Here is a 44083-nt window from a genome sequence, read left to right on the forward strand (position 1 = left end):
GACGGCGGCGGCTGGCGTGGCAGTTGCGGGCTGCGCAGCGGTCCGGGCTGGTTCGGGTGCTGCGGCGGGCGCAACGGCGGGCGTGGAGGACGGCGCAGGCGCCAGCCGCGCCTGCTGCGGCGCCTCCTCCGAGGGCCACAGGGCATAGGCAAGGGCCAGAAGCAGGGCGAGCCCGCCAAGGCCAAGGAACGCAGTAGGCCGCATCGCGGATTCCGCCAGTGTGCCCTGATACTTACAGCCGAACGGCACCCGCTGTGCAGACGGAAAACAAGGCGGGCTGCGTCGTGGCGGCGGTCGCCGTCGTCAGCGGCGCAGCAACAGCGCCGCCCCGATGGCGGGCGCGGCGGCGATGGCCGGGGCGATCCAGGCCGCGACACGCGGCCCGGTCCAGCGGGCGATCCGTGCCGCCAGCGGCGGCCCCGCCAACAGCGCCAGCACCGGTGCGGCCGCCGCCGCGCCATCCGCCGCCGAGGCGCGCGCCATCACGGGCGCCGCCGCGACGCCGACCAGCCCCAGCGCGAGCGGCAGCCGGGAGGCCGGCCCGGGCGCCGCCAGTAGCCCCGCACCGGCGACCGCGCCGAGTCCCGCCAGTGCGAAGGCGACATACGGCCCGGATGCCGCCGCGCCTGCCAGCCCGGCGACAAGTACGGCCCAGCCCATCACCTGCGCCGGCAGCACCGCGTCGCGGCGCAGCACCAGCGCCATGGCCGCGGCGAGGGCCAGTCCCTGCGGCGCCGCGCGCAGCATGTCGGGCGGGTGCAGCGGCGTCCCGGCCATCCACCACGCGCCAAGCACCACCCCTGCCCCGTACCCTGCGATGCGCAGGGCCGGCCGCGGCAATCCCGCGAGAAGTCCAGCCAGCAGGCCGAGGATCACCAGGGCCGGCAGGCGCTCGGCCAGATGCCGGGGGGACCCGCTGATCACGCCCAGCACCGCGACGAAGCCCGCCACCAGGCCGAGCCCCGCCGCAGCGCCGCCCCATGGCGCGCGGCGCAGCAGCCGCGCCGCGCCCGCCGTCAGCACAGCTACGAGCAGCGCCGCGGCGAAGCCTCGCCACGCATCGGGCAGGTCGATCGTCATCGCGCCATGGTGCCACGGGGATGGCAGGGCGTCGCGCGCGGCCGGCACCCATGGCACGCTGCGCCAGCGCAAGGAGATTTCCCGGATGACGGAACGGATGGTGCCGGTGAAGGTGTGGGACGGCTGGGTGCGGCTGTTCCATTGGGGCGTCGTGGCCGGCGTCGTGGTGTCCTACGCCAGCGCGAAAGCCGATGTCTGGAGCGTGCATTACGCTTCCGGCTACACGGTCCTGACACTGGTGCTGTTCCGTATCGCCTGGGGGCTGGTGGGCTCGGAGAATGCGCGCTTTGCTGCCTTCATCCGTTCACCCATCGCGGCGCTGTGCGAACTCGCGAAGTTCCGCCGACCGGGGCCGGACCTGGCGACGACGCACAACCCGGCCGGCGCCTGGATGATCGTGCTGATGCTCGCGCTGCTGCTGACGCAGGCGGTCAGCGGGCTGTTCGCCAACCACGATGTCGGGTTCACCTATTCGCAGCATGGTCCGCTGGCGAACTGGGTCAGCGAGGCGACGTCGGAGCGGATGTCCAGCCTGCATGTGCAGGTCATCAATCTGCTGCTGGTCGCGGTGCTGGTGCATGTGCTGGCCGCGCTGGCCTATCGGCTGCTGAAGGGACACGACCTGGTGGGGCCGATGGTGACAGGGGTAAAGCGGCTGCCCGAATCGATGGCGCGCACGCCACGCCACGGGTCGGCGTTGCTGGCGGTGGCGCTGCTCGCCGCCGCCGCCGGGGCCGTATGGTACGTCACACGGCTGGGCGGCGGGGCCTGACGCCGCCCGTCCGCTTCGAAGGCGCGGCGCCGGGGCAGCGCGCGCGGCGCTGCCCGGGCCATCCTTCAGCGCGCCGGGCCGCGATAGGTGCGATGGCAGGCGCCGCAGGTCGCACCCGCCTGGCCAAACGCCGCGGTGGTCGCCGCCACGTCGCCCGAAGCCGCCGCCGTCCGCAGCACGCCGAGCGCGGTGACCATGTTCGCGGCGGCCTGCTCGAAGCCGGCACGGTCCGACCAGATGGCCGGCAGGGCGCGCGTCTCCCCGGTGCCGCTACCGGCCGGGAACAGGGCGGGCAGACCGCGATAGAACACCACCATCGTGTCGATGCGTTCGGCCAGCGGACGGGTGTCGCCACGCGCGTCCGTCACCGCCTTGATCGCTTCCATCTGGCGACCCATGCCGCGCAGTCCCTCGCGGCGCTGCGCGATCACGTCCTGCGCGAGCGCGGCCCCGGTCATTCCCAGCAAGGCAACGGCAATCCCGGCAATCATCCCAGACTTCATGAGGGTCCCCTTCGTTTGGCTTCGCCCTCCGCGAAACGGCGGCGTGGCTGACGGTACGGTGATGTCACCTGTCCATCCGCGCAATGGCCCGTGACAAAGTGTCACGCCGACCCCGTCTTGCGGGACCGAAGTCGGGCCGCTATACCGCCGCCTCCGCAGCAGACCCGGCACCGGAGTGTAGCTCAGCCTGGTAGAGCACTGTGTTCGGGACGCAGGGGCCGGAGGTTCGAATCCTCTCACTCCGACCATTCCCGGGTCTGCTGAGAAGCCCCGCAAACCAACGGTTTGCGGGGCTTTTTCGTTCTTCCGGACTGATCCGGCTCTTGTCGAATGGAGCCAGAACTGCATGTTAGGGTACGCGCTACCCCGTCATGGCTGGCGATGTCAGGCCGCCGAGGATCATCTCCATGGCGACAGCCTTGTTGCGGGTTGCGATCGCAGGGCGTCTCAAATCGCAACAAGGCCGTCGGAAGATGCGTCGTCTTCGCATGCCTCTCCCGGCTCATTCGAGTGATGAACGTTACGGTGCGCCATAACTTGAGATCGACGGTATGATTTCTGGTTCGGCAGGAGACCATGCGTGGCGGACAGTGATTGCTTCGGACTGGAAAGGGTGTTGATCAACGCCCCCGCCGTTCCTTACCGACGGGCGACGTTTCTCCCGATAGTGCAAGGTGGCGGCCTCGTTGCGGTCGGCGCATACAATCGCGATAAAGACCCCATCCCCAATTCTCTGCTCGCCCGCAAGTTCGTGCCTTATTCACCCCCCGACTATGAAGCGCCCTGCGATCATCTTTCGGGCAGCTGGATATATGGCGGCCCCCTCTTCAATCAGTTTGGACACTTCTTACTTGAGACTTTGGCTCGCCTCCCGGCGGTTAAGTCATCCAGCCTGCCAATCATCTGGATCCAGCGAAGGGACCATCCACCCCACGCTTGGACACCCTGGCAGTCGTATGTGCTGGATCGCCTCGGGCTGTCGGAGCGTCGGCATGCCATCGTGCATGTCCCGACTGAGGTCGAGCGGGTGATTGTCCCGCATCCCCGGTTCATCGCTCAACGCATGGCGTCACCAGCTCTGTTTGAGCTCCTGGGGATTCACGAATGCTCCGCGCCGATCGCAGGGCGCCGGGTGTGGCTTTCTCGCGCGGGAATCAATCCGGCATCGCCGGCTCGCATTGTGCGGGTCGAAAATGAGAGCGAAGTAGAGGTGGTCCTCCGGCAGCGCGGATGGGAGATCCTCCGGCCTGAAAATCACACAGTCGAGGAGCAATTGGCCGCCGTGTCAGAAGCGGAGGTGATCAGCGGCTTCGCCGGCTCGGCATTTCACCTCCTGGCGCTAACGCGCGGGCTACGGGCGAAGGTGAGGATCGTTTGGCGAGAAGGCGGCCTGAACGCGAACTTTCGCTTGGTCGCCAGCGCAAAAGCCCTGAATCAGAGCGATTTCGGCCCCAGGATCGAGCAGGCCGCGCGCGGCGTGGTCCGGCTTCTGAAGCCTTCCGAAGTGGTAGACTACGCCGATGCGTGAGGGTTGTTCAGTACGCCGCCCACAGCAGCGCCTCCACCTCCGCGACGAGAACCAAACCGGCGCGCAGGAGCCCCACGAGCGACCAGGAGGGCTCTTCGCTTCCGGGCCGGATCAAGCCCCGCGCCCACCCCGGACCGCCCAGGCGATGAGCCATTTGGCTGGCCACACCCAGAGGATGCCGGCAGCGGCGAAGAACAGGAATTCAATGGCCCAGTGCAGGCTGCGGACATGGTCCGCGACCAGCAACACGACCACGACATAGGCGATGAAGCCGCCAATGCCGGCGAGCGTGGCGATCAGGTTGCGCGACATGGCCTGCACTTGCCGCCTTCCGGCCGCGCCGCCAAGCCCCGGCACCGTCGATGGACAGCGCCAAGGCCCATCCGCCAATCTCCGCCCCAGAATCTCCCCCAAGCAGAATCGGCGACCACGACGTGACGAGCGAAACCCTCGACCTGAAATCCCATATCCGCGGCATCCCGGATTTCCCGAAGCCCGGCATCCTGTTCTACGACATCTCGACGCTGCTGCGGCACGGCCCGGCCTGGAAGGCGGCCATGGCGCGGCTCGCTGCGATGATCCGTCCGCACAAGCCGGACCTTCTCGCCGGGATCGAAAGCCGCGGCTTCCTGGTCGCCGCACCGCTCGCGCTTGAGCTCGGGCTCGGCTTCATCATGCTGCGCAAGCCGCGCAAGCTTCCCGGGCTGACCATCGGGCTGAATTATGCGCTGGAATACGGCACCGACCGGATCGAGATGCAGGCCGATGCGGTGCAGAAGGGGCAGCGGGTCGTGCTGCTCGACGACCTGCTGGCGACGGGCGGCACCATGGCGGCGGGCATCAACCTGCTGCGCCAGGCCGGCGCCGAGGTGCCCTGCGCCGCCGCGCTGATCGAGCTGACCTTCCTGCAGGGCCGCAAGCGGATCGACACGGCGTTCGAGGCGCTGGTCTCCTACGATTCGTAGATCTGGCGGGTCAGCGCAGCATCCCGGTTGCGGCCGCCGCCCGCCACAGCGGCCCGACCAGCAGGTTGCACAGCACCATCCGCACCAGGTGGAAGCCGAGCACCAGCGGCACCGCGAGATGGAGCGCCTGCGCCGTCACCACCATCTCCGGCATGCCGCCCGGCGCCATGCCCAGCACCACCGCCGCGACAGGCAGCCCGGCCAGCCAGCCAAGGCCAAGCCCGGCGGCAACCAGAAGCAGCGAGACCAGGGCGGCGACCGCGAGCGCGGCCAGCACCAGGCGCCGTGGTGCGCCGCCAAGCCGCTCCTGCCCCAGATGCATGCCGATGCTCGCCCCCATGGCGAGCTGTGCCGCGTCCACCAGCCAGCGCGGCACGGAGGATGGCAGCACGCCACCGGCCGATAGCCCCATGGCCAGCAGGCAGGGCGCGAACATCGCCCCATTGGGCAGGCCGATCCGCTCGCCCAGCCAGGCCACCACCGCCGCGGCGGCGAGCAGCAGCGCGAGCCCGCCCCAATGGGCCGGCGGCACCGCTGCATCGAAGGCCGAGGCCCCGCCCGGCGCCGCGAGCAGCGCCGTCAGCGCCGGATAGGCAACCACCACCACCGCCATGCGCAGCGACTGCGCCAGCGTCACCGCCGGCACCGCCGCACCGGCCCGCGCCGCGAGCATCGCCATCGCCACCACTCCGCCCGGGATGGAAGCGAAGTAGGCCGTACGCCCGTCGCACCGGGCGAGGCGGCGGTAGAGCGGCGCGACCGCAAGCCCGGCCAGCAGCGTGACCAGCGCGCCCGCCAGCATCGCCGGCATCGCGCCCAGCACCGCGTCCAGCACCGGGGTGGTGAAGCCCTGCCCCAGGGCGAGGCCAAGCACCGCCAGCCCGCCCGGGCGCAGCAGCACCGGAACCGCCGCCGCGCGGCGCACGGCAAGATAGGCGGTCGCGGCCAGGGCACCCACCATCCAACCGAGCGGCAGGCCGAGGGCGGTCAGCGACCCACCGGCCAGCAGGCACAGCAGCAGCGTGCGGAGATGGGCTTTGGTCAGCGGGAAGGATGCGGTCACGGTCGGTGGCAGGTTCGCCGCCACGCCGCCGCGCGTCAAAGCCGCCGGGCCGCGTTTACCAAGCTTTCAGGATAGATCTCGCAATATGGACGCGGAGCAAGGTGCCATGCCGACCGATCTCGTCCTGCGTGCCGTATCGACCGCCGAATCCAGCCGCGCCATGCCGCGCGGCGTGGCGCAGGACATGCCGGCGCCGGGGCTGCCCGCGGTCGCGGCGCCGGCCACGCCCAATCCGCGGCTGCGCCTGGATGGCAGCCTGGGGATGGTGGTGCTGGAATTCCGCGATACGGGCGGGGAGGTCGCGAACACAATCCCCTCCCCGCGCGCCATTGCGGCCTATCGCGCGGCGGCGATCTCGGACGCGCCCGTGCCGGTTGGCGTGCGGCCGATGACCGCGACCGCACCGGAACCGGAGAGCACGCCGGGCTGATGCGGACGGTTCAGCCGCCGCCGACCAGACCGCTGGCGACCTGCTCATTCACCTCGATCAGGAAGGCGATGTCGGGTTCGGTCCCGTCCATCTCCCGCTGCACGGCGCGGCCCAGCGAGACGAGGCCGGCGCGCATCGGCGGCGGCAGCTGATTGGACGGGTCCAGCAGCGCCGTCTCCATGGCCAGCCACAGGCGGCGGTTATCGGCCACCGCGCGCATCCGCGCCGGCCCGTCATCCTCCAGCGCGGCGCGCAGGCCGAAGATGACGCGGCGGATCACATCCGCCTCCTGCTCGCGCGGGTCGCGTGCGGCGCGCGCGGCGCCATAGGCGCGGACGATGTCGGCAAGCGTCATCTTGGCTCAGTCCTCCGTCACGCCGCCGGTGGCGGGGGCGATGCCGAGCACGACCTCCTCATGCCGCATCACCCGCCGCACCAGCTTCAGCGCCTGGTAGCATTCATCCGCCTCGGCCGCGGCCAAGGCGCGGTCAAGCAGGTCGCGCGCCAGCGTCGAGGTGGTCGCGGCCTGGAAATCGCCGATCAGCCGCCGCGCGATGGACAGCCCCGCCTCGCGTTCATCGTCGTCGCCGATATAGGCGGTCTGCAGGGCGAAATAGATGCGGCGCGCGGGGCTGGACGCCGTCTCGGGCGTCATCAACTGCTTGCCGAAGAGAAACCGCGCCTTGGCGGTGAGTTCGATGCGCGCGCGATTGCGGAAGCGGATCGGCGCGCCGTTGACGACCATCAGGTCGCCTTGCCGCAGTTCAAGCACAAGCGTGGACATCCTGTCCTCCCGGCCGGAATGGAAAGGGCGCGGCCCCCGTCGAAACAGGGGCCGCCGCCGGGGTCAGCGGAACAGGCTCAGCAGGGTCTGCGGTGCCTGGTTCGCGATGGACAACGCCTGGGTGCCCAGTTGCTGGCGGATCTGCAGCGACTGCAGCCGCGCGGACTCCTTCGCGAGATCGGCATCGATCAGCGCGCCGAGGCCGGATTCCAGCGCATCGGCCTTGTCCTTGTTGTAGGCCATCTGATTGTCGATGTAGCGCGCATCGGACCCGAAGGTGTTCAGCGCATCGCTAATCGCGGTTTGCACCGTCTCGAAATCGCCGCCCGAGGCGAGTGCCGCCTGCGCCGCCGCCGCATCGGCCGGCGCGGCTGCGACGATCAGCGTGCCGGCGCCATCCACCGCCGTCAGCGTGTAGGTGGTGCCGGATTCATTGCGCGTCGTCGCGATGTCGCCACCCGCCGGCGCCGTGGTCGAAAGCAGCGTGCGGCCATTATAGGTGGCGTCGTCGATGAAGTTGGTGATCTGCGTCTGCAGCGCGGTGTACTGCGCCTCATACTGCGCGCGCTGGTTGGTGTTCAGTGTGTCGTCGGCCAGGCGCACCAGCGTCTCGCGCACCTTCACCATGGTCTCGGAGACCTTGTTGAGGCCCGACAGCGCGGTGTCGAGAATGCCCTTCACGCCGCCGAGCTGTTCATTCGCCGCGGACAGGCCAGCGACGTCGGCACGCACGGACTGCGCCACCGCGAAGGCCGCACCATCATCCTTCGCGTCGTTGACGCGATAGCCGGTGGAGATGCGCTTCTGCGTGACGTTCAGAGCCTCATTCGTGCGGTTGAGTGATTGCAGCGCGACCATCGCGCCGGCATTGGTGTTGACGGAATTGAGCGACATCGGGGTCTTCCCCTGGATCCGGTGGCCCCCGCATGTCCGACGGGTCGGGGGCCGGGTTGCGCGCCGCGTCTTGCGGTGTCGAAGACAGACTACGCCGCGAGGCGTTAACCCCGACTGAATCCCGCCGCGATGGCTGACACCGGCGCCCCGAAACACACGAAACATGGATGTCGCCCACGAAACCCGATTCCGGACCGCGCGACACCGGCGTGAGACGGCACGAGGCCATGCTCCGTCCCGACGTTCGGACATGCATCCATCGCGGTGCCCGGCGCCACCGTCTCCACCCCATGCTTCGCGGAGGTCACACCATGTTCGCAAGAGCCGTCCCCGCATCCGGCAGCGCCATGCACGCGCGACGCCGCCACCACGCTGTCGGCCTGGGCCTCGCCGTCCTCCTCGCCCAGGTCCAGTTCGGCATCGCGGTCGCCAGCCCGAGCCTGGAATACGGGCCGGAGGCGGAAGCACGTTTCGTGGAGCGCTGCATGTCCACGCTGTCGGCCAAGCCGGGCCGGGCCGACTGCCAGCGCCTGATGGAGCGGATCCAGGGCGAGCACGGGTACGCCGCCTTTATGGAAGCCGCCGCCGGCAGCCCTGCGGCATTCGGGGTGCAGTCCGTCGATTTCAGCGCCCAGACGCGCACCGCGGGAGTGCAACTTGCGGATGAAGTCTCGCGATAAGGCGTCTGGCCATGCGCCGGCACTGTCGGACCAGGATCGCTCGGTCGCCGTCCTCCGGCGCTCCCGTTGGCCGATCCTCGGCGTTGCAGGGACGCGCTGCCGCCCTTTCGGACAGGTCGCTACGCGAGGAACCGCGTCAGTGACAGGCCGGAGACCATCGCGATCGCCCGATAAGAGGCCTCCAGCTGCGTCCTGGTGGCGTCGAGCCGGCTGATCGTCTCGGCCATGTCCACCTCCTCGATCGACGCGAGCTGCGCGGTCAGCGTCACCGTGATGTCGCCATGCCGGCGGGAGATCGCTTCCAGCCTCTCCTCCGTCGCGCCGAGCGCCCCGCGTTCCTCCCCCAGCGCATCGACTGCGCTGCGGAGCCCGTCGCGCACCGTCGCGACCAGGCCGGTGAAATCGGTGCCGAGCGGCACCTGCGCCGGGTCCAGCGCCGCGAGCGTCGCAAGGCCCCGCAGCAGGTCGCGCGCCCAGGAGCCGGTCGTCTCGCCCTCACTGGTCGCCGCGGCGTTGCGGTTGGCAAGGATGCCGCAATCCACCCGCTCACCCTCTGCCGCCGGCACGGATCGCCGCGGTTCCACCAACCCCGCGGCGGGATCCGACAGGAAGGCGGAGAACGGCGTCGTGCCCGCCGCATCGGAGGATGCCGCGGCCAGCGTCGCCGCCGCGACCGTCGCGACATTGCCGGACGCGAGCGATGCCACCGCCGCCGCGATGTCGGTCGCCATGCCGGAATTCGCCAGGCCTTGCGCATCGGGGATCGGCGGGTTCTCGCTGTCGGTGCCGCCGAAGACGTATTCGCCGGCATAGCGCTCGTTCAGCAGCGCCCCGACTTCGGCCAGCGCGGCGCGGGCCTGCGCGGCGACAGCGGAAATCATCTCCCCACTGGTGCCGTCTATCTTGATGGATTGTTGGTAGAACTTCGTCGCGATGTCCGTCAGGCGGCCGAGTGCGCCCTGCACGACCGAGGTCCGCGCCAGCGTTCGGTCGATCGTGCCCTGCCAGGTCTCCCGCCGCGCCATGTCGGCGCGCAGGTCGATGGCGCGGCGCGCATCCGGCGCGATGTCGCCATAACCCGGCCCCTTGCGCCCGTCCGAGACCTGGCGCGTCAGCGTGTCGAGCCTGAGGCGCAGCGCCTGCGCGCCAGCATCGAGGCGGGAGACGGATGCGATCCCGGCCATGGCTCAGCGCACCGCGCCGAGCAGCGTGTCCCACATCGCCTGCACGGTCGAAAGCACGCGCGCATTGGCGGCATAGGCGTTCTGCAGCGTCACCATCCCGGCCATCTCCTGATCCACGTCCACGCCCGAGCGCCGCGCGAAGCGTGTCTCGAGCCCATCGACCATCGTTCTTGCACTGGCCATCGCCGCCTTGGCCGAGGCGCTGTCGGCGGTCTGGGTGGCAGTGACGAGGCTGGCATAGCCCTCGATCGTGCCGGGCGCGCCGAAGGGGCTCGACAGCGTCCCGTCGGGGCCGAGCCCGCCGGTCGCGATCGCGGCCCAGGCCACGCCCGATTGCGCCTGCGTCCCGAAGGTGAAATCGAGCACGCGATCGATCATGCCAACGAAGGCCGCCGGGCCGCCGGCCGGGTTCGGTGTGAAGGCCGACGCGCCGGTCGCACTCGCACTCACCGCATGGGTGCCGTCGCGCAGCAATGCCGGGTCCAGCGAGACGGCGGCGCTCACGCGGACGGTGCCGGCGAAGCCCAGCATGGTGCTGCCGGCATAGGGTTGGGCGGTGTCCGGCACCGCGCCCGCTGCATCGGTGAACAGCGTCAGCCCCTGGGCATCGAAGCGCGCGGCGAGGTTGGCGGCGGCGAGGTCCGCTTCGGCCTGATAGCGCGGCAGCGTCTGGTCGCGCAGCGCGATCGCCTCGGCGAGCCGGCCGCCGAGCAGGCTCGCCGTCACGTCCGTCCCGCCCAGCATCACGCCGGGGATGGTGCCGCCCGCGCCGTGATAGGTCGCGGCGCCGATCGACGCATCGGCGGTCGAGAAGGCATCCCGGTCCTCGTCGAGCGGCAGCACGATGCCGTTGCGGGCGACAAGGACAATGCCGCCATCCTCGCGCTTCAGCGCCCGCACCTCGATCGATTCCGACAGCACCGAAATCGCCGCGTCGCGCTGGTCCTCGAGGGCGGCGGCATCGCCGGTCAGGGCGATCTGCTCGCGGATCTGCAGTGTCAGGATGGCGATGTCGCGCAGGCCGGCGTTGATCGTCGCCACCTCCGACACCACCGTCTCGTGCGCCTGCTGGCGCGCCTGGCCGATGGCGCCGGAGATCTCGTTGAAGCGGCTGGCGAGTTCCCCGGCGGCGAGCACCAGCGCGGTCTGGCGGCCGGCTTCCGCGGGGTCGGCGCGCAGATCCTCGAAGCCGGTGCGCAGGGCGGCGACCAGGTCGCCAAGGCCGTCGCCGGCCTCGGGTCTGCCATGGACCGCCTCGATCCCCGCCAGCAGGTCGGCGCGCAGCCCAGCGGCAGCCGCGGCAGCACGACGGCTGTCGAGCTCGCTCAGCAGCGCCTCGTCGACATCGCGGCTGGGTGCGAGGGAACGCACGCCCGCGCCCTGCTCGGCGCGTCCGTCGACGGTCTTCCTCGTGTAGCCAACGGTATCCGCATTCGCGACGTTGTTGGCCGTGGACGCGAGCGCGCGCTGCGTGTGCAGCAGGCCCGATCGCGCGGTCAGCAGGGCGGTGTCGAGGCTCATGGCGGGCGTCCCCTAGGGGCACCTCAGCGACGCATGTTGATGGTGTCCTGCAGCATCTCGTCCGCGGCGGTGACGATCTTGGTGTTCGCGGTGTAGGCGCGCTGCGCGACGATCAGCTTCGAGAATTCCGAGGCGATATCGACGTTGGAACCTTCGATCGAACTGGTGGCGAGGCGGCCCGCACCGTTCGACCCCGCATCCGTGGTGCGCGCCTCACCGCTCTCCACGGTGCGCATGAAGGCCTGGCCGTCGAGGCGCTGGAGCCTGTCGGGCGCGTTGAAGGTGGTGATCGGCACGCGCGCGATCACGCGCGACTGGCCGTTGTCGTAGTTGATCGCGACGTCGCCATTCTCGCGGATCGCGACGGAGGAATAGGCGCCGAGCGGCACGCCGTTCTGGCTGAGGTTGCGCAGTTCGTATTCGTCCCCGGCATATTGCGTGACGCCGCGCGCCGCGCCGAAGGCGCCGAGGTTGAGCGAGACGATTTGCGGCCCCTGCCCGAAATCCGCGGTGAAGGACACCAGCGAGGGATCGCCCAGCACCGCCGCGGCCCCTGCCAGCGTGCCGGTCGCATTGGCGAAGCCGCCAATCGTGCCGTCCGCCACCGCCGGGGTCGCGGCCTGGCCGAATTGCACGTCGATGGTGCCGAGCGAACCGCCCGCCCCGGCGGCTGCGATGTCGAGCGTCCAGGTATTCGCCCCGTTCGGCGTCCAGGTCAGCGTCATCTCCTGCAGCGTGCCGAGCGAATCATAGACGTTGATCGGCGTGGTGACGGCGGTCGCACCCCCGGCGGGCAGGTTCGCCGACAACTCGATGCTGCTGGTCGCGATCGGGTTGAAGACCAGTTCGCTGATGCGGATCGGCTGGATCTGCGTGCGGTCGGGCTCGCCGGCGGCATTGGCGCTCCAACCCTGCAGCACATAGCCCGCGCCGTTCACCATGTAGCCGTCGCGATCGAGCTGGAAGTCACCCGCGCGCGTGTAGAACTGCCGTTCATCGAAGGTGACCTGGCCGTTGGTCGTCCCGGTCGGCAGCGACACCGAGAAGAAGCCCTGACCGGAGATGGCCATCGAGAGCGGGTTCTCTGACTGCGCGATGGGGCCAGCCACGGTGTTGGTGTAGTCCGGCCGCGCGACGACGGAGCCGGGCCGGTGCACCGATTGCGTGCTCTCGGTCAGGTAGGAGACGAAGTTGGTGTCGGTGCGCTTGAAGCCGGCGGTCTGGCTGTTGGCGACGTTGTCCGACACATGGCCGAGGGCGCGCGCCTGCGCGTTCAGCCCCGTGATGGCGGTGGTCATGGAACCGAACAGGGACATCGCATTCTCCGCAGCGGGCGAGTGTGGGCGGCACAGCGCAACCTTCGTGCCAGCGCAGCGGGCGGCGAGGCATGGCGCGGCCTGCCGCCCGGCGGCAGATCCTGCCGGTGCGCGGCAGCCCATGCCCGGCATTCCGGCGCTGCACCCTGGCGCGCGGCTTGCGATGCGGGTCGAGGGCGCACCGATGCGCCGGAAGGTCTCGCCGTCGATGGATTGCCCCGCCGTCCTCCCCCTTACCCTGACGCTGCTGCCGCCCGGCACGGACGCCATCACGGGTCCGCCGGGCGCCTTCGTTGCGCTGCTCGCACAGGCCGGGATGGCGGGGATCGAGACCGGCCCCGACCGGCCCACCTTGGCCGACGGCGCGGTGCGGGAGGCTGCCGTCGCGGGCCTCGATCCCGCGGTCTCGCCCGCGATCGCCACCACGATCGCGCCCGCGCTGCTGGTGCCGGCGCCGTTTCGCGCTGGTGATGTGCAGCCCGGCGTCGCGGAAGCGGACCGCCCCCCAGCCATGGATGCCACGATGCGGGCGGTCACCGGGGTCATCGGGGCTGGAACCAAAGCCGCCACATCCGCACCGGTGCCTGGCCCGCCTGCGGACCCCGCCGATCCCGCGATGGACACCAGGGCCGAGCCCGAGGCCGCCGTCGATGGGGACGCGGATCCCGCACTGAGCCCCAAGGTCGCGCCACCGTCCGAGGACCGCATTCCCAGCCTCGCGCTTTCGCCAGCGGAGACGGGATCGGCCCGCGGTATCCATCCTGCGCTGGCGACCAGGCCACAGGTTCCCGGTCCCGAGCAGCAACCGCAGGAAACACCGCGAAACCCGCCCACGGCGTCGGAGCCCGGGCCTGTCGCGTCGGCACCACGCCGTCCCGGTGCAAAGGCACCGCTGCCGCCCGGCATGGCCGCTGCCTCCACCGCCAAGGACGCCGCATCCGTGGCGACCATGCAGCCGGCGATGACCGCGCCGCCCCCACCACCCGATGCCATGGCCGCCGCGTCCATGCCGGAACTTCGCACGACGCGCGGCGCAACCCCTCCAACGAGCACGGAGCCTCCCGCTTCCGCGGAGCGGCCCTCCTTCGTCGTTCCCGTCACGCCCCCTGCCATGCGCGAGGCCCGGACGCCCGAGGCCGCGGCCCCCGCGGCAATCACGCCACCAGCAACGCCGGCACGCCAGATCGCACCCGTGCTGGTCTCCGTCGCGATCGCCGGTGGCACAGCGCGGCTGTCCGTCACGCTCGAGCCCGCCGAACTCGGCCGTGTTGAGATCAGCGTCGAGCGCCAGGGTGACACCGCCGAGGTCCGCGTCCTCGCCGAACGGCCGGAAACGCTCGCATTGCTTCAGCGCGACCAGCGCGAACTCGACCGCACGCTGACCCAGGCCGGCATCGGCGCCGATGGGCGCAGCCTATCCTTCTCGCTGGCGGAGGGCGGCGCCGGGGGCCGCGATCCCGACGGGCGCTCGCGGATGGCACGCGGCGTACCTGAAGCCGACGTGGGGAACGCAGCCGACGGACCTTCCCTTGCCGGGCCGCCGCCACGCCGACCGCTCTCGCTGCTCGATCTCGCCGTCTGAAAAGGACCACGCCGATGTCCGGTTCCATCGCCTCCGCCACCGCCACCAGCGCATCGGGCGCGACCGCCGCCGGCACGCGGCTCGGCGGCGATCTCAACACCTTCCTCACGCTGCTGACGACGCAGTTGCAGAACCAGGACCCGACCAATCCACTCGACACCAACCAGATGACGAACCAACTGGTGCAGTTCGCCTCGGTCGAGCAGCAGATCGCGATGAACCAGAACCTGGCCTCGATGATCTCGCTGCAGCAATCGGCGCAGCTGACCGCCGCCGCGCCGCTGATCGGGCGGCGCATCGAGGTGACCTCGGACCGGGTCGCGCTGCAGAATGGCAGCGCGGAGATCCGCCTGCCCGCCGCCGGCACCGCCCGCACCGCCGACATCGCCGTACTGGATGCGAGCGGACGCGCGCTGCGCACCCAGACCGTGACCCTCGGCAGCGACGCGACGGGCTGGACCTGGGATGGCCGGAACAGCGCCGGTGCGACGCAGGCCGACGGTGCCTATCGTGTGCGGGTCGCCGGCCGCGACGTGAACGGCGCGGCGGTCGCGCTGTCCCACACGGTGCGCGGCACGCTGACCGGGGCGCAACGCAGCGATGGTGGGCTGAACCTGTCCATGGGCACGCTCTCGCTCGGCTTCGACAGCCTGCGCAGCATCCTGCCAGCCAGTTGAGCCGACCACCGCGTTAACCGAGCCGCAACCACGCCCCGGCAAAGTCTGCCGCAGGCGGCAGGAGGCGGCCTTCGGATGCGGCAGGCGCGGCGCGAGGTAGTGACCGGGTTGGGGCGGGCGAGATGGGCGCGGGCCTGATCGCGCAACTGCGTGCGCTCGGCACCCTGCGTCTTGCGCTGCTGGGTGGCGCCGGACTGGCGGTGCTGGGGCTGCTCGCCTGGTTCGTGCTGCGCGCGGGCCAGCCGCCCATGGCGCTGCTGTACGGCGAACTCGACCCCCGCGATGCCGGCCAGGTCGTCGCAGCGCTGGACCGTGCGCGCGTGCCCTATCGCATCGAAGCCGGCGGCACGCGCATCCTGGCACCCGAGGAACAGGTGCCGCGGCTGCGCCTGACCCTCGCGCGGGACGGCCTGCCGCAGGGGGGATCGGTCGGCTACGAGATCTTCGACCGCGGCGAATCCCTGACCACGACGCCTTTCCAGCAGGATGTGAACCGGCTGCGCGCGCTGGAGGGGGAGCTGTCGCGCTCGATCCGCCAGCTTGCCGGCGTGCGCGGCGCCCGCGTGCATCTGGTGCTGCCGCGGCGGGAGGCGTTCTCGCGCGATCGCGGCGAGGCGCAGGCCTCTGTCGTGCTGACCATGCAGGGCGCGCAGCGGCTGGACCGCGACGGCGTGCAGGCGGTGCTGCATCTGGTCGCGACGGCTGTGCCGGGGCTGCGGCCGCAGAACATCTCCATCGTGGACAGCCGTGGCGCGCTGCTCGCCCGTGGCGGGCAGGCGCTGTCCGGCCCGGCCATCGCGACCTCGCAGGAGGAGATGCGCCACGCCCAGGAACTGCGCATCGCCCGCGCGGTGGAGGAAATGCTGGAACGCACCCTCGGGCCGGGCCGCGTGCGGGCCGAGGCGGCGGTCGAGATGGATTTCGACCGGGTGCAGACCACCGAGGAACGCTTCGACCCCGACAACCAGGTCGCGCGCAGCCAGCAGAGCAGCCAGGAATCCTCGCGCGGGTCCGAAGGTGGCGCCACGACGGTGCAGAACAACGTCCCGAATGCGGACCCGAATGGTGGCGCGTCCACCACCCAGGAGAACCGGTCGGAGGAAACGACCAACTTCGAGATCGGCCGCACCACCCGCAGCACCGTGCGCGAACACCCGGTGATCAAGCGGCTGTCCGTCGCCGTGCTGGTGGATGGCGTGTGGGAAACGCCGGCCGGCGGCGCCCCAGTCTTTCGCGAGCGCACGGCCGAGGAGATCGCGCGCATCGCTTCCCTGGTTCAAGGTGCGGTCGGCTATGACGAACGGCGCGGCGACCGCGTGCAGGTCGTGTCCCTGCGCTTCGCCGAGCCGCCCGCCCCCGATGCGCCGGGCCCGGGCATGTTCGACCTCAGCTTCAGCAGCACCACCCTCGCGCGGCTGGCCGAAAGCGCGATCTTCGCGCTGGTCGCGCTGCTCGCGATCCTGCTGGTGGGCCGCCCGGCGGTGGGGCGGCTGGTGACGCTGGCCGCGCGCCCTGCAATCGCCGGCGATGCCGGCGCGGCGGTCGTCGCGGGCGCGGCAGGCGCCGCGGCGCTGCCGGGCCAGTCCGGCGAGCATGCGGCCCTGACCGGCGCGACGGAAGGGGACGCCGCGATGATCTCGCTGGCGATGGTGGAAGGGCAGATGCGCGCCTCCTCCATCACCAAGCTGCAGGATCTGGTGGATCGCCATCCGGAGGACGCGCTCGGCGTGGTGCGACGCTGGATGACACCGGAAGCGACGTGAGGAACGACGCATGGCTCTGAACGGCGCCCAGAAGGCAGCCACCTTCATGCTCGCGATCGGGGAGGACCACGCCTCACGGCTGTTCGCCAAGATGCATGAGGACGAGATCCGCGACATCTCCCAGGCCATGGCCACGCTCGGTTCTGTTCCCGCCGCCGCGGTGGAGGAGCTGTGCCGCGAATTCGCCGACAACCTTGGCCAGACCGGCAATCTCGTCGGGTCCTGGGAAACCACCGAGCGGATGCTGCTCAAGACGCTGCCGCGCGAGCGCGTCGCCCAGATCATGGAGGAGATCCGCGGCCCCGCCGGGCGCACCATGTGGGACAAGTTGGGCAACGTGAACGAGGCGGTGCTCGCGAACTACCTCAAGAACGAATACCCGCAGACCGTCGCGGTGGTGCTGACCAAGGTAAAGGCGGACCACGCCGCCCGCGTGCTGTCGCTGCTGCCCGAAGGATTCTCGATGGAGGTCATCATGCGCATGCTGCGCATGGAGACCGTCCAGAAGGAGGCGCTGGACGGCGTCGAGCGCACGCTCAAGGCCGAGTTCATGTCGAACCTCGCCCGCGCGCAGCGGCGCGATGCGCATGAGATGATGGCGGAGATCTTCAACAACCTCGACCGCCAATCCGAGACGCGCATCCTCGCTGCACTCGAGGAACGCAACCGCGACGCGGCCGAGCGCATCCGCGGGCTGATGTTCACCTTCGACGATCTCGGCCGGATGGATGGCACAGGAGTGCAGGTGTTGATGCGCGCAGTGCCGAAGGAACAGCTCACCCTCGCGCTCAAGGGCGCGTCGGAGACTCTGCGCGACCTGTTCCTCAAGAACATGACCGAGCGCGCGGCGAAGATGCTGACGGACGACCTCGCCAATCTCGGCCCGGTCAAGCTGCGCGACGTGGATGAAGCGCAGGCGGCGATGGTGCTGCTCGCGAAGGACCTCGCGGCGCAGGGCCAGATCCAGATGCAGGACAGCCGCGAGGAGGAGATGGTCTACTGACATGCGCGAGGCCTTCGCCCCTGTCGCCGCCGAGCCCACGTCGCGGCAATTCATGCCGACGCTGCTGGTCGCCGCGCTCGATGCCGCGCGTCGCGAGGCAGCGGCGGCGCCACCACCGGCAGCGCCACCGATCGAACCGCTGCTCGCCGAGGCTCGGCGCGGGGGCTGGGAGGATGGCCTCGCGGAAGGGCTGCGCCGTGCCGCGGAGATGCAGGAGGTGGCTGCCGCGCGCATCGCGGAGATCGCCGTAGAGGCGTTGCGACAGGGCCAGGACGCGGCACGCGAGACGGCCGGGACCGCGGTGCAGGACCTCGCGCGGCTTGTGCTGTCCGTGCTCGATGCCGCCTTGCCGGGGCTGGCGGCGGCGAGCGGCGCGCCGCTCGCCGCCGCCTTCGCGCGGCGCGTCGCACCGATGCTGGAGGCCTCGCCGGAGGCGAGGCTGCGGGTAGCCCCGGGCTTCGGCGATGCGGTGCGCGCGCTGCTTGGTTCCAGCGCCATCACGGTCGAGGAGGATGCCACCCTGCCGCCGGGCGATGCGCGGGCGGTCTGGCGCAGCGGCGGCGCGGGCTTGGACCTGGCAGCGCGGCGCCAGGCGATCCGCCAGCTTCTCGAATCAGCCGGCCTCGGGCCGAAGGAGTAGACCATGTCGGGATCAGCCGGCTTCGAACCCGTATCCGCAGCCTCCGAGGAAGCACGCCAGGCGGCTTCCGCCCCCGCGCGGGAACTGGAAGCGGTCTACGACATCCCTGTGCAGATCAGTGCGGTGCTGGGGCGCGCGACGATGCAGGTGTCGCAACTGCTCAAGCTCGGGCGCGGCGCGGTGGTGGAACTGGACCGCAAGCTTGGCGAAGCGGTGGACATCTACGTCAACAACCGCCTCGTCGCGCGCGGGGAGGTGGTGATGGTCGATGACAACCGGCTCGGCGTGACGATGACCGAGATCGTGAAGTCGGACCGGGGCGTCTGACCATGGCGCGCATCCTCATCATCGGCTCGCTCGAAGCGGAACTCGGCATCGCGGCGCGGATCGCTGCGGCGCGTGGTGCGCGGCTTTCCGTCGCTGAAGGGGCAGCCGCCGGTCTCGCACGGTTGCGTGGCGAGGGCGCGGACCTCGTGCTGTGCGACGTGATGCATGATGTCGGCTGGCTGATCGGACAGATGGCGGCGGAACGCTTCGCCTGCCCGGTGGTCGCCTGCGGCCGGCCGGACGATGCCGATGGCGCGGTGCGCGCGATCCGTGCCGGGGCGAAGGAATACCTGCCCTTGCCGCCCGATCCCGACCTGATCGCGGCAATGCTCCAGGCGGTGGCGGGCGATGCCGAACGCCCGGTGGTGCGCGACCCGGCGATGGACGCGCTGCTGGCCCGCGCGGAACAGATCGCGCGCGCCGAGGCCTCCGTGCTGATCACCGGCGAAAGCGGCACGGGCAAGGAGGTGCTGGCACGCCACATCCACGCCGCATCCCGCCGCGCGCGCGGCCCCTTCGTCGCGCTGAACTGCGCCGCGCTGCCCGAGGCTCTGCTGGAATCCGAACTGTTCGGGCATGAGAAGGGCGCGTTCTCCGGCGCCATTGCCGCGCGCAAGGGCAAGTTCGAGCAGGCCGAAGGCGGCACGCTGCTGCTCGACGAGATCGGCGAGATGGACCCGCGCCTGCAGGCCAAAATCCTGCGTGCCATCCAGGAACGCGAGATCGACCGGCTCGGCGGCTCGGCACCGGTGAAGGTGGATGTGCGCATCCTCGCGGCCACGCATCGCGACCTCACCGGCGAAGTCGCGCGCGGGCGGTTCCGCGAGGACCTGTATTTCCGCCTGGCCGTGGTGCGGCTGCGCATCCCGTCTCTGCGCGAGAGGCCGGGCGACATCCTGCCCCTGGCGCGGCATTTCGCCGAACGCTACGCGCGCGCCAACGGGCTGCCCATGCGGGGCGTGGCGCCGGCGGCCGAGGCGCTGCTGCTCGCGCATCCCTGGCCCGGCAATGTGCGGGAATTGGAGAACACGCTGCACCGCGCCGTGCTGCTCGCCGAAGGTGCCAGCATCGGGCCGCAGGCGATCGACCTGCTGGAACACCTGCCGGCGCTCGCCGCCGACGCGCCACCGCAGGTCGCGCCTACGCCGAAGCAAGCGCCGGCCGTCACCGCCCTGGTCGGGCGCAGGGTGGAGGAGGTCGAGCGCGACCTGATCCTGGAGACGCTGTCGCATTGCCTCGGCAACCGCACGCGGGCGGCGGAAATGCTCGGCATCTCCATCCGCACGCTGCGCAACAAGCTGCACGAATACCGCGCTGCAGGGGCGGCGGTGCCGCCGGTGCCCGGGCAGATGCCCATCCCCATGCCGGTCGCGTAGCAGGTGGGTTCGATCGCCCTGCCCGGCTGGCTGCGCCGCGCGCAGCCGGGCAACGACATGACGCTGGCGCTCGGCGTCGCGGCGCTGCTGGTCGTGCTGGTGGTGCCGCTGCCCACGGTGCTGCTGGATGCGTCGCTGGCGCTTTCGATCACGGTGTCGGTGCTGGTGCTGATGGTGGCGCTGTTCCTGCGCCGGCCGCTCGACTTCACCTCCTTCCCCACGCTGCTGCTGCTAACCACGCTGCTGCGCCTTGCGCTGAACGTCGCAACCACGCGCACCATCCTGACCCATGGGCATGAGGGCGAAGGGGCGGCGGGGCATGTCGTCTCGGCCTTCGGCGGCTTCCTGATGGGGGGCGATGTCGTCGTCGGGCTGATCGTCTTCGCCATCCTGCTGGTGGTGAACTTCATGGTCATCACCAAGGGCTCGGGGCGCATCGCGGAGGTCGCGGCACGGTTCAGCCTCGATGCGCTGCCCGGCAAGCAGATGGCGATCGATGCCGACCTGTCCGGCGGGCTGATCAATGAAGCGGACGCGCGCAAGCGGCGCCGGGAACTGGAGGAAGAGACCGGCTTCTACGGCGCGATGGATGGTGCCGCGAAATTCGTCCGCGGCGACGCCATCGCCGGGCTGATCATCACCTTCATCAACCTGCTCGGCGGCATGGCGATCGGCGTCGCGCGGCATGGGCTGTCCGTCGCCGAGGCCGCGCAGACCTTCTCGCTCCTGACCGTCGGCGACGGGCTGGTCAGCCAGATCCCCGCCCTGCTGGTCTCGGTCGCCGCCGGCATCGTGGTCACCAAGGGCAGCACCGAAGGCACGGCGGATGAGGTGGTGATCGGCCAGTTGGGGGCCGGCCCGAAACCGCTGGTCATTGCCGCCGGCGCGGCCGGGGTGATGGCGCTGCTGCCGGGGATGCCGATGCTGCCTTTCCTCGCCTTGGCGGGTGGCGCGGGTGCGGCGGCCTGGGCGACGCATCGCCGCGCGCTGGCGCCGCCGGCCGAACAGGATGCCCCGGCCGCCGCCGCCGAACCGCCCATCGCCGAGACGCTGCGCATCGATCTGCTGCGGCTCGAACTCGGCTATGGGCTGTTGTCGCTCGCCGCCGGCGACGCGCCCCGCCTGACCGAACAGATCAAGGGCCTGCGCCGCACCATCGCGCAGGAGATGGGCTTCGTGCTGCCTTCCGTCCGCATCCAGGACAATCTGTCGCTGGCCCCCGACACCTATGCCATCCGGGTGAAGGAGATCGAGGCGGGGCGCGGCCGGCTGCGTCCGCCGCTGCTGCTGGCGATCGACCCGACGGGATCGGTGCCGAACCTGCCGGGCGAGCGCTGCCAGGAACCGACCTTCGGCCTGCCCGCCATCTGGATCGAGGAAGCGCGGCGGGAGGAAGCGCTGGCGCGCAACTGCACCGTCGTCGATGCGGCGGGCGTCGTCGCCACGCATCTGACCGAGTTGGTGCGGGAGAACATGGCCGAGCTGCTGTCTTTCGCCGAGACGCAGAAGCTGATCGATGAATTGCCCGCCGAGCACCGCAAGCTGGTGGCCGACCTGGTGCCGGCGCAGATCGGCATCGGCGGCATCCAGCGCGTGCTGCAGGCGCTGCTGGCCGAGCGCGTTTCGATCCGCGACCTGCCGACCATCCTGGAGGGCATCCAGGAGGCGCATGCGGCGGGTGCACGGTCCGTGCCGGGCATCCTCGCCATCGTGCGCGCCCGGCTGGCGCGGCAATTGTCCGACGCGGCGCGCGGCCCGCAGGGCCATGTGCCGATGATCACGCTCTCGGCGGATTGGGAGGTCGCCTTCACCGAGGCGCTGATCGGCCCTCCGGAGGAGCGCCAATTGGCCATGGCGCCGTCGCGGCTGTCGGAGTTCATGGAAAAGCTGCGCGCCACTTTCGATGCGGCGACGGCGGCGGGGGAACAGCCGGCACTGATCTGCTCCGCACCGATCCGCCCGCACGTCCGCGCGATCGTCGAACGCTTCCGCCCGGCGACCATGGTGTTGGCGCACACCGAGATCCACCCGCGCGCCCGCATCCGCACTGTTGGCACGCTGTGAGCCCGGCGCCCGGCACCAAGTCCCGGCATTCCAAAGGCCCCCTGGCCTTTGGTGGGGGAGGCTCGGAGGGGGCAAAGCCCCCTTCGACCGCGCTGGCCCGCCCATGCGGCTGAAAACCTACCGCGCCCCCCGTATGCCGGAGGCGATGGCGTTGCTGCGTGAGGAGCTCGGCGCCGATGCCGTGATCCTGTCCACCCGCCGCACCGCGCAGGGCGTCGAGGTGACTGCCGCGCTCGAAGCCGAGGAACCCTTGCTGATCCCGCCGGCGTCCCAGGCGCCAAGCGCCCCGGCGGGCCCGCTCGCCTTCCACAACCTGCCCGCACCGCTCGCCGCGAAGCTGACGCATGGCCCGTTGGAGCAGGCGCTGACGGGCGCGCTCGGTTTCGCGTCGCTGCCCGATGGGCGGGATCGGCCGATCATGCTGGTCGGCCCGCCGGGGGCGGGGAAGACGCTGACCTGTGCAAAGCTCGCCGCGCGCTTCGTGCTGGCGGGTGGCCCACCGGTCGTCGCCACCACGGACGGCCAGCGCGCGGGGGCGACGGCGCAGCTTGCGGCCTTCACCGGCGTGCTGGGGCTGACGCTCGCGGTGGCGCAATCGCCGGCGGCACTCGGCAAGGCGCTGGCACGGCGCGCCCCGGGGCAGCCGGCCCTGGTGGACAGCGCCGGCTGCGATCCCTTCGATGCGCGCCAAGTCGTCGCACTGCATGCGCTGGCCAGCGCGGCGCAGGCCGATCTGGTGCTCGTGCTCCCGGCCGGGCTCGATGCCGGCGAGGCCGCCGACCTCGCCCGCGCCTTCGCGGCACTCGGGGCGCGGCACCTGGTGCCGACGCGCCTCGATGCCGCGCGGCGGCTCGGCGCGGTGCTCGCCGCGGCCGAGGCCGGGCCGCTGCTGCTGACCGAAGGCGGCACCAGCCCCGAAGTCGTGGATGGCCTCGAAACGCTCTCGCCTGCAAGGCTGGCGGCGCGGCTATCCGCCGCACCACGCCGCGGTGACCTTCACACGGCCGGGGAGGCCGCATGATGATCCAAGCCTTGGCAGGCCCGGCGCCAGGGGCGGGCCGCATCCTGGCCGTCGCCTCGGGCAAAGGGGGGGTCGGCAAGACCTGGTTCGCCATCACCCTGTCCCAGGCGCTGGCGCGACAGGGGTTGCGCGTGCTGCTGGTCGATGCCGATCTCGGCCTCGCGAATGTCGATGTGCAGCTCGGCTTCCAGCCGGCGCGCGACCTGTCCGCCGTGATCGCCGGGGCGGTGGCGGCAGAGGATGCGGCGATCGCCCATCCCGCCGGCTTCGACATCCTGGCCGGGCGGTCGGGATCGGGGGCGCTGGCGATGCTCGATGCGGCGGCCATCGGCGCGGTGCTGGCGATGCTGCCGCGCATGGCCTCGCGCTGGGACCGGGTGGTGGTGGATCTCGGGGCGGGGCTGGAGGCGCCGCAGCGCCGGATCGCCGCGGCCGCCGATACGCTGCTGGTGCTCGCCACCGAGGAACCGACCAGCCTGACCGACGCCTATGCCGTGCTGAAGCTGCATGGGCGGGACCGGCCGGGCGGGGATGCGCGCATCGTCGTCAACCTTGCGACCGACGCCGCGGCCGGGATGCGGACCCATGCGGCGCTGGCCCATGCGGCGGCGACCTTCCTGAAGCGCGACGTGCCGCTCGCCGGCGTGGTGCGCCGGGACAACAAGGTCCGCGACGCAATCCGCCACCAGGCCGCCCTGCTGACGCGCCATCCGGGTTGCACCGCCGCGCGGGACGTCGAGGCCGTCGCACGCGGACTTTAACACCGCCTCCCTTGCGGTGTGGCCCTGCAAGGTGTTCATCGTATCCATGGCTGCGCTTGTGCGACTGGACCGGGACCTTCGGGTTGATTTCGTCCGAGGCTTCGCGCTGTGGGCGATTTTCGTGAACCACACGCCCGGCAACTGGCTCGGCTATGTCACGCCGCGCAACTACACCCTCGCCGATGCGACCGAAGCCTTCGTGCTCCTGGCCGGCTATGCCGCCGGGCTCGCCTACGGCGCGACCATGGATCGCCAGGGCTGGTTCTTCGGTGCATCCCGCGTCATGGGGCGGGTCTTCACGCTGTATGTCGCGCACATCTTCCTGCTCGTCGTCTTCACGGCGCAGGTGGGGCTTTCGGCCGCCCGGCTTGATTCCGCGGCCTATCTCGACGAGCTGCATCTCGACCCATTCGCCTCCGACCCCTATCGCGCGCTGCTGGAGGCGCTGCTGCTGCGCTACCAGCCCTCCTTCCTGAACATCCTGCCGCTCTACATCACGGTGCTGGCGATGTTCGCCCTCGCCATGCCGCTGCTGCGGTGGCCATGGCTGATGCTGGCAGCCTCGGCGGGGCTATGGGCGGTGGCGCGGGTGTTCGACATCACCCTGCCGTCCTGGCGCGGGGAGGACTGGTTCTTCAATCCGCTCGCCTGGCAGTTGCTGTTCTTCATCGGCTGCGCCCTGGCCTACCGGCCGCCGGGCGGGCATGCTCTCAGCGTTCCGTGGCGGCGCTGGGCCGGGGTGCTGTGCGCGCTGATGCTCGTGGCCGGCGCCGTCATGACGGTGCTCATCTACTTCCAGTGGGAATTCACCGAGGCGCGGCTGCCGGCCTTCGCGCCCTATCTCGCGGCGATCGACAAGGCATCGCTGCACCCCGCACGGCTGCTGACGATCCTCGCCATGACCTACCTGATCGCCCACCTGCTGCCGAAGGACGCGGCCTGGCTGCGCAGCCGGCCGGCGCGGCCGTTGATCCTGATGGGCCAGCAATCGCTGCCGGTGTTCTGCGCGGGCATCGCGCTGTCCTTCCTCGGCCGCGTCGCGCTGGAGGAAGCGGACGGCCCGGCCATGCAGGCCGCGGTCAATATCGGGGGCGCGGTGGCGCTGGTCGGCCTCGCCATGCTGACCGCCTGGTATGGGTCGGAGAAGCGGGGCGGGCGCCGCCCCGCAACATCGGGCTTGCCGGCACCCGCCGCGCCCGATAACGGTTAGGTGAGATGCGCGGCATCCTCGCCCTGGCGATCTGCCTGATCCTCTCGCTGCCGGCGGCGGCGGCGGAGGGGCCGGGATGCGGTGCGCCCGATGAATGGCTGCAATCCTCGCCGCTGCGCGCCACCGCCACGGGCCTCTCCACCGGCCGGCTCAGCATCCTCGCGGTCGGCTCAGCCTCGGTGACCGGCCCGGGCGCCAGCAGCCCGGCGGCGGCCTGGCCGGCGCGGCTCGAAGCCCTGCTGCGCGAAAGGCGGCCCGATCTGGAGTTGCGCTTCGAGGTGCGCGGCGCCCGCGGCAGCACGGCGGCCGACCAGTGGCAGCAGATCCACGAGGCGATGCGCGCCGGCCCGATCGACCTGGTGATCTGGCAGGCCGGCACCACCGAGGCGCTGCGCAGCCTGCCGATCGACGACATGGCGGCGGCCATCGGCCAGGGTCTCGATCGCCTGCATGCCCGGGGCATCGACGCGGTGCTGATGGGCATGCAGTTCAGCCGCTTCCTGCGCGCCAATGTGGATGTCGATCCGTATCGCGACGCGCTGCGTGTGCTGGCGGGGGCGGGGCATGCGGGGTTCTTCTCCCGCTTCGACATCATGCGTGCCTGGGCCGAGACCGGCACGGTGGATGTCGAGCGCACCCCGCGCGACCGCCGCACCGCCGAGATCGACAAGCTGAACGACTGCTTGGCCCGCGCGCTCGCGGCCTTCATCCGCGATGGGGTGCAGGAGGCGCGGCGCTAACCGCGCCGCGTCAGAACAGCCCTTCGATCCGCCCTGCGGCATCAAGCCGGATGGTCTCGGCCGCCGGCACGCGCGGCAGGCCCGGCATTGTCATCACGTCGCCACAGATCGCCACCACGAAGCCCGCACCGGCTGACAGCCGCACCTCCCGCACCGGCAGCACATGGCCTTCCGGCGCGCCGAGCTTCGTCGGATCGGCGCTGAAGGAATACTGCGTCTTGGCGATGCAGACCGGCAGGTCGCGGAAGCCGTCCTCCTCGAACCGCTTCAGCTTCGCCGCCACCGGGGCGGGAATGGCGACCGAGGCCGCGCGGTAGATCTCGCGCGCGATCGTCTCGATCTTGCCGGTGAGCGAAACATGGTCGGTGTAGAGCGGTGCGAAGGATGCGGTACCGCCATCGATCAGCCGCTTCACGGCATGGGCGAGCTGCACCGCGCCCTGCGCGCCATCGCCCCAATGGGTGCACAGGATCGCCTCGGTGCCGAGCGCGCGCATCGCGTCCTGCACGGCGGCGATCTCGGCATCGGTGTCGGAGGTGAAGCGGTTGAGCCCGACCACGACGGGGATGCCGAACTTGCCGACATTCTCGACATGGCGGCTGAGATTGACGACGCCGCGGCGGACCGCCGCGACATCCTCGCGCCCCAGATCGCCCTTCGCCACGCCACCATGCATCTTCAGCGCGCGCACCGTCGCAACGACGACGCAGGCGGCGGGCGACAGCCCCGCCTGGCGGCACTTGATGTCGAGGAACTTCTCGGCGCCGAGGTCGGCGCCGAAGCCGGCTTCCGTCACCACCACATCGGCGAGCTTCATCGCGAGCCGCGTCGCCATCACCGAATTGCAGCCATGGGCGATGTTCGCGAAGGGCCCGCCATGCACCAGCGCGGGAGAACCCTCGATGGTCTGCACCAGGTTGGGGGCGAAGGCGTCGCGCAGCAGCACGGCCATGGCGCCATCGGCCCTGACGTCCTTCGCCGTCACCAAGGACCCGTCGCGCCGCTGGCCGACAACCATGCGCCCCAGCCGCTTCTGCAAATCACCGAGGTCGCGCGCCAGGCAGAACACCGCCATGACCTCGGAGGCGACGGTGATGTCGAAGCCGTCCTCGCGCGGGAAGCCGTTCGCCACGCCCCCGAGCGACGAGACGATCGAGCGCAGCGCCCGGTCGTTCATGTCGAGCCCACGCCGCCAGGTGATGCGCCGCGCGTCGAGGCCCGACCCGTTGCCCCAGTACAGGTCGTTGTCGACCATCGCCGCCAGCAGGTTGTTGGCGCTGGTGATGGCGTGGAAGTCGCCGGTGAAGTGGAGGTTGATGTCCTCCATCGGCAGCACCTGCGCATAGCCGCCGCCAGTGGCACCCCCCTTCACCCCGAAGCAGGGGCCGAGCGAGGGTTCGCGCAGCGCGATCATCGTCCGCGTGCCGATGGCGTTCAGCGCGTCGCCCAGCCCGACAGTTGTGGTCGTCTTGCCCTCGCCGGCAGGGGTCGGACTGATGCCGGTGACCAGGACCAGCGCGCCGTCGGGGCGGTCCCTCTGGGCGGCGATGAAGTCGAGGCCGATCTTCGCCTTGTACTTGCCGTAGGGCTCCAGCGCATCGTCCGGGATGCCGGCCTTTGCGGCGATCTCACGGATCGGCTTCAGCGTCGCGGCGCGCGCGATGTCGAGGTCGGTCGCCATGCCTTCATCCCCCCTCAAGTCGTAATCCGCCGCGCTTACGGGGAGTGCCGCAGGCTGGCAAGGGCCGCGCCGGGCTTCGCGCAGGGCCGGGATGGCCATAAACTCCGGGCAACATGCCGGAGGAACCAAGATGATCCATCGCCGCTCGTTGCTTGCTGCCGGTTCGGCGGCGGCCCTGGTGGGCACCGCCCAGGCCCAGGACAACTGGCCGAACCGACCCGTCAGCATCCTGGTTCCCTTCGTCGCCGGCGGCCCGTCCGACATCGTGGCGCGGGTCATCGCCCAGCGCATGGCGCTGACGGTCGGCCAGCCCGTGGTGGCGGAAAACCGCCCCGGCGCCAATGGAGAGGTCGCCGCCCGCGCCGTCGCCCGCGCCACGCCGGACGGGCACACGCTGCTGGTCGGGTCGATCGGCGTCTTCGCCATCAACGCCGCGCTGCGCCCGAACCTCGGCTACGACCCGGTGCGGGATTTCGCGCCGATCACGCTCGCCGTCACGACACCCAACGTGCTGGTGGTGAACCCGCAGCGCGTGCCGGTCTCGACCATGGCGGAGCTGGTCGCCTGGCTGAAGGCGAACGTGGGGCGCACGTCCTATTCCACCTCGGGCGTCGGGTCCTCGGATCACCTGACGATGGAATTGTTCAAGCAGGTGACGGGGACCGACCCAACGCATGTGCCCTATGGCGGCGGCGCGGCGGCGGCGACCGACCTGATCGCGGGCAATGTGCAGTTGTCCTTCCAGAACCTCGGCACCGTCGCGGGGCACATTCAGGGCGGGCGGCTCAAGGCCATTGCCGTGACGTCGCGCCAGCGCCACCCGATCCTCCCGGAAGTGCCGACCGCCATCGAAGGCGGCATCGCGGATTTCGAGGTGACATCCTGGCAGGCGGTGATGGCGCCGGCCGGCGTGCCCGCGCCGGTCCTGGCACGGCTCAACGCCGAGGCGACCGCGGCGCTGAAGCATCCCGAGAGCGTGCAGCGGCTGGAACAGATCGGCTTCAGCGTGGTCGCCAACAGCCCGGCCGACTACAGCGCCTTCCAGCGTGCCGAGATCGAGCGCTGGCGGCGCGTGGTGCAGACGGCGAATATCCGGCCGGAATAGGTGGAGGGCCCCGGCCCTCCCCGACTTCGCTCTACGCCGCTTTTTGCAGCACGTCGTCCAGCGCGGCGCCGATCGCGCCGACCGCCCGGCGCATGTCGTCCGGCGTGATCGCGCCGATGGCGCCGATGCGCATCGTCGGCGCCTTGGTGTTGTAGAAATTGCTGATCAGCACGCCCCGGCGCTTCAGCGCCTCGACGAAGACCTGCAGGTCGAAGCGCGGATCGGCGGGCTGGTGGATCGTCACGATCACCGGCCCCTGATGCTCGCGCGCCAGATAGGGCGTGAGGCCAAGCGCGGCCACGCCGTCATACAGGATGCCCACATTGGCCTGATAACGCGCGAGCCGCGCCGCCTGGCCGCCCTCGGCCTCATACAGGTCGAGCGCCACGTCGAAGGCGGCGATCGCCTGGACCGGCGGGGTGAAGCGGATGGACCCCCAGCCCGACCGCTTCGCATGCGCCAGCACGTCGGACAGGTCGAACGACCAGGACCCGGCATTGCCCGCGCAGGCCTCGGCGCGGTCGATGCGCGCCACGGCGAAGCCGATGCCCGGCATGCCTTCCAGGCACTTGCCCGAGGTAAAGACCAGCACGTCGCATTCGGGATGGCCGGCCAGCGGGAAGGGCAACGCGCCGAAGGCCGAGACGGCATCGAGGATCAGCCGCTTGCCGGCCGCGTGCAGCGCGCGACCGATGCCCTCAGCATCGTTGACGATGCCGGACCCGGTCTCGTTGTAGACCATGGCCACGGTGCCGATGGCAGGGTCGGCGTCCAGCACAGGCATGATGTCGGCAGCCGTCGCGCCGCGCGTGTCGGGCAGCGGCAATTCGACGACGATCCGCCCGGCCTCCCGCGCCAGCCGCGCCATGCGCTGGGCATAGGCGCCGTTCATCGGGATCAGCACCTTGGCGCCCGGCGCGACGAAGGTCCGGATCGCGGCCTCGGTCACGAAATGCCCGGCACCCTGGATCGGCAGGGTCGCATGGACGCCCGGCGTGCCGCCGGCCACGCCGACGATCCGTTCCCGGATGCGGGCATAGACGCGCTGGAAATCGCGGTCCCAGGGGGCGATGTCCTGGGCCATGGCCGCCTTGACCTCGGGCCGGGTCTGCACGGGGCCGGGAATGAGAAGGAGCATGGAGTCGCCGTTCCGACGAAGGGATGGCAATGGTTCTGCCCCGCCTCGCACTGCACGCGCAACCCGGGCCGGCGCATGGCTGGCAGGGTCAGTCCGCAGCGCGCCGGCCATCGGCCGCCTCGGCCCGGCCCCGCAGCCAGTCCTTCAGCGCAGCCCGGCGGTCGCCCGGTTCGGCGCGTTCGAGGAACACCGCGAGATGCCCCGGCCGGCGGTCCGGCACCACCCGATAGGCATGGGTCCACGGCCCATGGCCCTGGTGCAGCACGACATAGAGCCAGGAGGTCTCGATGCGGCCAAGCCGCGTCGTCCAGGCACACAGGGCAACGAATTCCGCCTGGTCGCCCGGGGCGAGCAGTAGATCGAGGTCAGGGGCAGGCGTCGCGTCCAGCATCGGATCCTCCACATGGCTGGACCGGACCTGACGCGGCGACGCTTCCCGTTTGGTTGCCGGAGCGGCCGCATCCCCCCTTTCGGAGGCGCCACCTTGCCCGGGAAGGCAGGTTGGCGTTGGGCGCCGGCCCAACTCTTGATGCAGGGCCCAGAAAGCCATGCGCGGCGGGCAAAGGCAAGGGGCGCGCTCACGCGATCGCGGCGCCGCCGATCTCCCGCAGCAGCTTCTCGCGGATCGCCTCGGCGAAGGCGGCATAGTCGGGCGTGTGCATCGCGAAGGACCCCGGCCCACCGATCACCTCCGCCCGGTAGTGGTCGAGCAGGTCCGGCTCCTCGTTCAGCACGGCCAACGCGTTGATCGTGACCCCGGCGGCCACGCCGATGTCGCGCACCGGCCCCGGCGGGCGTCCCTGGTTGTGCCGGCCATCGCCCGAGACATCCATCACCAGCCGGCTCGCCTCCGCCGGCACAGCGCCGAGCAGGGCGAGGCCGGCGGCCATCCCCTCCCCCAGCGCGGTGGCACCAGGCGGGACCAGGCGCGGCGCATTGTCCACCGCCTCGGCGAGGGCCGCGGCCGCCATCGGGCTGTCCAGCCGGGTCCAGGGCACGGCGACCGCCTGCGCCCCGCGCCCTGACCATTGCATCATGCAGATCGCCACCGCCCCGCGCGGTCCGGCGGTGATCGCGGCCTGCACCGAGTCGTCGCGGAGTGCGGCCGCATAGCCGCCGAGCATGAGGCCGAACTCGTCGTAGTCCACGGAGGAAGACGAATCCACGGCGAGACACAGGGCGAGATCGACCTTCTCCATGCCCGTTTTTCGCACGTGCAGCGGTTGGCCGCACGCCCGGTTGGTGCGCATGCTGGCGCCGATGAGCCCTGGAGATTTGACGATGCACCGCAGGATCCTGCTCACCGGCGCGGCCGGCCTGGCGCTGGCGCGACCGGCCGTCGCGCAGGGCGCCTGGCCGAACCGCACCATCCGCATGGTCGTGCCCTACACGCCGGGTGCCGCGACGGATGCGATGGCGCGGCTCGCGGCGCAGAAGCTGCAGGAGAAGCTCGGCGTCACCGTGGTGGTGGAGAACCGCCCCGGCGCGAATGGCGCGGTCGGCAGCCAGGCGGTGCTGCAATCGCCGGCCGATGGCTACACCATCATGGGCTCCGCCTCGATTCATCCCATGGCGCGGCATGTGATGCGCAACGCGCCTTATGATCCGGTGACGGACTTCATCCCGGTGGCGCGCACCGCGCGCGGGCCGCTGGTGCTGGTGATGAACCCGCGCCTGCCGCAGACGACGATCCCGCAGGTCGTGGAAGCGGCGAAGGCCGAGCCAGCGAAATGGACCTTCGCCACCTCCTCGCTCGGCGCCGCGGGGCATCTGGGGTCGATCGAGTTCAACCGCATGACCGGCGCGAATATCGAGATCGTTGGCTATCGCGGATCCGCCCCGGCGCTGACCGATGTTGCGGCCGGCAACGCGCAGCTGATGTTCGACCCGGTGCTGGCCACGCTGCCGATGATCCGCGGCGGACAGTTGCGTGGCCTCGGCATCGCGACGGCGCAGCGAACGGCGCTCGCGCCCGACCTGCCGACCATGGCGGAATCCGGCCTGCCGGGCTTCGAGTTCTATTCCTGGTATGGCGTCTGGGCGGCGCGCGCGACGCCGCGGGAGATCGTGGACCGCATGAATGCCGTGATCGTCGAGGCGATGCGCGAGCCCGCGGTTGTCGAACGCCTGACCGGCCTTGGCTTCGAGCCGGTCGCCGAGACGGTGCCGCAGCTCGAACGCTTCATCGTCGAGGACGTGGCGCGCAACGCCGAACTTCTCCGCATCGCGAACTTCCAGCCCGAGTGATGTTGACGATCACCCCGGCCGCGCTGGCGGCGGAACTCGGCACGCCGGGCCTGGTGGTGCTGGACGGCAGCGTCTTCCAGCGCCCCTCACCGGACATGTCCACCATGCTGTCAGACAGCGCGCGGGCGTCCTTCGAGAAGTCGCGCATTCCCGGTTCGGTGCACCTCGACGCGCTGGACTGGCTGTGGGACCGGACGAAGCCCTACCGCTTCGCACTGCCGTCGCCCGACGCCGCAGCCGCCGCCTTCGGCGCCCATGGCGTGGGGGAGGACAGCCGCGTGGTCCTCTACGACCGCGTCGGCGGCAACTGGGCGACGCGGACCTTCTGGACGCTGCGCTGGCTCGGCTTCGACCATGTGCGGGTGCTGGAAGGCGGGCTGGCGGCCTGGAAGGCGGCGGGGCTGCCGGTGGAGAGCGGGCTTGCGCCGGCCCCGGCGCCTGCACCGCGGCCATTCACGGCGCGGCCGCGCACAGCGACAATCGCCGATCGCGCGGAGGTGCTCGCCGCCCTCGGCTCGCCCGGAATCACCGTGGTCAACGCCCTGTCCGCCGAACAACACGAAGGCACTGGCGGGCTGCCTTATCACCGCCCCGGGCGGATCACAGGGACGCGCAACCTGCCCGCGCCGCTGCTCGCCGACGGCACCCTCGCCCCCGAGGCCATCGCGGCCCTGGCCGAGCGGGCCGGCATTGCGAAGGGTGACCGCGTCATCGCCTATTGCGGCGGCGGCATCGCCGCCTCGAACCTTGCCTTCAACCTGCTGCGGGCGGGCTGGTCCGACCTCGCGGTCTATGACGGCAGCCTGGATGAATGGGGACGCGACTCATCCCTGCCGATGGAAACCGGGCCGGGCTGACCCAGCGGCGCCAGGGCCGCAAGCAGCCCATCCACCGCGAAGGCCATCAGCCCGGTGAGCAGCGCCCCCTGCACCACCCAGGCCGGATTGCCATTGACCAGCCCGGCGATGATCGGCGTGCCGAGGCAGGTCGCGCCGGCCACCGCCGCAACCGCCGCCGTCGCCACCGCCAGCACCGCGGCGACGCGCAGCCCGGCGAGGATCGGCGGGGCGGCCAGCGGCAGTTCCACCTGCATCAGCACCTGGCGCGGCGTCATCCCCGCCCCGCGCGCCGCATCCAGCACCTCCGCAGGCACTGTGGCGAGCGCCCCCGTCGTCGCCCGCAGCACCGGCAGCGTGGCGTAGCAGACCAGGGCGATCAGCGCCGGCGCCGCGCCGAAACCAACCGCCGGCACAGCGATGGCGATCACCGCGACCGGCGGCACGGCCTGGGCGAAACCGACCAGCGCGTCCGCGACCTCGCGCACCTCCCGCGCGCCGGGCTGCGTCGCGGCGATGCCCAGGCCGATGCCGATCGCCGCCGCCGGCAGCAGCGAGGCCACCACCAGCGCGCCATGGCTGAGCGCCAGCGCAAGGAATGACTCGCGGCGGTAGAGCGGCTCCGCGACATCTGGGAACAGCGCTGCGAAGACCGGCGCCGACAGCGGCAGCACCAGCAGCGCAGCGGCGAACAACGCGGCCGGCAGCAGCGGCCCGAGCCTCATGCCCGCAGCAGGTCACGCAGGGCGACCACGCCGGATGGGGCGCCGGCCGCATCCACCAGCAGCGCCGCCTCGGCCCGCGCCGCGAGCATCGCCTCCAGCGCCTCGCGCCCCGTCGCCGTGGCGGGGATGCGCGGCAGTGACGCCGGCGCTTCATCCGACGGCCCGGCGAGCGCGGCGGCCGCCACCAGCGCCAGCCGTCGCATCCCGATCGCGCCGCCATCCAGCAGGTCGCGCACGCGCGGATCGGCCGGTGCGTCGAGCAATTCCCGCGGCGCGCCTTCCTGCAGCAGCCGCCCATCCGCCATGACGGCGATGCGCGTGGCGAGGCTGAACGCCTCCTCCACGTCGTGCGTCACCAGCAGGATCGTCTTGCCGGTCGCCGCATGCAGCCGCGCCATCTCCTGTTGCAGCGCCTGCCGCGTCACGGCGTCGAGCGCGCCGAAGGGTTCGTCCATCAGCAGGATATCGGGATCGGCGGCAAGCGCGCGCGCCACGCCGACACGCTGCGCCTGGCCGCCCGAGAGTTCCGACGGCAGGCGGTCGCGATAGGCGGCCGGATCGAGGCGCAGCAGCGCCAGCAATTCCTCGACCCGCGCCGCGATGCGCACCGCCGGCCAGCCGAGCAGCCGCGGCACCGCGCCGATGTTGCGCGCGACACTCCAATGCGGGAACAGCCCGATACCCTGGATGACATAGCCAATGCGCCGCCGCAGCGCCGGCGCGGCTTCCGATGCCACGTCGCGCCCGCGCAGCAGCACGCGGCCCGCATCGGGATCGACCAGCCGGTTGACCATCCGCAGCGCAGTGGATTTTCCGGCGCCCGACCCGCCGAGCAACACCGCGAAGGCGCCTTCCGGCACCACCAGGTCGAGCCCATCAAGCGCCTGGGTGGCGCTGAAGGATTTGCGCACGCCCTCGAACCGGATCACGCGGCCGCCTCCGCACCGTGCGACGACAGCCCGTCCTCCAGCGCGCGCAGCACGGCATCCAGCACCAGCGCCAGGGCCGCGACGGGCAGCGCGCCCAACAGGATCAGGTCTGGCGCGAATTGCCCGAGGCCCTGGAACATCAGCACGCCGAAGCCGCCCGCGCCGACCAGCGCGCCGAGCGTGACCAGCCCCACCGCCTGCACCGCCGCGACGCGCAGCCCGCCCAGGACCACCGGCGCACCCAGCGGCAGCCGTACCCGCCACAGCACCTGCCCCGGCGTGAAGCCGAGGCCGCGCGCCGCGTCCACCGCCGCCGCCGGTGCCGCGCCGAGTGCGGCGCGCATCGCCGCCGCGACGGGCAGCAGCAGATAGAGGAACACGCCGAGCACCGCCGGCGCTGCGCCGATGCCGCGCAGCCCGGCCTCCCGCAGCAGCGGCACGGCGCGGCCCAGGGCGGCGAGCGGTTCGATCAGCAGCGCGAACAGCGCCATGGCGGGGATCACCTGCAAGGCCGCCAGCACACCGATCACGGCGGCCCCCGCGCGCGGTGCTGCGAAGGCGATGGCGCCGCAGGCCGCACCGACCGCCAGCGCGGGCAGCAGCGCCGCCGCCACGAGTTGCAGATGTCCGTACAAGGCGATGCGCAGTTCCGCCCCGCGCGACGCAGCCTCCCGTATCAGGCCGACATCGTCGAGCAGCCCCAGCGTCAGCATCGCGCCCAATGCCGCGACGATGGCCGCGGCCACAGCCGCCCGCCCCGCCGCGCCGATCGCCGCCCGGCCGAGAGCGAGCCGCGCCGCCAGCAGCAACGCGCCGATCGAGATCCAGGCTCCGGCCGCGGGACCGAGCCGCGCCGCCGCTGAGGACCCGGCCAACCGCGTCGCGACATCGCCGAGCGCGCCGAGCAACCCGCACAGCGCGACGGCGCAGGCCAGCACCGCCACGCGGCCCGGCAGCACCGCCGCCGCCAGGGCAGCCAGCGCCGCCGGCACCAGGAAGCCCAGGGCCTGCGCCTCGCCCGGCGCGATCACCCGTGGCGGCACGATGCGGTTCGGTGCCAGCACCGCCAGACCGAGCAACACCGGCGCCAGCACGGCGAACAGCAGCACTGCCGCCTCGATCGGTCCCGCGCGGTGCGCCGGTGTCAGCGGAGCAGCCCCGCAGCGGCGAGATGCGCGCGCGCGACCTCCCGCGCCGGCCGTCCCTCCACCGCGATGCGCGCGTTCAGGCTCTGCAGCACCGTCAGTTCCAGCGTGCGGAAAGCCGGGGCGAGCAACTCCTCGATGCGCGGATTGGCGCGCAGCACGGCACCGCGAATGGTCGGCGCTGGGTTGTAGACCGGCTGCACGCCCTTGGTGTCCTCGAGCACGACGAGATCAAGCGCGGCGATGCCGCCATCGGTGCCATAGACCATCGCCGCGTTCACGCCGTTCAGCTGCTGCGCGGCGGCGCGCATCGTCACCGCCGTGTCTCCGCCGGGCAGCACCAGCAGGCGATCCGACGGCAGGGTGAATCCATAGGCCTGCTGGAAGGCCGGAAGGGCGGCGGGGCTTTCGACGAATTCCGCCGACGCGGCCAGCTTGAAGGGCCGCCCCGCGGCGATGTGCGGCCCGAGGTTCTCAAGCGTGCGCAGGTTCGCCGAGCGCGCGAGATCGGCGCGCACCGCGATCGCCCATGTGTTGTTCGCCGGCGCCGGCTGCAGCCAGGCGATGTCGTTGCGCTGCGCGTCCAGTTCGCGGACCTTCTCATACCCCGCGCGGGCATCCTTCCAGGCCGGGTCGGCCTCCATCTGGAAGAAGAAGGCGCCGTTGCCGGTGTATTCCGGATAGATGTCGATCTCGCCGGCCAGGATCGCCGTGCGCACGATGCGCGTCGGGCCGAGCGGCACACGGTTCTCGACGCGCATGCCACCGGCTTCCAGCAGCAGCGCGATCATCTGGCCGAGCAGCCCGCCCTCGGTGTCGATCTTGCTGGCGACGACGACCGGTCGCGCCTGGGCAAGGGCGGGTGCCGCGAGCAGGGTCGCGCCGGCAGCGATCAGGCCATGACGGCGGGTCATTCCAGCGATGCGGATCATCTCGCGCTCCTCCTGCTTCCCGATGGCCCGGAGACTGCCACGCAAGACGCGGCCTCCGCGACCCCGGGGAGCGGCGCGGTCATGAAATCCTCAACCGCTGCCCGGCCCGCGCGCTATAGTGGTGCCCTGGCACGGCCGCCGCAGCCCCTGCCCGCGCCGCGTGCCGCCCCCCGGAAGCCACGCAGGAGCTTCAGCCCATGAAGGATCGCCCGCTGATCAGTGTCGCGCCGCATCGCGATGTCGTGTGCCTGCTTCCTGAAGCCACGGTGCAACTGGCCTGCACCCGCATGCGGGAGGTCCAAGCCACCGCGGTGCTTGTGACCGATGCGCAGGGCCATTTGCTGGGCATCTTCACAGGCCGCGACGCGATCTGCCGCATGCTGGCCGAGGGCCGCGACGCCGCGGTGACGACGTTGGGGGAGGTGATGACGCCGAAGGTCGAGGCACTGGGTCCGCGCGACCGCGCCATCGATGCGCTGCACCTGATGCATGACGGCGGCTTCCGCCACCTGCCGGTCGTCGAGGCCGGCCAGGTGCGCTCCCTCGTGCTGCGCAGCGACTTCCGGGCGCTGGAACGCGCGCAGATCGAGGTCGAGGAGCAGATCTTCGCCAGCATCCGGTAGCGCTGGCCCCCTGCCCTAGGCACCTCCGCCGCCCCGCCCTAGTCTTGGCGGGACGGAGGACGAAGCATGCCGGAAAGCCACATCGACCCGAAGCTCGCGCAGGAGGCGACGCTGCCGCTCGCCGGCATCCGCGTGCTGGACCTGACGCTGGCGCGTGCCGGCCCGACCTGCGTGCGTCACCTGGCGGATTGGGGGGCCGAGGTGATCCGCGTCGAGCCACCGTCCTTCAATGACGGCCTCGGCGGATCGCGGGATGGCTATGACTTCCAGAACCTGCACCGCAACAAGCGGTCGATCGCGCTCGACCTGAAGACCGAGGAGGGCAAGAAAGCCTTCTTCGAACTGGCCAAGACCGCGGACGTGCTGGTCGAGAACATGCGCGTGCGGGTGAAGCACCGCCTCGGCATCGGGCCGGAGCAGGTGCGGGCGGTGAATCCGCGCCTCGTCTATGCGTCGATCTCGGGCTTCGGCCAGACCGGGCCGTATTCCGAGCGCGCCGGCGTCGATCAGATCGCCCAGGGCATGGGCGGCATGATGACGATCACCGGCGAGAAGGGCCGCGGGCCAATGCGCGCAGGCATTCCCTTCGTCGACCTCACCGCGGGCAACCTGCTTGCGCTGGCGGTGATGATGGCGCTGTGGGATCGCCAGAAGACCGGCAAGGGGCGCTGGGTGCACACCTCCCTGCTGGAATCCATGGTCTTCATGCTGGACCTGCAGGCGGCGCGCTACCTGATGGACGGGGAAGTGCCGGGCCAGGCCGGCAATGACCACCCCGTGAACATCCCGATGGGTGCCTTCGAGACCGCCGACAAGCCGGTGAACATCGCCGCCTCCTCGCCCAAGATGTGGGCGCAGTTCGCCGAGGCCGTCGGCCATCCCGAATGGCTCGAGGTCGAGGAATGGAAGACCGCCAAGGGCCGCAGCGCCGACCGCGCGCGCCTGAACGCGGCGATCACCGACGTGTTCAAGCAGAAGCCATCCGAACATTGGATCGACCTGCTGGAGCGGATCGGCATTCCCTGCGGGCCGATCAACAAGGTGGACCAGGTCTTCGCAGACCCGCAGGTGCAGCATCTGCGCATGGCCATGCCCATCACCATCCCGGGGCGCGGGGAAACGAACCTCGTCTCCACCGCCATCAACATCGAAGGGCATGAGAGCGAGGTGCGCCGCATCCCGCCGCGGCTCGGCGAGCATTCCGCCGAGATCCTGCGGGAACACGGCTACAGCGACGACGACGTGGCCCGCCTGCGCGGCCTCGGCGTGATCGGCGAGGCCTGAGCGCGATGGAGTTCGCTGACGGGAAGATCCTCGCCGAGATCAAGGACGGCGTCGGGCGCATCACCTTCAACCAGCCCGAGAAGCGCAACGCCATGTCGGTCACGATGTGGGCCGGCATGGGCGAGGCGCTGGACATCTTCGAGGCCGACGCATCGGTGCGCTGCATCGTGCTGACCGGCGCGGGGGACAAGGCCTTCGTGTCCGGCGCCGACATCAGCCAGTTCGACAAGCTGCGGTCCGATGCCGACGCACAGCGCGAATACAGCAAGCAGACGGCGGGGGGGCGGTTGAAGCTCGCTTCCTTCCCCAAGCCTGTGATCGCCGAGATCCGCGGCTTCTGCATGGGCGGCGGGCTTGGCATCGCCATGTCCTGCGACATCCGCATCGCAGCGGAAGGCAGCCAGTTCGGCATCCCCGCGGCGAAGCTCGGCATCGCCTATGGCTTCGACATGGTGCGGCACTTGGTGGACCTGGTCGGCCCCGCGCATGCCCACATGATCCTGATGACGGGCGAACGTTTCGACGCACAGGAAGCCCAGCGCGTCGGGCTGATCAACAAGGTCGTCGCCGCCGATGCGCTGGCCGATGAGGTGGCGAAGCTGACCGCGACGCTTGCCGTCAATGCGCCGCTGTCGCTCTACGCCAACAAGCGGACGGTGCAGGCCGTGCTGCAGGACCGTGCCGATCGCGACATGGCCGCGATCAATGCCGCCATGTCAGCCTGCTTCGACAGCGCCGACTATCAGGAAGGCCGCCGCGCCTTCATGGAAAAGCGCAGGCCGGCGTTTCAGGGCCGCTGAAGCGAGCGGCGGGGCGTCGCCGCAACCGGCGCCCCATCGGCGACCGCGCCTGACGGCGCGGTTGCTGAAATGACATGCGTGCGGGCATTTCGGTCGCCCTACCCGCTGTGCTACCCAACCCCGCCGGCCGGGCATGACCTGGCGAACCGGCCGACAGGGATGCGATCACGCGTGGATTCACATCACGAACAAGCTCTCCTGACCGAGCATGGCGTGGAAGTCGGGCTGGCCGCGGCCCATCCCGGCGCGCCGATATCCCGGCTTGTGGCCGAAGTGGCCGCGCAATGCAGCGGCGAGCGGATCACCCTTGGCGAGATGGCCGAGGCCTTCGGCGACCGCGCCTTCGGCCTGCTGATCCTGATGCTCTGCCTGCCCGGCCTGCTGCCCGGCATGGCATCCGTCTTCGGTACGCCGATGCTGATCCTCGGCGTCCAGATGGGCCTTGGCTTCCGCAAGCCGAAGCTGCCGGGCTTCATCGCGCGCCAGTCGCTCAAGCGCACGGACCTGTTGCGGCTGGCGCCGGGTTCGACCACCCGCGTCTCCCGCGCCATCGCCAAGATCGAACGCTGGGTGCGCCCGCGCCCGGGGACCTTCACCGGCCCCACCGCCGACAAGGTGGTCGGCTGGCTGACCGCCTATGCGGCGCTGATGCTGATCCTGCCCGGGCCGGGCACCAACGGCCCACCGGCCTTCGGGACCATCGTCATGGCGCTCGGCGTGGTGGAGAACGACAGCAAGGTGGTCGGCATCGGCATGGGCCTGACCCTGCTGGGCAACCTGTTCGCCACCGCGGTGCTCGGAGCCCTGATGTGGTTCGGCCTCGAGGCATTGCATTATATTTATTGAGACCGCGGATGCGTCGGCGCTGACCGCTCGGCCCGATGCCACGTATCGGGCCAGGAGCGCAAAGCGCGACCGCGCCCAGACCAACCGCCGTCCCCAACGCAACAGTGCGGGGCGCGAAGCCAAGCCGGCGAAGGCCGGCGCCGGCGCCTGAGGCCAGGCAAAGACTCCAGCGGCGCATGCAATGGGCCGCTGGACGCGACGCGGCGGCGCGGCCTAGGTTCCGCGCCATGCGCCGGTGGCCCGGAAGGGCTGAAACGGGAACGCGCGATGCGGTGATCCTCACTGCCCAAGCGCGGCTGCCCCCGCAACTGTAGGCGACGAGACCGGTCCCACGCGCCATTGTGCCCCTCCGGGTGCGAGAAGGCGGGACCGGCGGCGGGACACCCTCCCCGCCCCGTCGTGAGCCAGGAGACCGGCCGGCGCAGAGTTGTCTCGCGCGTGCCGGGCGGGGAGCACCGGCGCAACGGACCCAGGCTGCGTTCCATCCGGCGCGCGCCTCCGTCATGCGAGCACGACGCAAGCCCGCCCCGGTGCCAACACGGCACCAGGGCGAAACGCGGACCGTGCAACGGAGGGACCCCCGGATGAAACACCGGATCCTCGCCCTGATCGCCCTCACCCCCTTCGCCCCCGCCTGGGCGCAGGAGGTCTCCACCACCCCGGCCGTGCCCGACATGGTCGTCACTGCCACGCGCATCCCCACGCCGCGGGACCGCATCCCCGCCCCGGTCACTGTCATCGACCGCCAGACCATCCAGGAGAACGGTTACGTCACCCTGGCCGATGCGCTGGCGGCCGTGCCGGGCTTCCGCCTGCTGCAGGCGGGCGGCCTCGGCCAGCAGGCCTCCGGCTTCGCCCGCGGCGCCAATTCGCGGCAGGTGCTGGTGCTGATGAACGGCGTGCCGGTGAACGATCCATCGGAACCCAACGGCGCCTTCAACTTCGGCAATGAACTCCTCGGCGACATCGAACGCATCGAGGTCGTGCGCGGGCCGGTCTCCTCGCTCTATGGCTCCGCGGCGATCGGCGGCGTGGTGAACCTCATCACCCGCTCCGCACCCGCCGACCGCGTCGCAGCGCCCTATTTCGAAGCCGCCGGCGGGTCCAACAACACCGTGCGCGGCTTCGCCGGCATGGGCGGGACGGTCGGTGCGGTGGATTACCAGGTTACCGGCCAGGGCCTGTCCACGCGCGGGTCCAACGCCATGGCGCCGCGCTTCTACCAGAACGGCGGGGAACTCGACGGGCTGCGCTCGGCCATCGTCACCGCCCGGCTGGGCCTGACTCTGGGCGAGACCACCCCCGGCGAGGTCTTCGGCCGCACTCGCATCGAAGGACTGGTCCGTGGGCGCGAGAACACCGTCGGCCTCGACGACGTGCCCAATGACGACCCGAACTACACCGGGCAGGACCAGTCCTGGTTCGGCTACGTCCGCAGCGCGACCGACCTGTTCGGCGGCGCATGGACCACGGGCTTCACCCTCTCGGGCAGCACCAACCGGCGGCGCTACACCAACCTGCCCGATCCGGGGAACCCCTTCGGCTCGGCCGACGACCAGTACCGCGCGAGCCGCCAGGCCTTCTCCTGGGACAACACGCTGCGCTTCCCCGATGCCGGCGTGCTGACCGATGTCGTCATGCTGTTCGGCGGCCAGTGGGAACGCGAGACGGCGGACAGCGCCAATGGCTCCGCCTTCTTCCGCACCACCGTCGATGCGTCGCAGCGGTCCGGGGCGGGCTACGCCTCGATCCAGGGGCGGCTGTTCGACCGGCTCGATCTGACCGCGGGCCTCCGCTACGACGGGCCGGAAGGTTTCGACGGCTTCACCAGTTGGCGCCTCGGCGCGGTGCTCGCGCTGCCCGAGATCTCCTCCCGCCTGCGCGCGGCCGGCGGCACATCCTTCAAGGCGCCCTCGCTGTTCCAGCGCTTTGGCACGATCACCGGGTTCTTCCAGGGCAACCCGAACCTTCGCCCGGAGGACGGCATCGCCTGGGAAGCGGGCATCGAGACCGATATCGGGTCCTGGGCAACCATCTCCGCGCTGTATTTCGACAGCCGCATCAGCAACCTGATCAATTACGACCAGTCCTTCACCACGCTGATCAACGTGGACAGCGCACGCATCCGCGGCGGCGAGTTCGCCATCACGCTGCGCCCGACGGATTGGTTCTCCCTGACCGGCGCCTGGACCGTGCAGGAAGCGCGCGACACCACTAACGACCAGCCGCTGCCGCGCCGGCCACGCAACATCGCCAGCCTGACCATGCGCTTCTCCGCCCCCACTCCGTGGGACGGCCCGCGCAACCAGCGCATCGTGGTGGTGCCGGAGATCCTCTACACGGGCCAATCGCCGGAAGGCGCCTTCGCGCGGTACAACGACGATGGCACCTCCATCACCACGGCCGGCAAGAACGACGCGGGCACGGTGTTCAACCTGACCGCGACGGTGCCGATCCTTGAGCAGCTCGCGGGGTTCGTGGAATTCCGCAACCTCGGCAACACGCGGTACGAGCCGGCGAATGGGTTCGTGATTCCGGGGCGGACGGCGGTGGCCGGGCTGCGCGGGACGTTCTGACGTTGCTGGAGGGGCTTTGCCCCTCCAGACCACCCCACCAGGGGGCAACGGCCCCCTGGACCGCGGTTCTTTACCGCGTCGCTCCAGGGACCCAGAGCACGTCGCCACCGGCGGCCGCGTTCAGGTGGCGCGACAGCACGAACAGATGGTCCGACAAGCGGTTGAGGTAGCGGATCACCGCGGCGTTCACCTCCTCCGCCGCCGCCAGCGCCACCACCAGGCGTTCGGCCCGTCGCACCACGGTGCGCGCCAGATGCGCATGCGCCGCCCCCGCGCAACCCGCCGGCAGCACGAAGGACCGCAGCGGCGTCAGCGCGGCGTTCATCTCCGCGATCTCGGCCTCGAGCCGCAGCGATTGCGTGTCGGACACCCGCAGCCGCGCCCCGGCCTCCCCCGGCACGCAGAGATCGGCACCGACATCGAACAACTCATTCTGGATGCGCGAGAGCATCGCATCGGCGACCGCATCGGCGCCCACATGCAACCGCACCAGGCCGAGCACGGCATTCGCCTCATCCACCGTGCCGAAGGCCTCGACCCGCAGCGCATCCTTGCGCACGCGCCGCCCATCGCCGAGCGAGGTCTCCCCGCCATCGCCCCCACGCGTCGTGATGACGTCGAGCTTCACCATGCCTCACCCCCGGGTTTCCGTTTCGTTATGGCGTGCCGCGGCAACGCGGCAAGCCTCATCGCCCGCGCCCATCCGACAGCCGGAAATGCACCGCCGTCGGCAAGGTCGCGGCCACCGGCGTCCCCGCCCGCGTCGCGGGGCGGAAGCGCCAGCGCCGCGCCGCCTCCACCGCGGCACGATCCAGCGCGGGGAAGCCCGAGGAGGTCTCCACCTCCGCCGCCGTCACCTGCCCGTCCGGCGCGATGCGCAGACTGAGCCGGACGATCCCCTCCTCGCCACGCCGGCGGGCCTCGGCCGGATAGTCGGGCGGTATGTTGCGGTGCCCGGCATCGGCCCCCGGCGGCACCACAACCCCCAGGGCGAACGACCCGAGATGAGCATCCGGCTGGCTGCCATCCCCGGCATTCAGGCGCACCGGCCCTTGCGCGGTGGCCGGACGGCTCGGCGGACGCGGCGGCGGGGTAGGCTGGGCGGCGGCAACCTGCTGCTGCTGCTGCTGAGGCGGTGGCGGAGGCGGCAAGGGCAGCGCTTCGGACTGCGGCTCAGAGGCTGCCGGCTGCTGCGGCTGTGCCTCAGCCAGACGGGGAGGTGGCACCTCGCGCGGTGGCTCCGGCGCCTCGAAGGGCGGCGTCGCCGGGGCTGCCGCCGCTTCGGAAACCGGCGGCGGCGGAGGCGGCAATATGCCGGCCGGGTCGGGGGGC

Annotated in this window: 45 protein-coding genes, 1 tRNA gene, 1 pseudogene and 2 riboswitches; of the genes and pseudogenes, 26 read left to right on the forward strand and 21 right to left on the reverse strand. The window is 71.1% G+C overall.

From position 1 onward, the window contains the following. Positions 1 to 204: pseudogene (locus AC2YHJ_RS25260) on the reverse strand (MotA/TolQ/ExbB proton channel family protein); the annotation flags it as partial. A gap of 99 nt (positions 205 to 303) precedes the next feature. Continuing rightward, entirely contained in the window at positions 304 to 1152 is an 849-nt protein-coding gene (locus tag AC2YHJ_RS25265) for a hypothetical protein (protein WP_487398953.1), read from the reverse strand. Positions 1153 to 1165: 13 nt separating this feature from the next. Here AC2YHJ_RS25265 and AC2YHJ_RS25270 point away from each other — a divergent pair, with 13 nt between their 5' ends. Further along, entirely contained in the window at positions 1166 to 1852 is a 687-nt protein-coding gene (locus AC2YHJ_RS25270; protein ID WP_487398954.1) for a cytochrome b/b6 domain-containing protein, read from the forward strand. A gap of 65 nt (positions 1853 to 1917) precedes the next feature. Here the strand turns inward: AC2YHJ_RS25270 and AC2YHJ_RS25275 are convergent, their stop codons facing one another. Then, positions 1918 to 2355, reverse strand: coding sequence for a c-type cytochrome (locus AC2YHJ_RS25275; RefSeq protein WP_487398955.1), 438 nt, complete (start codon positions 2353 to 2355; stop codon positions 1918 to 1920). 171 nt (positions 2356 to 2526) lie between these two features. On the opposite strand from AC2YHJ_RS25275, the gene AC2YHJ_RS25280 reads away from it, so the two are divergent. Beyond that, a tRNA-Pro gene (locus AC2YHJ_RS25280) sits at positions 2527 to 2603 on the forward strand. 332 nt (positions 2604 to 2935) lie between these two features. Further along, entirely contained in the window at positions 2936 to 3883 is a 948-nt protein-coding gene (locus AC2YHJ_RS25285; protein WP_487398956.1) for a glycosyltransferase 61 family protein, read from the forward strand. A 111-nt stretch (positions 3884 to 3994) separates the two neighbouring features. On the opposite strand, the gene AC2YHJ_RS25290 is transcribed toward AC2YHJ_RS25285, so the two are convergent. Beyond that, a complete protein-coding gene (locus AC2YHJ_RS25290; protein WP_487398957.1) occupies positions 3995 to 4195 on the reverse strand; it encodes a DUF2842 domain-containing protein in 201 nt (66 codons plus the stop codon). A 122-nt stretch (positions 4196 to 4317) separates the two neighbouring features. On the opposite strand from AC2YHJ_RS25290, the gene AC2YHJ_RS25295 reads away from it, so the two are divergent. Continuing rightward, the gene (locus AC2YHJ_RS25295) at positions 4318 to 4848 is read left to right on the forward strand and encodes an adenine phosphoribosyltransferase (protein ID WP_487398958.1); all 531 of its coding nucleotides are present in this window, start codon (positions 4318 to 4320) and stop codon (positions 4846 to 4848) included. 10 nt (positions 4849 to 4858) lie between these two features. On the opposite strand, the gene AC2YHJ_RS25300 is transcribed toward AC2YHJ_RS25295, so the two are convergent. Next, positions 4859 to 5935, reverse strand: coding sequence for an AbrB family transcriptional regulator (locus tag AC2YHJ_RS25300; protein WP_487398959.1), 1077 nt, complete (start codon positions 5933 to 5935; stop codon positions 4859 to 4861). 82 nt (positions 5936 to 6017) lie between these two features. Here AC2YHJ_RS25300 and AC2YHJ_RS25305 point away from each other — a divergent pair, with 82 nt between their 5' ends. Further along, positions 6018 to 6341, forward strand: a complete 324-nt coding sequence (locus tag AC2YHJ_RS25305) for a hypothetical protein (protein ID WP_487398960.1) — start codon at positions 6018 to 6020, stop codon at positions 6339 to 6341. Between the two features lie 10 nt (positions 6342 to 6351). Here AC2YHJ_RS25305 and AC2YHJ_RS25310 read toward each other — a convergent pair whose 3' ends face one another. From AC2YHJ_RS25310 to AC2YHJ_RS25320, 3 genes are all read right to left on the reverse strand, one after another. After that, positions 6352 to 6696 (reverse strand): flagellar biosynthesis regulator FlaF, encoded by a 345-nt coding sequence (locus AC2YHJ_RS25310; RefSeq protein WP_487398961.1) that lies wholly within the window; start codon positions 6694 to 6696, stop codon positions 6352 to 6354. A gap of 6 nt (positions 6697 to 6702) precedes the next feature. After that, a complete protein-coding gene (locus AC2YHJ_RS25315; RefSeq protein ID WP_487398962.1) occupies positions 6703 to 7125 on the reverse strand; it encodes a flagellar biosynthesis repressor FlbT in 423 nt (140 codons plus the stop codon). Between the two features lie 63 nt (positions 7126 to 7188). Continuing rightward, on the reverse strand, positions 7189 to 8019 hold the full coding sequence (locus AC2YHJ_RS25320) for a flagellin (RefSeq protein WP_487398963.1): 831 nt from the start codon (positions 8017 to 8019) through the stop codon (positions 7189 to 7191). A 311-nt stretch (positions 8020 to 8330) separates the two neighbouring features. Between AC2YHJ_RS25320 and AC2YHJ_RS25325 the strand changes: the two genes are divergently transcribed. Further along, positions 8331 to 8699, forward strand: coding sequence for a hypothetical protein (locus AC2YHJ_RS25325; protein WP_487398964.1), 369 nt, complete (start codon positions 8331 to 8333; stop codon positions 8697 to 8699). A 119-nt stretch (positions 8700 to 8818) separates the two neighbouring features. On the opposite strand, the gene AC2YHJ_RS25330 is transcribed toward AC2YHJ_RS25325, so the two are convergent. Genes AC2YHJ_RS25330 through flgE form a run of 3 tightly spaced genes read right to left on the reverse strand, consistent with a single transcriptional unit; the run spans position 8819 to position 12720 of the window. Continuing rightward, positions 8819 to 9883, reverse strand: a complete 1065-nt coding sequence (locus AC2YHJ_RS25330) for a flagellin (protein ID WP_487398965.1) — start codon at positions 9881 to 9883, stop codon at positions 8819 to 8821. 3 nt (positions 9884 to 9886) lie between these two features. Then, complete coding sequence (locus tag AC2YHJ_RS25335) at positions 9887 to 11404, reverse strand: flagellar hook-associated protein FlgK (protein WP_487398966.1); 1518 nt, start codon at positions 11402 to 11404, stop codon at positions 9887 to 9889. A 23-nt stretch (positions 11405 to 11427) separates the two neighbouring features. Beyond that, entirely contained in the window at positions 11428 to 12720 is a 1293-nt protein-coding gene (flgE, locus tag AC2YHJ_RS25340; protein ID WP_487398967.1) for a flagellar hook protein FlgE, read from the reverse strand. A 121-nt stretch (positions 12721 to 12841) separates the two neighbouring features. On the opposite strand from flgE, the gene AC2YHJ_RS25345 reads away from it, so the two are divergent. The 12 genes from AC2YHJ_RS25345 (at position 12842) to AC2YHJ_RS25400 (ending at position 25884) form a co-directional block, all read left to right on the forward strand. Continuing rightward, positions 12842 to 14302, forward strand: a complete 1461-nt coding sequence (locus AC2YHJ_RS25345; RefSeq protein WP_487398968.1) for a flagellar hook-length control protein FliK — start codon at positions 12842 to 12844, stop codon at positions 14300 to 14302. 14 nt (positions 14303 to 14316) lie between these two features. Further along, complete coding sequence (locus AC2YHJ_RS25350) at positions 14317 to 14979, forward strand: flagellar hook assembly protein FlgD (protein WP_487398969.1); 663 nt, start codon at positions 14317 to 14319, stop codon at positions 14977 to 14979. 122 nt (positions 14980 to 15101) lie between these two features. Next, a complete protein-coding gene (gene fliF, locus AC2YHJ_RS25355; protein WP_487398970.1) occupies positions 15102 to 16742 on the forward strand; it encodes a flagellar basal-body MS-ring/collar protein FliF in 1641 nt (546 codons plus the stop codon). A 10-nt stretch (positions 16743 to 16752) separates the two neighbouring features. Then, positions 16753 to 17745, forward strand: coding sequence for a flagellar motor switch protein FliG (gene fliG / locus AC2YHJ_RS25360; RefSeq protein ID WP_487398971.1), 993 nt, complete (start codon positions 16753 to 16755; stop codon positions 17743 to 17745). Position 17746: 1 nt separating this feature from the next. Continuing rightward, positions 17747 to 18385 carry a FliH/SctL family protein gene (locus AC2YHJ_RS25365; RefSeq protein WP_487398972.1) on the forward strand — a complete coding sequence of 213 codons (639 nt, stop codon included), beginning with the start codon at positions 17747 to 17749 and terminating at the stop codon, positions 18383 to 18385. A gap of 3 nt (positions 18386 to 18388) precedes the next feature. Beyond that, positions 18389 to 18712, forward strand: coding sequence for a flagellar motor switch protein FliN (gene fliN, locus AC2YHJ_RS25370; protein WP_487398973.1), 324 nt, complete (start codon positions 18389 to 18391; stop codon positions 18710 to 18712). 2 nt (positions 18713 to 18714) lie between these two features. After that, positions 18715 to 20088 carry a sigma 54-interacting transcriptional regulator gene (locus AC2YHJ_RS25375; RefSeq protein ID WP_487398974.1) on the forward strand — a complete coding sequence of 458 codons (1374 nt, stop codon included), beginning with the start codon at positions 18715 to 18717 and terminating at the stop codon, positions 20086 to 20088. A 57-nt stretch (positions 20089 to 20145) separates the two neighbouring features. Then, positions 20146 to 22152, forward strand: a complete 2007-nt coding sequence (flhA, locus tag AC2YHJ_RS25380) for a flagellar biosynthesis protein FlhA (RefSeq protein WP_487398997.1) — start codon at positions 20146 to 20148, stop codon at positions 22150 to 22152. A gap of 145 nt (positions 22153 to 22297) precedes the next feature. Continuing rightward, positions 22298 to 23173 (forward strand): flagellar biosynthesis protein FlhF, encoded by an 876-nt coding sequence (locus AC2YHJ_RS25385; protein ID WP_487398975.1) that lies wholly within the window; start codon positions 22298 to 22300, stop codon positions 23171 to 23173. After that, positions 23170 to 23934 carry a nucleotide-binding protein gene (locus tag AC2YHJ_RS25390; protein WP_487398976.1) on the forward strand — a complete coding sequence of 255 codons (765 nt, stop codon included), beginning with the start codon at positions 23170 to 23172 and terminating at the stop codon, positions 23932 to 23934. The genes AC2YHJ_RS25385 and AC2YHJ_RS25390 overlap by 4 nt, the downstream gene beginning before the upstream one ends. A gap of 46 nt (positions 23935 to 23980) precedes the next feature. Next, the gene (locus AC2YHJ_RS25395; RefSeq protein ID WP_487398977.1) at positions 23981 to 25144 is read left to right on the forward strand and encodes an OpgC family protein; all 1164 of its coding nucleotides are present in this window, start codon (positions 23981 to 23983) and stop codon (positions 25142 to 25144) included. 5 nt (positions 25145 to 25149) lie between these two features. After that, a complete protein-coding gene (locus tag AC2YHJ_RS25400) occupies positions 25150 to 25884 on the forward strand; it encodes a GDSL-type esterase/lipase family protein (protein ID WP_487398978.1) in 735 nt (244 codons plus the stop codon). Between the two features lie 10 nt (positions 25885 to 25894). On the opposite strand, the gene AC2YHJ_RS25405 is transcribed toward AC2YHJ_RS25400, so the two are convergent. After that, the gene (locus AC2YHJ_RS25405; RefSeq protein ID WP_487398979.1) at positions 25895 to 27565 is read right to left on the reverse strand and encodes a formate--tetrahydrofolate ligase; all 1671 of its coding nucleotides are present in this window, start codon (positions 27563 to 27565) and stop codon (positions 25895 to 25897) included. Between the two features lie 130 nt (positions 27566 to 27695). Between AC2YHJ_RS25405 and AC2YHJ_RS25410 the strand changes: the two genes are divergently transcribed. Then, positions 27696 to 28670 carry a Bug family tripartite tricarboxylate transporter substrate binding protein gene (locus tag AC2YHJ_RS25410; RefSeq protein ID WP_487398980.1) on the forward strand — a complete coding sequence of 325 codons (975 nt, stop codon included), beginning with the start codon at positions 27696 to 27698 and terminating at the stop codon, positions 28668 to 28670. A 31-nt stretch (positions 28671 to 28701) separates the two neighbouring features. Here AC2YHJ_RS25410 and AC2YHJ_RS25415 read toward each other — a convergent pair whose 3' ends face one another. The 3 genes from AC2YHJ_RS25415 to AC2YHJ_RS25425 form a co-directional block, all read right to left on the reverse strand. Next, the gene (locus tag AC2YHJ_RS25415; protein WP_487398981.1) at positions 28702 to 29808 is read right to left on the reverse strand and encodes a 2-aminoethylphosphonate--pyruvate transaminase; all 1107 of its coding nucleotides are present in this window, start codon (positions 29806 to 29808) and stop codon (positions 28702 to 28704) included. Between the two features lie 88 nt (positions 29809 to 29896). Continuing rightward, on the reverse strand, positions 29897 to 30199 hold the full coding sequence (locus tag AC2YHJ_RS25420; RefSeq protein WP_487398982.1) for a hypothetical protein: 303 nt from the start codon (positions 30197 to 30199) through the stop codon (positions 29897 to 29899). 39 nt (positions 30200 to 30238) lie between these two features. Beyond that, positions 30239 to 30346, reverse strand: a riboswitch (SAM-I-IV-variant riboswitch). A gap of 40 nt (positions 30347 to 30386) precedes the next feature. Continuing rightward, a complete protein-coding gene (locus tag AC2YHJ_RS25425) occupies positions 30387 to 31007 on the reverse strand; it encodes a DUF1194 domain-containing protein (protein WP_487398983.1) in 621 nt (206 codons plus the stop codon). 82 nt (positions 31008 to 31089) lie between these two features. Here AC2YHJ_RS25425 and AC2YHJ_RS25430 point away from each other — a divergent pair, with 82 nt between their 5' ends. Together AC2YHJ_RS25430 and AC2YHJ_RS25435 are read left to right on the forward strand one after the other, a co-directional pair. Beyond that, positions 31090 to 32055 (forward strand): Bug family tripartite tricarboxylate transporter substrate binding protein, encoded by a 966-nt coding sequence (locus AC2YHJ_RS25430; RefSeq protein WP_487398984.1) that lies wholly within the window; start codon positions 31090 to 31092, stop codon positions 32053 to 32055. Beyond that, the gene (locus AC2YHJ_RS25435) at positions 32055 to 32912 is read left to right on the forward strand and encodes a sulfurtransferase (protein ID WP_487398985.1); all 858 of its coding nucleotides are present in this window, start codon (positions 32055 to 32057) and stop codon (positions 32910 to 32912) included. Before AC2YHJ_RS25430 ends, AC2YHJ_RS25435 begins: the two co-directional genes overlap by 1 nt. On the opposite strand, the gene AC2YHJ_RS25440 is transcribed toward AC2YHJ_RS25435, so the two are convergent. Genes AC2YHJ_RS25440 through osmF form a run of 4 tightly spaced genes read right to left on the reverse strand, consistent with a single transcriptional unit; the run spans position 32846 to position 36622 of the window. After that, on the reverse strand, positions 32846 to 33616 hold the full coding sequence (locus tag AC2YHJ_RS25440; protein WP_487398986.1) for an ABC transporter permease: 771 nt from the start codon (positions 33614 to 33616) through the stop codon (positions 32846 to 32848). The genes AC2YHJ_RS25435 and AC2YHJ_RS25440 overlap by 67 nt on opposite strands. Beyond that, positions 33613 to 34545, reverse strand: a complete 933-nt coding sequence (locus AC2YHJ_RS25445; RefSeq protein ID WP_487398987.1) for an ABC transporter ATP-binding protein — start codon at positions 34543 to 34545, stop codon at positions 33613 to 33615. Before AC2YHJ_RS25445 ends, AC2YHJ_RS25440 begins: the two co-directional genes overlap by 4 nt. Next, positions 34542 to 35654: an ABC transporter permease gene (locus tag AC2YHJ_RS25450; RefSeq protein ID WP_487398988.1), complete on the reverse strand. Its 1113-nt coding sequence runs from the start codon at positions 35652 to 35654 to the stop codon at positions 34542 to 34544. The genes AC2YHJ_RS25445 and AC2YHJ_RS25450 overlap by 4 nt, the downstream gene beginning before the upstream one ends. A gap of 35 nt (positions 35655 to 35689) precedes the next feature. Next, positions 35690 to 36622 carry a glycine betaine ABC transporter substrate-binding protein OsmF gene (osmF, locus tag AC2YHJ_RS25455; RefSeq protein ID WP_487398989.1) on the reverse strand — a complete coding sequence of 311 codons (933 nt, stop codon included), beginning with the start codon at positions 36620 to 36622 and terminating at the stop codon, positions 35690 to 35692. Positions 36623 to 36819: 197 nt separating this feature from the next. On the opposite strand from osmF, the gene AC2YHJ_RS25460 reads away from it, so the two are divergent. The 5 genes from AC2YHJ_RS25460 (at position 36820) to AC2YHJ_RS25480 (ending at position 42751) form a co-directional block, all read left to right on the forward strand. Then, on the forward strand, positions 36820 to 37245 hold the full coding sequence (locus tag AC2YHJ_RS25460; protein ID WP_487398990.1) for a CBS domain-containing protein: 426 nt from the start codon (positions 36820 to 36822) through the stop codon (positions 37243 to 37245). Positions 37246 to 37311: 66 nt separating this feature from the next. Next, complete coding sequence (locus AC2YHJ_RS25465; protein ID WP_487398991.1) at positions 37312 to 38529, forward strand: CaiB/BaiF CoA transferase family protein; 1218 nt, start codon at positions 37312 to 37314, stop codon at positions 38527 to 38529. Between the two features lie 5 nt (positions 38530 to 38534). Then, positions 38535 to 39329 (forward strand): enoyl-CoA hydratase, encoded by a 795-nt coding sequence (locus AC2YHJ_RS25470; RefSeq protein WP_487398992.1) that lies wholly within the window; start codon positions 38535 to 38537, stop codon positions 39327 to 39329. Positions 39330 to 39500: 171 nt separating this feature from the next. Beyond that, positions 39501 to 40175 (forward strand): exopolysaccharide biosynthesis protein, encoded by a 675-nt coding sequence (locus AC2YHJ_RS25475; RefSeq protein WP_487398993.1) that lies wholly within the window; start codon positions 39501 to 39503, stop codon positions 40173 to 40175. A 216-nt stretch (positions 40176 to 40391) separates the two neighbouring features. Continuing rightward, positions 40392 to 40610: riboswitch (cobalamin riboswitch) on the forward strand. A 149-nt stretch (positions 40611 to 40759) separates the two neighbouring features. Beyond that, the gene (locus tag AC2YHJ_RS25480) at positions 40760 to 42751 is read left to right on the forward strand and encodes a TonB-dependent receptor plug domain-containing protein (protein WP_487398994.1); all 1992 of its coding nucleotides are present in this window, start codon (positions 40760 to 40762) and stop codon (positions 42749 to 42751) included. 70 nt (positions 42752 to 42821) lie between these two features. Here AC2YHJ_RS25480 and AC2YHJ_RS25485 read toward each other — a convergent pair whose 3' ends face one another. Both AC2YHJ_RS25485 and AC2YHJ_RS25490 read right to left on the reverse strand, forming a co-directional pair. Continuing rightward, positions 42822 to 43382, reverse strand: a complete 561-nt coding sequence (locus tag AC2YHJ_RS25485) for a cob(I)yrinic acid a,c-diamide adenosyltransferase (RefSeq protein WP_487398995.1) — start codon at positions 43380 to 43382, stop codon at positions 42822 to 42824. A gap of 55 nt (positions 43383 to 43437) precedes the next feature. After that, positions 43438 to 44083: energy transducer TonB (locus AC2YHJ_RS25490; RefSeq protein ID WP_487398996.1), on the reverse strand; the 646-nt coding region annotated here is incomplete at its 5' end.

The organism is Roseomonas sp. SRI_022 (assembly GCF_057586215.1).

Bases quoted from the DNA above. Each gene is read 5' to 3' on its own strand.
- AC2YHJ_RS25480 (WP_487398994.1), top strand. From the start codon at position 40,760: ATGAAACACCGGATCCTCGCCCTGATCGCCCTCACCCCCTTCGCCCCC.
- fliG (WP_487398971.1), top strand. From the start codon at position 16,753: ATGGCTCTGAACGGCGCCCAGAAGGCAGCCACCTTCATGCTCGCGATC.
- AC2YHJ_RS25275 (WP_487398955.1), bottom strand. From the start codon at position 2,355: ATGAAGTCTGGGATGATTGCCGGGATTGCCGTTGCCTTGCTGGGAATG.
- AC2YHJ_RS25420 (WP_487398982.1), bottom strand. From the start codon at position 30,199: ATGCTGGACGCGACGCCTGCCCCTGACCTCGATCTACTGCTCGCCCCG.
- AC2YHJ_RS25410 (WP_487398980.1), top strand. From the start codon at position 27,696: ATGATCCATCGCCGCTCGTTGCTTGCTGCCGGTTCGGCGGCGGCCCTG.
- AC2YHJ_RS25400 (WP_487398978.1), top strand. From the start codon at position 25,150: ATGCGCGGCATCCTCGCCCTGGCGATCTGCCTGATCCTCTCGCTGCCG.
- osmF (WP_487398989.1), bottom strand. From the start codon at position 36,622: ATGATCCGCATCGCTGGAATGACCCGCCGTCATGGCCTGATCGCTGCC.
- AC2YHJ_RS25335 (WP_487398966.1), bottom strand. From the start codon at position 11,404: ATGAGCCTCGACACCGCCCTGCTGACCGCGCGATCGGGCCTGCTGCAC.
- AC2YHJ_RS25465 (WP_487398991.1), top strand. From the start codon at position 37,312: ATGCCGGAAAGCCACATCGACCCGAAGCTCGCGCAGGAGGCGACGCTG.
- AC2YHJ_RS25430 (WP_487398984.1), top strand. From the start codon at position 31,090: ATGCACCGCAGGATCCTGCTCACCGGCGCGGCCGGCCTGGCGCTGGCG.
- AC2YHJ_RS25345 (WP_487398968.1), top strand. From the start codon at position 12,842: ATGCCCGGCATTCCGGCGCTGCACCCTGGCGCGCGGCTTGCGATGCGG.
- AC2YHJ_RS25290 (WP_487398957.1), bottom strand. From the start codon at position 4,195: ATGTCGCGCAACCTGATCGCCACGCTCGCCGGCATTGGCGGCTTCATC.
- AC2YHJ_RS25330 (WP_487398965.1), bottom strand. From the start codon at position 9,883: ATGGCCGGGATCGCATCCGTCTCCCGCCTCGATGCTGGCGCGCAGGCG.
- flhA (WP_487398997.1), top strand. From the start codon at position 20,146: ATGACGCTGGCGCTCGGCGTCGCGGCGCTGCTGGTCGTGCTGGTGGTG.
- AC2YHJ_RS25325 (WP_487398964.1), top strand. From the start codon at position 8,331: ATGTTCGCAAGAGCCGTCCCCGCATCCGGCAGCGCCATGCACGCGCGA.
- fliN (WP_487398973.1), top strand. From the start codon at position 18,389: ATGTCGGGATCAGCCGGCTTCGAACCCGTATCCGCAGCCTCCGAGGAA.
- AC2YHJ_RS25440 (WP_487398986.1), bottom strand. From the start codon at position 33,616: ATGAGGCTCGGGCCGCTGCTGCCGGCCGCGTTGTTCGCCGCTGCGCTG.
- AC2YHJ_RS25405 (WP_487398979.1), bottom strand. From the start codon at position 27,565: ATGGCGACCGACCTCGACATCGCGCGCGCCGCGACGCTGAAGCCGATC.
- AC2YHJ_RS25470 (WP_487398992.1), top strand. From the start codon at position 38,535: ATGGAGTTCGCTGACGGGAAGATCCTCGCCGAGATCAAGGACGGCGTC.
- AC2YHJ_RS25315 (WP_487398962.1), bottom strand. From the start codon at position 7,125: ATGTCCACGCTTGTGCTTGAACTGCGGCAAGGCGACCTGATGGTCGTC.
- AC2YHJ_RS25310 (WP_487398961.1), bottom strand. From the start codon at position 6,696: ATGACGCTTGCCGACATCGTCCGCGCCTATGGCGCCGCGCGCGCCGCA.
- flgE (WP_487398967.1), bottom strand. From the start codon at position 12,720: ATGTCCCTGTTCGGTTCCATGACCACCGCCATCACGGGGCTGAACGCG.
- AC2YHJ_RS25375 (WP_487398974.1), top strand. From the start codon at position 18,715: ATGGCGCGCATCCTCATCATCGGCTCGCTCGAAGCGGAACTCGGCATC.
- AC2YHJ_RS25460 (WP_487398990.1), top strand. From the start codon at position 36,820: ATGAAGGATCGCCCGCTGATCAGTGTCGCGCCGCATCGCGATGTCGTG.
- AC2YHJ_RS25270 (WP_487398954.1), top strand. From the start codon at position 1,166: ATGACGGAACGGATGGTGCCGGTGAAGGTGTGGGACGGCTGGGTGCGG.
- AC2YHJ_RS25385 (WP_487398975.1), top strand. From the start codon at position 22,298: ATGGCGTTGCTGCGTGAGGAGCTCGGCGCCGATGCCGTGATCCTGTCC.
- AC2YHJ_RS25425 (WP_487398983.1), bottom strand. From the start codon at position 31,007: ATGGAGAAGGTCGATCTCGCCCTGTGTCTCGCCGTGGATTCGTCTTCC.
- AC2YHJ_RS25415 (WP_487398981.1), bottom strand. From the start codon at position 29,808: ATGCTCCTTCTCATTCCCGGCCCCGTGCAGACCCGGCCCGAGGTCAAG.
- AC2YHJ_RS25485 (WP_487398995.1), bottom strand. From the start codon at position 43,382: ATGGTGAAGCTCGACGTCATCACGACGCGTGGGGGCGATGGCGGGGAG.
- AC2YHJ_RS25305 (WP_487398960.1), top strand. From the start codon at position 6,018: ATGCCGACCGATCTCGTCCTGCGTGCCGTATCGACCGCCGAATCCAGC.
- AC2YHJ_RS25365 (WP_487398972.1), top strand. From the start codon at position 17,747: ATGCGCGAGGCCTTCGCCCCTGTCGCCGCCGAGCCCACGTCGCGGCAA.
- AC2YHJ_RS25390 (WP_487398976.1), top strand. From the start codon at position 23,170: ATGATGATCCAAGCCTTGGCAGGCCCGGCGCCAGGGGCGGGCCGCATC.
- AC2YHJ_RS25320 (WP_487398963.1), bottom strand. From the start codon at position 8,019: ATGTCGCTCAATTCCGTCAACACCAATGCCGGCGCGATGGTCGCGCTG.
- fliF (WP_487398970.1), top strand. From the start codon at position 15,102: ATGGGCGCGGGCCTGATCGCGCAACTGCGTGCGCTCGGCACCCTGCGT.
- AC2YHJ_RS25350 (WP_487398969.1), top strand. From the start codon at position 14,317: ATGTCCGGTTCCATCGCCTCCGCCACCGCCACCAGCGCATCGGGCGCG.
- AC2YHJ_RS25435 (WP_487398985.1), top strand. From the start codon at position 32,055: ATGTTGACGATCACCCCGGCCGCGCTGGCGGCGGAACTCGGCACGCCG.
- AC2YHJ_RS25395 (WP_487398977.1), top strand. From the start codon at position 23,981: ATGGCTGCGCTTGTGCGACTGGACCGGGACCTTCGGGTTGATTTCGTC.